Source organism: Streptomyces sp. NPDC020731, assembly GCF_044334705.1.
GTDB lineage: Bacteria > Actinomycetota > Actinomycetes > Streptomycetales > Streptomycetaceae > Streptomyces.
In genome coordinates this window covers 27589-84609 of sequence record NZ_JBIRTN010000006.1, presented here as the reverse complement: position 1 = coordinate 84609, position 57021 = coordinate 27589, and the positions used below count along the sequence as shown (strand labels likewise).

Below are 57021 nucleotides of genomic sequence, written 5' to 3'. Positions count from 1 at the left end.
CCGGGTCCGGAGCCGTGAACACCCTCTTCAGCACGTACCGCCCCCTGGGAACTCGTTGGTGTGCGCCGTGGCACGAAAAAGGCGCCGCGGGGTCCGCAGCGCCATCGACCCCTCCATATCAGCATCTCTTCCACCAGTGGCTCAACAGGCTCTTGTGAAAGTGGGCCATTGGTACAGTTTCCGCGGCATTCCTACGGCCATCGACGTGCCAATGGCCGACACGGGGACGTGAACCCTCATGGCGGTGGACGAACTCGACACCCGCATCCTGCGGCTGCTGCTGGAGCAGCCCCGCACCAGCGTGCGGGAGTACGCCCGGATCCTCGGGGTGGCCCGCGGCACCCTGCAGGCCCGCCTGGACCGCATGGAGCGCGAGGGCGTGATCACCGGTACCGGCCCCGCCCTCTCCCCCGTCGCGCTGGGCCACCCCGTCCTCGCCTTCGTGCACATCGAGGTCACCCAGGGACGCCTCGACGAGGTGGGCGACGCGCTGGCCGCCGTACCGGAGATCGTCGAGGCGTTCTCCATCACCGGCGGCGGCGATCTGCTGACCCGGGTCGTGGCGCGCGACAACGCGCATCTGGAGGACGTGATCCAGAAGCTGATCAGCCTGCCCGGTGTGGTCCGTACCCGCACCGAGGTGGCGCTGCGCGAACGCGTCCCGCACCGGCTGCTGCCGCTGGTGGAGTCGATCGGCAGGACGGCACGGAAGTGAGCCCTGCCATCCTGGACCCCATGAACGCGCCCGGCACCCTCTCGGTCATCTTCGATCTCGACGGAACGCTCGTTGACAGCGAGCCGAACTACTACGAGGCGGGCCGGCGGACCCTCGCCGCGTACGGGGTGCCGGACTTCTCCTGGGCCGAGCACGAGCGCTACGTCGGGATCAGCACCCGGGAGACGATCGCCGACTGGCGGGAGCGGTACGGCCTGTCCGCCCCGGTGGAGGAACTGCTCGCGGTCAAGAACCGCCACTACCTGCGGCTGGCCGGCGCCTCGACGCGGGTGTACCCGCAGATGCGGGCGTTCGTCGAACTGCTGGCGGCCGAGGGCGTGCCGATGGCCGTGGCGTCCGGTTCCTCGCCCGAGGCGATCGGGGCGATCCTGGCCGGCACGGGCCTGGACACGTATCTGCACACGGCCGTCGCGGCCGACGAGGTCGCGCACGGCAAGCCGGCCCCCGACATCTTCCTGGAGGCGGCGCGCAGGCTCGGCGCGGACCCGGCCGACTGCGTGGTGGTCGAGGACGCGGCCCCGGGTGCCGCCGCCGCGCACGCGGCCGGAATGCGCTGCATCGCGATCCCCTACGTCGCCGCCCAGGCCGACGCCCCCGAGTTCGCCACCGCCGGCCTCCTGCTGCGCGGCGGACAGGAGGAGTTCACGGCGCGGGCCGCGCACGCCTGGCTGGCGGACTCCGCCCGGTGCTCCTGACGGCTCCCGCCGTCCGCGCGTCCTCGGCGAACGTCCGGAACCGATCGCTCCCGAACCGTTGACGCCTTTCCGTCCCCTCCCTATCGTCTGGCCGATCGTTCGTACAGCGTTCGAGATACCGAACAGAGGAGCATCCATGGCACAGCCCCTCTCCAGACGAACCCTCCTCCAGGCCGCCGCCCTCACGGCGACGGCGACCGCGGTCTCCGCGGCCGCCACCGGGCGCGCCGCCGCCGCACCCGGCGCCCCGGCGGCCGCTTCCGGCGTACCGGCGGCATGGACCGTACGGCCGTTCGGACTGGAGGACGTGACACTCGGGCCTGGCGTCTTCGCGGACAAGCGGCAGCTGATGCTCGACCACGCCCGTGGCTACGACGTGAACCGGCTGCTCCAGGTCTTCCGCGCCAACGCCGGCCTGTCCACCCGGGGCGCGGTCGCCCCCGGCGGCTGGGAAGGGCTGGACGGGGAGGCCAACGGCAATCTGCGCGGCCACTACACCGGCCATTTCCTGACCATGCTGGCGCAGGCGTACCGCGGCACCGGCGAGCAGGTCCTCGCGGACCGGATCGCCACCGTGGTCGGGGCCCTGACCGAGGTGCGGGAGGCACTGCGGCACGACCCGGCCGTACTGAGCGTCGAGGGACGGTTCGGCCGTGCGGCGGAGAACGTGCGCGGCTCGTACCACTACGTGGAGCTTCCGGCGGCCGTGCTCGCCGGCGCCCCGGAACTCACCCTGTCCGCGTGGGTGCGCCCCGCGCACGACGCCGCCTGGGCCAGGATCTTCGACTTCGGCGACGACACCACCCGCTATCTGTATCTGGCCGCCCGCAACGCGAACGGGGTACCGCGGTTCGCCGTCACCACTTCGGGGCCGGGCGGCGAACAGGGCCTCGACGGCACCGCGCCGCTGCCGGTCGGCGAGTGGAGCCACCTGGCCGTGACCCTCGCCGACGGCACCGGCACCCTCTACGTCGACGGCACCGCCGTGGCCCGGAGCACGGACATCACGCTGACCCCGGCCGCGCTCGGCACCCTCACGAACAACTGGCTGGGCCGCTCCGGCTTCCGCGCCGACCCCGTCTTCGCGGGGGCGTTCGAGGACGTCAATGTCTTCTCGCGGGCCCTGACCGCCGCCGAGGTCACCGGGTTGCGGAGCCGCCGGGCCGCCGACGCGGCGGCCGGCCGGGGAGACCTGGCGTCGTACGCCTTCGACGAGACGACCGGGGCGACGTTCGCGGACGCCTCCGGCCGGGGGCTGGACGCCACCCTGCGCCGCACCTGGGGGGCGCCCAGCCACCCGGGCTTCCTCGCCGCGTACCCGGAGACGCAGTTCATCGAACTGGAGTCGATGACCGGCAGCGACTACACCCGGGTGTGGGCGCCGTACTACACCGCGCACAAGATCCTCAGAGGACTGCTGGACGCGTATCTCGCCACGGACGACGACCGGGCGCTCGATCTGGCGTCCGGCATGTGCGACTGGATGTACGCGCGGCTGTCCGTGCTGCCGACGGCCACCCTGCAGCGGATGTGGGGGCTGTTCTCCAGCGGGGAGTTCGGCGGCATCGTCGAGGCGGTCTGCGACCTGCACGCGATCACCGGCCGGGCCGAACACCTCACTCTCGCCAAGCTGTTCGACCTGGACCGGCTCATCGACGCCTGTGCCGCCGACACCGACGTCCTGGAGGGGCTGCACGCCAACCAGCACATCCCGATCTTCACCGGCCTGGTGCGGCTGCACGACGAGACGGGCGAGCAGCGCTACCTCACGGCCGCGAGGAACTTCTGGGGCATGGTCGTACCCCACCGCATGTACGCGATCGGCGGCACCAGCAGCGGCGAGTTCTGGAAGGCCCGCGACGCGATCGCGGGCACGATCACCGACACCACCGCCGAGTCCTGCTGCGCGTACAACATGCTCAAGCTGAGCCGGACGCTGTTCTTCCACGAGCAGGATCCGGCGTACATGGACTACTACGAGCGGGCCCTGTTCAACCAGGTGCTCGGTTCCAAGCAGGACCGGCCGGACGCGGAGAAGCCGCTCGTCACCTACTTCATCGGCCTGACGCCCGGTCATGTGCGTGACTACACGCCCAAGCAGGGGACGACCTGCTGCGAGGGCACCGGCATGGAGAGCGCCACGAAGTACCAGGACTCGGTGTACTTCGCGAAGGCCGACGGGAGCGCCCTGTACGTCAACCTCTACAGCGCCTCCCGGCTGACCTGGGCCGAGAAGGGCGTCACGGTCACACAGACCACCCGCTACCCCCAGGAGCAGGGCAGCACGCTCACCATCGGCGGCGGCCGGGCCTCCTTCACGCTGCTGCTGCGCGTGCCGTCCTGGGCGACCGCGGGTTTCCGGGTGACCGTCAACGGGCGTGCCGTGCCCGGTACTCCGGTCCCCGGCCGTTACTTCGCGGTCTCGCGGGCCTGGCGCGACGGCGACACCGTACGGATCTCCGTGCCCTTCCGGCTGCGGGTGGAGCGGGCCCTCGACGACCCCGCACTGCAGGCCCTGTTCCACGGGCCGGTCAACCTGGTCGCCCGCCGGCCGGGGCCGGAGGCCGTCCGGTTGGGGCTGTACGGAAATGCCGGACTCTCCGGCGATCTGCTGCCCTCCCTCGCGCCGGTCCCGGACAGACCCCTGCACTACACGCTGGACGGCATCGAGCTGGCACCCTTCGCGGAGGGGACCGAGGACCCGACCCACGCCTACGTCCGGCGCTCGGAACCGCGTGTGATCTTCGGCGGGTCGGACTCCGGAGTCGCCAACCCCGCCCGGAGCGACGGTACGAGTCTGCTCGACGAGATCTGGGCCCGGGCGCCCTTCCGCGACAAGGGAGCACTGGTGGCACGGGTGCGGTCCACCGTGGCGGCCTGGGTGTCCGAGGGTCTGCTGAGCCGCGCCGACGGCGACAAGGTGGTGGGTACGGCGCAGAAGGCCGCCTACGCCCGCTGACACCGACCGAAAATTCTTTCCCGAACGGTGATTGTCTCGCGCCTGGCGTCCGTACTTCCTGCTGTTGGGCCGTTCATATCCCAGGAGGCACGATGCGCATCTCGCGCAGCACGGCAGGAACCGCGTTCGTGGGCGGAGCCATGATCCTCACCCTCACCGCGCTCGCCTATCCCACCATGCTGGGCGTACAGAACACGTCGACCAAGCCGGACCGGGTGGTGGCCAACACGAACTACGGCCCGCTGACCGAGGCGGACCGCGACTTCGTGGTGAAGGTGCGCGCGGCGGGGCTGTGGGAGCACCCGCTGGGGCTGCTGGCGATGGAGCGGGGTACGACGGCGGAGATGAAGGAGGCGGGCGAGCACCTGGTGGTCGGACACGGCCGGCTCGACGAGAGCTGCCGCAAGCTCTCCCTGGAGCTCGGCATCACGCTGCCGAACCAGGCGTCACCGCAGCAGCAGGGGTTCGTGGAGACCATCAGGGCCACCAACGGCAAGGAGTTCGACTCCACGGCGGTGAACATCATGCGCGTGACGCACGGGCAGATCTTCCCGGCCATCGCCAACATCCGGGCCAACACCAGGAACACCCTCGTCCGGCAGCTGGCCGACCAGGCCAACGACACGGTGCTCGACCACATCACGGTGCTGGAGAAGACGGGGCTGGTCAATCACGAGCAGGTCAACTTCCAGCAGACCAGCCCGCCGAAGATGCCGCAGGAGCAGGTGACCCCGCCGGCTCCGCAGGCGGGTGCGCCGGTTCTGGTGCTGGAGATCCCCAAGGGGCTGGAGGACCTCAACACGGCGTCCCCGGCGCCGGCGCCGTCGCCGACGGTCAGGTAGCCGGGTCACGACCTGCGGCGGGGCTTGCCCCGCCGCAGGTTCTTCGGTGTGCCGCCGGTGCCTCCCCGGCGGCCGCGGCCGGCCGATCCGCCGGCCGGCTGCTGCCGCCGGGCGGTGCGTTCGGGCTTCTTCTCCTGTGCCGGCTGCTGCCCGCGGCCGCGGGTGCTGTTGACGGTCCGGCCGCGGACGATCCCGATGAGGTCCTCGACCCGGTCCGTCGTCGCCGCCTCGGGCCAGGCCAGCGCCACGTCCGACTCGGGAGCCCGCTCGAGCGGCCGGTGGGTGAGGTCCTTGCGGTGGTGCAGCCGGGCGAGCGACAGCGGTACGACGAGCACGCCGATCCCGGCCGCGACGAGCTCGACGGCGTCGGCGGTGGTGGCGGGGCGTTCGAACGCGGGCCGCCCGGGCGGGCTCTCCCAGGTGAGGACGGAGTCCAGGGGGTCCAGCACGATGTCGTCGGCCAGGTCCTCCGGGGACACCGTGTCGACCGCCGTGACGAGGTGGTCCTTGGGCACCACGACGACCGTCTGCTCGGTGTAGAGGGGGATCGCGCTGAGGACCGTACGGTCGACGGGCAGCCGGACGAGGCCCGCGTCGGCGTCACCGCTCAGCAGCAGCCCCTGCGCCGCCCCGGCGGGGACCTGCGTGAGGGTCAGCGGGACGTCGGGCAGCCGCTCGTTCCAGATGCGCACCCATTTGCCGGGCATCACCCCGGGTGCGTACACGAGCCGGAACGGGGGGGACACTTCCGAGCCTGTCACCTGGCCAGGTTACCGGCCGTGGTCGGCGGCCGTGCACACGCTCGATACCCTGGACGCCATGACGCAGCACCAGAGCACCCAGACGATGAAGCCCGCGACCGCGGCGAAGAAGCTGGGTGTGTACCTCGACGCCACCCCTGCCGACTTCCGGGACGGTGTCGTCTCACGCACCGAGCTGAACGCGCTCCAGGCGGACCCGCCGCAGTGGCTGCGGGACCTGCGGCGCGACGGCCCCCACCCCCGCCCGGTGGTCGCGGCGAAGCTGGGCGTGTCCATCGCCGGTCTCGCGCGCGGCGGGGTCACCGAGGCCCTCACCACCGAACAGATCGAAACGCTGAAGGAGGAGCGCCCCGAGTGGCTGGAGCGGGAGCGCGCCACCCAGGCCGAGGTCCGCAAGGAGGAGGCCCGGATCAAGAAGCGGAACACGGAACGCGCGGAACGCGACGACTGACCGAAACGCCAGCCCGCGCCACCCTTCCGGTGGATAGAAATATCTACCAGCATGTCCGTACCGCACGCGCCCGCAGTGGCGCAGCCGACCGTGCCCGGGGTGGGACATGCACAGCTCCATGTGGAAGCAAGCCGTCGAGTGGCTGGCCGCGGCGGCCACGGATCCGCAGGAGTGCAAGCGCGAGTGGGACCACGGCAAGGGCACGGCGCTGCTCGCGGCGGGCCGGTACTGGGACGTGCTGAGCGTGCCCGACCGCCTCGGGCTGCTCGCCCTGGACATCCTGTGGCGCGACCCCCTGAAGGTGCCCGGGCCCACGCTGGTGGACGTCACGGCCCGCAGGGTGGGGTTCTTCCTGCCACCCGACCCGGTCAGCGAATGGGTCGGCTTCGGGGTGCGGCACGTGGGCCGGGGGTCCTGGGTCGCCGTACCGCCGCCCTACCGGCCGGCCGGACGTCTGGAGTGGCTGGTCCCGCCGGACGGCACCGGCACCCTGCACGCCCCCGGTCCGCTCGAACTGGCGCTGCGCGGGGCGACCGGCACGCTCGCCGTGCTGGCGCCGGTCAGCGCGGAGCCGGCGGGTCCGGAGGGCTGGTGAGTTCCTCGCGGGTCTCCTCACGGGTGTCCTCGGCGGGTGGCCGCAGCAGGGGGACCGGGACGGGGAAGGGCACGGGCAGCACCGTCGCGCGCTCGCCGACCGTGGCGGCGGCGAAGGAGGCCCACAGGCCGTCGCGGTGCTCCGGGACCGTGCGGCCCCTGGCCCGCCACTCCGCGACGAGGGCCGTGTAGATCGGCGTATGGCCGCCGTACCCGCTGGTGAGTTCGGCGTACAACCGGCCCGCGGCGTCGTGCCCGAGAAGGCGCCGCGCCGTCTCAGTGCTGTCCATGCCGGTCCAACGCGCCCCCGTGCGCCGGTGGTACGCCGGTGGCCGCAGGTCCGCCGGGTCGGGTGAAGCCATCACCCGTACGGCCCTCGCCGGGCAGTCGTCGCCGGGCCGGGGCGGGCCGGGGTTGACCCTCGACCTTGTCGAGGGATCAGGGTCGTGGGTGTGGAGAGCGAGATGCGCAGCATTGGTGAGACGGCCCGGGACAGCGGGCTGGGCGTGAGCGCCCTGCGGTTCTACGACCGTGCCGGTGTCCTGGTCCCCGACCGGGTGGATCCGGTCAGCGGCTACCGCTGGTACGCCCCCGGGCAGCTGGACGAGGCCCGACTGCTGGCCCGGCTGCGCCGGGCCGGGATGCCGCTGGCGGACATCCGGCTGGTGCTGGCCGGCTGGACGGGCGCCGACACCGATCTCGTACGACAGCTGCTCCAGGCGCATCTGCGCCGGCTGGAGCAGGGGCTGTCCGACGCCCGCGCCGAGTTCTCCGCGCTCCGAGCCCTACTCGATGACAGGGAGAACCCCATGACCTCGCTCCGCACCGACGCCGCCGTACGGCTGTCCCTCTCCGGCCCCGGGCTGGCCGCCGCGCTGGACGCGGTCCGGTTCGCGGCCGGCACCGACCCGGAGCTGCCGATGCTCGGCGGGATCCTCTTCGACGTCGAGGGCGACGCGCTGCGTCTGGTGGCCACCGACCGGTACCGGATGGCCGTGGCGCGCGCCGCCGCCGACGGACACGACGGGTCCCGCGTCCAGGTCACCGTGCCCCTTCCGCTCGCCGACGCGATGCGGGCCCTGCTGGACGGCGAGGGACAGGTCCGGCTCACCGTGGACGGTGACCGCGTGACCCTGGAGACCGGGGGCCGGCAGACGGCCGGCCAGTGCCTCGGCCACGACTTCCCGGACTACCGGCGTCTCGTCCGCCTCCCGGCCGGGAGGCGCGCCGTGGTGGACGTGCCGGCCTTCCGGGAGGCGGTGCGCACCGGCCCCGTGCGCGCGGGCGAGGTGCGCGAACAGGGCGGGACGTCCTGCGACCTCAGCGTGCTGGAGGTGGCCGACGACGGCTCGGTCGCCCTGGCCGGTGACGGCGCCGACGGCCGGGACCTCGTCGCCGTGAACCGCGCGTTCCTGCTGGACGCGCTCGCCGCGGGAGCCGGCGACCGGCTGGTCCTCGAGTTCGGCGCCCCCACGGCACCCCTCGCGATCCGCCGGCCGGACGACGCCCACACGTTCTCGCTCCTGATGCCGGTGCGGCTGGAGAACTAGCCTCTTCTGCCAGTGGGGGACGTCGGCCGGTTCAGCGTTCGGGCCGGCTCTCGTCCACCGGTTCCAGCGTCTCCGCGGCCGGCGCCGTGGCCTGTGCGGGCACGGTGTCGGCGGACGCGGTGCGCCGGGCGGTCAGGCGCAGCGCGATGGGCTCGGTGTAGCGGGCCGTGAGCGGCCCCAGGACGACCAGGACCAGGACGTACGCCGTGGCCAGCGGGCCGAGGTCCGGTTCGATGCCGGCGGTGACCGCGAGACCCGCGATGACGATGGAGAACTCCCCGCGGGCGACCAGGGTGCCGCCCGCGCGCCAGCGGCCCTTGGAGGAGATCCCGGCCCGGCGGGCGGCCCAGTAGCCGGTGGCGATCTTCGTCAGCGCGGTGACGACGGCGAGCGCGAAGGCGGGCAGGATCACCGGCGGGATGGAGTGCGGATCGGTGTGCAGGCCGAAGAAGACGAAGAACACGGCGGCGAACAGGTCCCGCAGCGGCGCGAGCAGGTTGTGCGCGCCCTCGGCGACCTCCCCGGACAGGGCGATGCCGACCAGGAACGCGCCCACGGCCGCCGAGACCTGCAGCTGCTGGGCGAGTCCCGCGACGAGCAGGGTCAGGCCCAGCACGACCAGCAGCAGCTTCTCCGGGTCGTCGCTGGAGACGAAGCGGGAGATCACCCGCCCGTAGCGGACGGCGACGAACAGCACGAGCCCTGCGACGCCCAGCGCGATGGCCAGCGTGACGCTGCCCGCGGCGAGGCTGACACCGGCCAGCAGGGCGGTGATGATCGGCAGGTAGACCGCCATGGCCAGGTCCTCGAGCACCAGGATGCTGAGGATGACCGGGGTCTCGCGGTTGCCGAGCCGTCCGAGGTCGCCGAGGACCTTCGCGATGACGCCTGAGGAGGAGATCCAGGTGACGCCGGCCAGCACCACCGCGGCGACCGGACCCCAGCCGAGCAGCAGGGCCAGGGCGGCGCCGGGCAGGGCGTTCAGCGCCATGTCGACGAGGCCGGCCGGGTACTGGGTCTTGAGGTTGGAGACGAGGTCGCTGGCCGTGTACTCCAGGCCGAGCATGAGCAGCAGCAGGATGACGCCGATCTCGGCACCGATCGCGACGAACTCCTCGCTCGCGCCGAGCGGCAGCAGACCGCCCTCGCCGAAGGCGAGGCCGGCCAGCAGATAGAGGGGGATCGGGGAGAACTGGAGGCGTCCGGCGAGGCGTCCCAGCAGGCCGAGCCCGAGGATGATCGCGCCGAACTCGATCAGGAAGATCGCGGAAGAGTGCACGCGCTCACTCCCGACCGAGTATCTCGGCGGCGGCGTCGATGCCCTCGCGGGTGCCGATCAGGATCAGCGTGTCCCCGCCGGCCAGCCGGAAGTCCGGCGCCGGGGACGGGATCGCCTCGGCCCGCCGCAGCACGGCCACGATCGAGGCTCCGGTGTCGGTGCGCATCCGGGTGTCGCCCAGCAGCCGGCCGTTCCAGTGGGAGACGGCGGACAGTTCGATGCGTTCGGCGACCAGCCCCAGGTCGGTGGTGTGCAGCAGGTTGGGGCTGTGGTGGGCCGGCATGAGCGCGTCGATCAGCGCCGCCGACTCGGCGACGGTCAGCCGCATCGAGCGGGCGCAGGCGTCCGGGTCGTCGGAGCGGTAGACGTTGACCGTGCGGGCACCGTCGCGGTGCGCGATCACGGACAGGTGCTCGTGCTCACGCGTGGTGAGGTCGTACTTCACGCCGATGCCCGGCAGTGGCGTGGCGCTCATCCGTGGAGCAGGCACAGCCCGTCCCCTTCCCGGTTCTCTTCCGTTGTCGTCCGATGTGTGGTGCCGGCCGTGCCGTCGAACGGCACGGGTGATCCACCCCCACGGGGCCCATGGTGCCATCCCGCCATTCGGCCGGAACATGGGTGTTGCCACGGATGGACAGAGGACGCGACGGGGCCGAGGATTTCCGGGGAGGCCGTGTCGTCGCAGGTCGGAGGGGTGAGTGCGGGCCGTTTCCCGCGGGTACCCGGACGGACCGCCGGGGACGGGAGCGAGTGGTGAACGACACGGTGATCGTAGGAGTGGACGGTTCGCCGTCCAGTCTCGCCGCGGTCGACGTCGCGGCGCACGAGGCCCTGCTGCGCGGCGCGCGTCTGCGGATCGTGCACGCGTTCAGCCGCCCGGCCGACCTCGATCCGATGATCCACGGTGCGCTGGCGCGGGCCGAACAGCGTGTCCACGACCGTGCGCCGGGACTGGAGGTGGCCAGGACCGTGGCGTCCGGTGAGACGCTGACGGTGTTGCGGAGCGAGTCGCGGCATGCGGCGCTGACGGTGGTCGGCGGGCGGGGCCACGGCGGGTTCGGGGATCTGCTGCTGGGCTCGACGGTGGTGCAGCTGGCCGCGCACGGGCACGGTCCGCTGATGGTGGTCCGCGGTCGTCCCGGTCCCGAGGGGCCCGTGCTCCTCGCCGTGGACGGCTCGCCGGCCGGGGACGCGGCGGCGGCCTTCGCCTTCGCCGAGGCCGCGCTGCGCGGGGCGCCGCTGGTCGCGATGCATGTGTGGAACACCTGGAGCGAACCGACACCGTACGAGGGTCCCGCCGATCCGCTGAACGTGGTGGTGGATCTCGACCGGCTCCGCGAGCGGCACCAGCGACTGCTGGAGGAGGCGGTGGGGCGGCATCGGGACGCCCGTCCCGGTGTCGCCGTGGAACTGCGGCTGGAGCGGGCGCGGGTGCGGCACGCACTGCTCGACGCGAGCCGGGAGGCCCGACTGGTGGTGTCCGGGGCCCGTGGCCACGGCGGCTTCACCGGGATGCTGCTCGGTTCGGTCAGCCAGGCACTGCTGTACCACGCCGACTGTCCCGTCGTCGTCGTCCGCGGCACGGGGTGAAGGGGCGTCCCCGTTCCCCGCGGGGGCTTCTCCGCCGCGGCACGATGGGGCCATGTACACGACCCGCGTGTCCGGACATGTGAACGCCCCCCGCCCGGCCGTCTACCGGGCGCTGGTGAGCGCGGAGGCGGTCGCGCGGTGGCGGGTGCCGCCGGGCATGCGGAGCGAGGTGCACGCGTTCGAGGCGCGCGAGGGCGGCGGGTTCCGGGTCTCCCTGACCTATGACTCGCCCGACGCGGCCGGCAAGTCGTCCGCGCACACCGACACGTACCACGGTCGCTTCACGCGGCTCGTGCCCTGCGAACTGGTGGTGGAGGTCCTCGAGTTCGAGAGCGAGGACCCCGGGCTGCGCGGCACGATGACGATCACCACCGCGCTCACCGAAGCCGACGGCGGCACGGATGTGCTGATCGTCCACGAGGGCGTCCCCGACGCGGTGTCCGCGGCCGACAACGACGCGGGCACCCGCTCGGCACTGAGCCGGCTCGCCCGTTTCGTGGAGGCGGACACCTGAATTTCCTGCGCTCCCCCGTGCACCCGTGCGCCCCCTTGGCGACGGGATCGGGTACGTCGGGTGCCGGTCCGCCGTGGGCAGGACAAGGTTCGAGTACCACATGTATGTGGACTCGTATATGTGGACTCACTGAATTCCGTTTGTGTCGCTCGAGACAGGTGGCATTCGATGAGCAATTGCGTCCATGAACCGGTGCCGGCCTGGAGGTCGGGAGTCGCGCCGGGCATATTCCCGTCCGTCGGACACGGTATCGCCTTGTTCCGGCGCCCACTGGAGTTTCTGAATTCTTTGTCCGCGTACGGCGATCTGGTGGAGATACGCCTGGGTCCCGTCCGCGCCTGGGTGGTGTGCCATCCGCGACTGGTCCACGAGATGCTCAGGGACACCCGCACCTTCGACAAGGGCGGCCCTCTCTACGAGCGGCTCCGGGCCCTCATGGGGGACGGGGTCGTCACCTGCCCGCACGGCGATCACCGCAGGCAGCGCAGGCTGCTGCAGCCCGCCTTCCGTCCGGCCGGCGTCGCCGGCCGGACGGAGTCCATGGGTGAGGAGGCCGAGTCGGTGTGCCGCTCCTGGCGGGCGGGGCAGAAGGTCGATGTCGGCGCGGCCATGATGACCCTGACCACGGGGACGATCAGCCGGGTCCTCTTCTCCGACTCCCTCGACGCGGCGAGGACCGCCGAGGTGCGGGACTGCCTGGCCGGGATCGTCCGCGGCCTGTTCGCGCGTACGGTCGTACCGGTGGACGCCCTGTTCCGGGTGCCTCTGCCCGCCAACCGCCGGTACCGCGACGCGGTGGCCCGTCTGCACGCGCTCGTGGACGCGGTCGTCGCCGAGCGCCGCGCGGGCGAGGCACGTGACGATCTGCTGGGGGCGCTGCTGGCGGCGGCCGACGCCGGGGAGGACGGGGTGACCCCCCGCGAGGTGCACGATCAGCTCGTCTCCCTGCTGCTCACCGGGTCGGAGAGCCCCTCGCTGTGTCTGTCCTCCACGTTCAGCCTGCTCGCACAGCACCCGGAGGCCGAGCGCGCGCTGCACGCCGAGGTCGACTCCCTGCCGGCCGGGCGTGCCCTCCTCACCTCCGACGATCTGCCGCGCCTCCCCCGCACCCGGGCGGTGGTCAGCGAATCCCTGCGCCACTCCCCGCCCGGCTGGCTCTTCACCCGGTCCACCACCAGGGACGTCGAGTTCGGCGGACGCCGCCTGCCGCGCGGGGCCACCGTCCTGTACAGCCCGTATCTGCTGCACCACGCGCCCTCGTCGTTCCCCGAGCCCGAGCGGTTCCGGCCGGAGCGGTGGCTGTCCGGCGAGGAGACCGGCGGGCCGCACGGGGCGATGGTCCCGTTCTCCGCGGGCAGCCGGAAATGCCTCGGGGACGCCTTCGCCATGGCACAGGCCACGGTGGCGCTCGCGACCATCGCGCGGCGCTGGAGGCTGCTCCATCCGCCGGGGCCCGTCGCGCCGGTGCGCCCGGCGGTGACACTGGGCCCCAGGTCACTGGTCATGATCTGCGAACCGCGCGGTGGCGGGCTCGACCGGGGATCCCGAGGGGCGGGTGACAACCTTGTCGACCACACATGAGGACATCGCGACCGGCGCACCGCACGGAATTCACGGCGCCGATCTCAGGAATCTGATCGACACCCATCTGCACATGCCGTTCCCCTTCCTGAGCAATCCGCACGAACACCAGGTCGCGGCGGGCGTCGAGAAGTGGCTGCGGGAAACGGGACTGGCGGACGAAAGCTGGATTCCGGAAATGATCGCCCGCACCCGCCCGGCCCAGCTCGCCTCCTACAACGGCCCGGACATGGATGCCGGTCTGCTGCAGATCGTCGCCAACCAGATCGCCTATCAGTTCGTCTTCGACGACCGGGCGGAGGAGGTGGGCCGACGGGGACCCGGCCGGCTGCTGCCCATGCTGGACGAGAGCATCGCCGTACTGCGGGACGACGCGTCGCCGTCGACGCCGCTCGGCGCGGCCCTGGCCGATCTGCACCAACAGGTCCGCGAGCGGTGCACGCCGGCCCAGGCCGCGCGATGGGCCGTCAAGAGCCGTGAGTACGTGCACGGCCTGCTGTACGAGGCGGTGGCGCAGGCCGACCCCGCCCCGCTGCCGACCGGGCTGTGCACGTCGATACGGTCGCTGACCGCGGGGGTCGAGCCCTTCCATCCGCTGTGCGAGGCGGCACAGCCGTGCGAACTGTCCGACGCGGAACTGCAGCACCCGGTGATGCGGCGGCTGACCCGGCTGTCGGCCGACGCGGCGGTGTGGATACCCGATCTGTACTCCGCGGTGAAGGAACGGCAGGCAGGCGGGATGATCAATCTGGCCCTCGCCCACCAGCGGGCCCACCGCTGCTCCCTGCCGGTCGCCGTCATGCTGGCGATCCGGCAGATCAACCGCACGATCGACGAGTTCGTCGGCCTCTTCGAGGAGATCAGGCCGCGGCTGAGTCCCTCGGCCGTCGGTTATGCGGAGGGCATGGCCGGCTGGATCCGGGGGTGCTGCCACTGGTCCCGTACCGTGCCGCGCTACGCCGACACGGCGGTGGCCCCGGCCTGACCCGGTCGCCGCCACGGGCCCGCGCCCCGGGCGCGCTCCATTCGAGCGACCCTACCCACAGGAGGGATGCCCCAAGCCGCCACCGTCTTCGATTCACCCGTCCTGTCGTGGTCGTACCGGAATACTGAAACGGCGCGCCGCGGCGGACATACGCTCGTCTGCCACCCGTCGACCGAACGACAGGAAGCGGTGCGGCACATGGCGATCGAGCGGCGGCAGTACGGCACCGAGTCCCGGCCCCTGCTGGAACGCCGACGGGAACTCCGCGCGCTCGACGAGGCGTTGGCGGCCCTGCGGGACACCCGGGACGGGGTGCCGCAAGTGCCGCGCGGTGGGCTCCTCGTCTTCACCGGCCCGGGCGGGATGGGCAAGACGGCACTGCTGGCGCAGGCCCGCTCCCGCGCGCTGGCCCAGGGTGTCACCGTGCTGTCGGGCTGCGGCGGCCGGAACGAGCAGGAGCTGGCGTTCCGTGTGGTGCGCCGGCTCCTCCAGCCCTCGCTGGCCGCGATGGACGGCGGCGAGCTCCGCGCGTTCCTGGGCAGTTGGTACGACGTCGTCGCCACCGCCCTCGGTCTGGAGGCGGAGCCAGGCCCTCACGTACCCGACCCGTCCGGGGTCCGCGAGGGTCTGGACTGGGTCGTGACCCGGCTCGCCGTGCGGAAGGCACCCATGGTGCTGCTGCTCGACGATCTGCACTGGGCGGACGTCGAGTCCCTCGACTGGCTCACCTCCTTCGCGCCCCGGGCGGCGGATCTGCCGCTGCTGATCGTCCTCGCCCACCGGCCCGACGACCTGCCGCGCGAGGCGGAGCCGCTGCGCACCCTGCCGGGCAGCCTCGGCACCCGCCCCTACGCGCTGGAGCCGCTCACCTCCGAGGGGGTGGCGCGGATCGTCAGGGACGAGGTGGGGGACGAGGCCGAGGACGAGTTCTGCGAGGAATGCCGCCAGGTCACCGGGGGAAGCCCGTTCGAGGCCGTCGAACTCGCCATTCGCCTGGGCGAACGCGATCTGCGGGGCACCCGGCACGAACTGGGCGCGATGCGGGACCTCGCCGCGGCGGTCAAGGGCCGCGGACTGATCGAACGTCTGCGTGCCCTCGGGACGTCCACCGTCCGTTTCGCCTACGCCGCGGCCGTGCTCGGCGAGGCCGTGTCACAGGAACTCGCCGCCACCATCGCCGTGGTCGGCAGTGAGGCGGCCGCCGAGGCGACCGAGCGGCTGCGCGCCGCCCGGATCCTGGCCGAGGACGACGGGACCGGAGGCGGACTCGCCTTCATCCACCCGCTGATCGCCACCACCATCTACCATTCCATCCCCCCGGCACTGCGGGTCGGACTGCACAACGGGGCCGCCGAGGCCGTCCGCGCCGCCGGGTTCGGGCCGGCGGCGGCCGCCCGGCATCTGCTGGAGGTGCCCTGCGACGGCCGTGCCGAGGCGGTGGTGTGTCTGCGCGAGGCCGCCCGTGAGTACATGCGCGCCGGCGCCCCGGAAGCGGCCCGGCGGCTGCTGACGCGGGCGCTCCAGGAGCCGCCGCTGCCGGAGCAGCGCGCCGAACTGTTGCACGAACTCGCCTCCTCCACCTTCCTCATCAAGCCCACGGCCACGGTCGCGCACCTCCGTGAGGCGCTGGCGGAACCCGGCATCGACCCGGAGCTGCGGGCGTCCATCGTGTACCGGCTCACGCAGGCGCTGGCGCACGTCGACGAGGTGGCCGAGGCCGCGGCCGTCGCCGCCGACGAGGCACGGCGCACCCCGCACCCCCGGATCCGGCTGCGGATGCAGGCCGACCACTTCGTGTGGAGCTCGTACCGCGCCGACGAGCCCGACCCCGCCGCCCGCTCGCGCAGGCTCGCCAGGCTGGCCGCGAAGGTGACCGGCCGAGGCCTGGAGGAGCGGTACATCCTGGGCCTGCGGGCCTGGGAGGCGGTGGTGTGCGGCGAGCCACGGCGGACGGCCCTCGAATACGCCGAGCGGTCCCTGCGGGGCGGACTGAGCTGGACCGACGAGAACCGGGGCTTCGAGGTACCGGTGGCGGTGGCGATGGTGTTCCTGTACGCCGACCAGCCGCGGCGGGCCGAGGAACTGTTCGGCAAGGGCATGGCGGAGTGCGAGGCGAAGGGCTGGCGCGGCTCCCATCTCGCCCTGGGGCAGACCCTCGCCGGGTACATCCGCTATCGCCGGGGGTCCCTGGCCGAGGCGGAGAACCTCGTCCGGGAGGGGCTGCGCATCGCCGACCGGGTGGAGGGGGCGGTGCCCGCCCAGTGGTTCGCCGTCGGCATCCTCATCCAGACGCTCCTGGCCCGCGGGCGTACGGCGGCGGCACGCCGGATCGCCGACCACCACCGCTACGGCGGGCCGGCCCCGAACGCCGTCATCTACCCCGACCCGCGCACGGTGTACGCCGAACTGCTGCTGGCGGAGGGCCGCGCGGACGAGGCCGCCGCGCTGCTCTCCGCCGTCGGGGACTGGCTGGACGGGCGGGAATGGCGCAACCCCGCCTGGTGCGCCTGGCAGTCGGGGCTGGCGTCCGCGCTCGCCCGCAGCGCACCCGACCGGGCGGTCCGGCACGCGCAGGACGCGGTCAAGCGGGCCCGGGACTTCGGGGCGGCCTCGGCGATCGGGCAGACGGTGCACACCCTGGCCGAGGTGACCGGCGGCCGGGCCTCGCTCGACCTGCACGCGGAGGCCGTCGGCCATCTGGAACAGTCCCCCGCGGCCTACGAGCTGGCCCGCGCCCTGGTCGGCCACGGGGCGGCGCTGTCCCGCACCGGGCGGCTGCAGGAGGCAGCCGACCGTCTCTACCGCGGACTGGAGGGCGCCGTGCACTGCGGCGCGGAGGCGCTGGCGGTACGGGCCAGGGACGAGCTCGCCGCGGCCGGACTGCGGCCGCTGCCCCTGCGTTACGCCCAGACGGACACGCTGACCGCGCCCGAACGGGAGGCCGCCGAGCTGGCGGCCCGGGGGGCGTCCACGGCGGTGATCGCCGGGAAGCTGCACCTCACGGAGCAGGGTGTACGCCATCTGCTCTCGTCGGTCTACCGCAAGATCGGCACGGACGCCTCCGGCCTGGCAGCCGCGCTGGAGTCCTTTCCCCGGCAGCGGCTGTGAACAGGCCGCGGCCGGAAACGGCCGCACGGCCTGCGGCTTCCGGACCTCATCCATGTGCGACTCACCGGACGCGGCCCGCCCGGACGGCCGGGAAACGCGTTCAGGGGTCCGGCGGGTCCGCGCGCGTCACAGGGCGATGACGGCCCGCACCAGGGTGCCGTCGGCGGAGCGCAGCACCGACGTGTCCACGGAGTACGCGTCGACGAGGGCGAGGCCGCGACCGAACGGGGCGTCCATGTCGGCCGGCTCGCAGCGGGGCACGGGGCGTTGCCGCCAGCGCCCGCCGTCGCGCACCCCCACGGTCAGGGAGGTGCCGTCGACCTCGAACGCCACCTCCAGGTCGGGACTGCCGCTGTGCAGGACGACGTTGGTGCCGAGTTCGCTGACGATCACGGTGAGCGCCTCCTCCGCCGCCTCGGAGAGCCGGTGGCTGCGGACCACCGCGCGCGCCAGCCGCCGCAGCCTCGGCACGGTTCGCGGGGAGGCCGGAAGGACGGCCACGACCAGGAAACCCTTCCCGCGCGGCGCCGTCTTCTCGTGCGGCCGCTCGCGTCCCGCCGGCCGGGGCGCCTTGAGGGCCGCCCCCGCCGGGCTCGGATCAGTCACGTCACTCACGCCGCACTCCTGCCTGCGCAGCCGACCTCGTCGGCAGCGGGGCCCACCGATCCACCGGGATCACGAGGCCTTACGGGGTCCACGCTGCCCGCCGTCCTCGGTGCCCGGCAATCAGGGCAGACTGAGTACGGATACGCAAACAACCGGGGACACGCGTGGGACGGGGTGACGAACCATGCCGGACAGCGTTGGGGCGGCGGACGAAGCCGAGGTGGCGCTGCGCGGGCGGCTCGCCGCGGCCCTCGACCCGAGAGGGGCCGGCCGGCCGGTGCTGCTGCTGGTCGAGGGCGTCGCCGGCACCGGCAAGAGCCGTCTGGTGGAGCGGCTCGGGACGGCGGTGGCGAGTTCCGTCCGGCGCACGGCCCCCGGCGAGCCCCCGGCCGGCGCCGGACCGGAGCTCCTCGTCGTCGAGGACGTGCACCGCGCGTCGGCGGACGACACGGCCCGGCTGCGGGCCCTGCTCGCCGACCCGCCCCCTCGTCTCGCGTGTGTCCTGAGCTACCGGCCCGAGGAGTTGGCCGCACCGGGGCTGGTCCTCGGGCCGGACACCGACTTCCCGGCCGCCCTCACGGTCGTACGGCATGTCCTGGGGCCGCTCGGCCCCGCCGACGTGCACCGGATGGCCGTCGCCGCCCTGGGTGCGGACCGATGCGCGCCGGGCCTGGCCGCGGCCCTGCACCACGCCTCCGGCGGTGTCGCCCAGACCGTCGCGGACCTGCTCGACCTGCTGGCCGGTCAGCCCTCCTGCGACCTCGACCGGCTCGGAACACCTCCCCGGCTCGACATCCTGACGCTGCGGCGCACGGCCGCCGTCGCGGAGGAGCACCGGTTGATCGTCCTCGCCTCCGCCGTCCTCGACGAGCCCGCCACCTCCCGCGACCTCGGCGTGGTGGCCGGCCTGTCCGGCCGGGCCGGCGCCGACGCACTGACCGCCGCCCTGCGGGTCGCGGCGCTCGAGGAGCGCGGCGACGGCCGGTACGGCTTCGGCTCCCCGCTCGCCGCGGCCGCCGTGCGCCGCGCGGCGACCGGTCCCGTGCGCGAGGTACTGCACCGGCGGGCCGCGAACCTGCTCGCCAGGCGCCAGCCCGTCCCCTGGGAACGCGTGGCCGTCCACCGCCGCGCCTGTGGCAACGAGCGGGGCTGGCTGCACGCCGTCGAACGCGCGGCCGGGCAGTTGGAGGACGCCGGCGGACAGCAGCACGCCGTGGGTCTGCTGGAGTCGGCTCTCGCCACCGGACCGGTGCCCGAGCAGGCCCGCTCCCGGCTCGCCCGGCTGCTCGCCCGCTGTGCCGTGGTGGGCCTGCGCTCCGACGAGACGCTGAAGGTTCTGCGGCACATCGTGGCCGATCCCGGCCTCGCCCCGGCCGTGCGCGGTGAGATCCGCCTGGACCTCGGGCTGCTGCTGTGCAACCAGATGGGCGAGGTCATGGAGGGGCGGGACGAGCTCGCCCGCGCGGTGGACGACCTGGCCGGCGAGCCGGTGCCGCTGGCCCGGGCGATGTCGGCGCTGGCGATGCCGTACGGACCGGACGCGTCGTTCGCCGAGAACGTCTCCTGGATCGAGCGGGCCGTGACGGTCGCCGAGGAGTCGGGCGACCCCGTGGTGCGGGCGGCCGTGGCCGCGAACCGGGTGAGCGTCCTGCTCAACGGCGGCGACCCGGCGGCCTGGCCGCTCATCGAGCGCCTGCCCCGCGACAGCGACCTCATCGGCTGCCGGCAGCAGACCTCCCGGGGCCTGTGCAACGCGGCGGACGCGGTGGCGTGGCTCGGCCACTACGAGAAGTCGCGCGCCCTGCTCGCCGAGGGCGTCACCCTGGCCGCGCGCAGCGGTGCCGCGTACGCCGAGCAGACCGGCCGCGGCTGCGCGCTGGTCGTCGACTGGGCGACCGGCCACTGGCCCGGGCTCGCGGAACGGTGCCGGGCCTTCGTCGACGAGTCCGGCGACATGCCCTACCTCGCCTCGGACGCCCGGATGGTCCTCGGCCTGCTCGCCCTCGCCCGCGGCGAATGGGCCGACGCCCTCGACCATCTGACCGGACCCGACGCCGCCGACCTGGACACCGGACCGGTACCGATCTCGGCGACCGTGTCCAGTGCGCTGATCCGGCTCGCCCTCGCCCACGACGACATCGCCGGCGCGGCCGCCGGGGCCGCCGCCGCGTGGCAGCGGCTGCGCGCCAAGGGAATCTGGGCCTGGGCCGCCGAACTCGCCCCCTGGGCGGTGGGAGCGACCCTCCGGGCCGGGGACGCGCCCACCGCGGGCGCGATGACGGAGGAGTTCGCCGCCGGTCTGGACGGCCGCGACGCGCCGTCGGCGGACGCCGCCCTCGAATGGACTCGCGGAGTCCTCGCCGAGCACACCGGGAGGACGGCGGAGGCCGCCGCCCACTACGACCGGAGCGCCGCCGCCTACCGGGCGCTGCCCCGGCCCTACCACGCGGCCCTCACCGCGGCGGGCGCCGCCCGCTGCGCCCTCGCCCTGGAGGAGGACGACGGCCCCGCCGTCGCCGCCCTCGCCGGCTCCGCCGCCGTGTTCGACACCCTCGGCGCGACCTGGGACGCCGCCCGCACCCGCGCCGAGCTGCGCCGTCACCAACCGGTGGCGGAACGCCGGCCGCCCGGCCGCCCCGGGTACGGCGACGTGCTGTCGCCGCGCGAGGAGGAGGTCGCGGAACTCGCCGCGGCGGGCATGTCCAACCGGGAGATCGCCGCCACGCTGCACCTGTCCCCGCGCACCGTCGAGCAGCATGTCGCGCGGGCGCTCCAGAAGACCGGCGTGCACTCCCGCCAGCAGCTCGCGCGGGCCTTGAGGCCGGCTTCGCGTTGACTGCGTGTCCGTGGACGCGCCGAAGCCCGGTCGAGGCGGCTCAGCCGAGGAAGCTCAGCCGTACCCGGCGGTCGGGGTTGTCGCGGTTGGTGTCCGCCAAACTCCGTTAAGGCAACCCCGAGGATAGCTGGCCTCCCTGAAGAGGCTGGTCGCGATCCTTGGTCCTCCAGGGGCCCGCCGCTCTTGAGCACTCGCACGCCCTTTGTCAGGACCTCTTGGTCCCGGCCGTCGGCTCCATCTCCGGCCAGGACGGCCTCCGCGTCGGCGCCACCAGCCGCCCGCCCCACGTGGACCCGGCCTGTCCCACCGAACCGAGAGCTGATCGAGGAAGACGTGCACAAGATGCTGGGGCTCAACGTGAACGCACCGGACCATCCTTTCCAGTCACGGCGATGTGTACGGGCCGGTCCGGTGGAGTTCCAGGGTTGTGGCGAGGCGGATGACGGCGGTGTGCCAGTGGGAAGTGACGGGGGCCGGGCCGTGGGTGCGGAGGGTGGTTGTCACAGCGGAGACCTTGTCCGCGGTGGTGTGGAAGCCGGTTCGGTGCAGGAGGGCGGCTGCTGATTCGAGGATGTCGTGGTCGGTGGCAGTCAGGTTCTTCAGGCCGTGGTGGGCGGCCTCGGCGAGGGCGGCGAGGGCCTGTTCCAGGGCGGTGGTGAGGGGGTCGTCCGGGGGGTGCGGGGCGACGGGGAGGGCGGTGTCGCCGTCGCCGGGGGCGAGGTCGGGGACGAGGACGCCGTGGGAGGTGCGGACGGCGAGAGGGGCAAGGAGGACCCTGCCCCGGTCATGGCGGAGGGAACCGCTGATCCGGTCGACGGTGCCGGAGGCGAGGGCGTCGGCCAAGGCGTCCAGGGTGCCGGGGCAGTGAGGGTTGTGCGCGGTGCTCAGCAGGGCCTCGTTGCCGGCCGGGTCGTGAAGGACGGCTTCGAGGCGCTGTGCGGCCGGGTCGTACCGCACGGGTCCGGCCTCCGCGACGGCGAGGACGCGCATGGACTCGGCCTCCACCCGAGGGCGGACGAGGCGGGGAGGGAGGGTACCGGGGGCGGGGAACTGTGCGGCGAGGTCGGTGACCAGCAGCCCGGGCGGCAGGTCGTCCCAGGCGGTGCCGACGGGGGTGACGGACGTGGTGGCGATCCGGCCGCGGGAGATCTCCACGGCGCGGCCGGCTGTGCGGGAGGTGGCCTCGCTGACCACGTTGGCGGCGGCAAGGGTGCGCAGGTTTGTACCGAGGATCCTGCGGGAGCCGAGGTCGTGGCCGGTGGGCGCCTGACCGTCGGGCAGCTCCCAGCGTTTGTGCAGAACGAGGACGATACCGGCATCGGGGTGGGCGAAGAAGACGTCGGCGGTGCGGTCGCGGGCGGAGCCGTCGACGTGGCAGCCGAGGGCGACGAGGCGGACTCGGCGCAAGGCTGTGCGGGCCGTCTCGGCAGTGCCGAGGACGGCTGCGGGGTCGGTGGGGGCGGCGCGGTGGCGGGCGTGGAGTTCGGCGAGGAGCAGGGCGTGGGTCTCGCGGTCGTGGCGGGCGCCGCGGACGGCGTGCTCGGCGAGCTGGTGGCGTATCCCCTCGAGGGCCGCGGCGGGCCAGTGGCGGCCGGCGGCCGTGAGGGCGGCGCCGGCACGGCGGAGGGTTCCGTCCAGGGCGGGGCCGGCCTGGGGGACGCCTTCGACGAGGAGTTCGTCGACGAGGTCCATGGCTGCGCGGTGGGCGCTGTCGCCGTTGTCCGGGGTTGTTTCCTTTCCTCCGACGGTGACTCGGTCGCTGCCCTCGGTGTCGGCGGCTCGGAAGGCCCAGACGGCAAGTACGACCGTCGCGCCGCGCAGCGGCTCGGCGGCGTCGGTGACGGCGAAGCCGGGGCGGTGGGGCACGGGGAAGCGGACGGTGCAGGCGGGGAGTTCGACGGCGGGAACGGGGTCGGCGGGGGTGGGGCGGTGGAGGACGGCCTGGTAGCCGCGGTCGCGGGTGCGACGGGCTGCGGTGAGGGCGGGACGGCCGAAGGCCTCGGCGAGGGCGGTGTCGTCGATGCTTCCGGGGGACCAGTCGGTGAAAGGCGGCGGGGTGTCCGATGCGGTCGCGGTGCGCTGGTAGGCGAGGACGAGGCCGATGCGGTGGCGGCAGACTCCGTGGGCCTCGCAGCTGCAGCGGGCGTCCTGCAGGGTGGCGCCGGGCGGCAGTCGGGTCTCGGTGCCGTCAGGAAAGCAGCCGTGCACGGTGTGGTCGCCGGTGACGTCCAGGTCGGGGCCTGCTCCGGCGTCGAGGTCCTTGGCGGCGCGTTTGACCAGGCCGCGGTTGGCGAGGGCGGCGAGGGTGTCGGGGGTGAGGGCGAGCAGGTCGGTGCGGGTCATGCCGTTCGTCCTCCGTGGGCCATTCTCTCGGCGACGAATTCGGCCAGGTGGCCGGGGGTCATGGCGCCGATGTGTGCGCCGGCCTCGGCGAGGCGGCCGGCCAGGTTGCGGTCGTAGGAGGGGGCAGCCTCCTCGTCGAGGGCGGCGAGGCCGAGGACGGTGACGCCCTGTCCGGTCAGGTCGCGGACGGTGCGGGTCAGGCGGTGGGCGTCGCCGCCCTCGTAGAAGTCGGTGATCAGGGCGACGATCGTGCGGCGCGGGTTGTCGACGAGGCCGGCGGAGTAGTCGACGGCGCGGGCGATGTCGGTGCCACCGCCGAGCTGGACCTTCATCAGGAGTTCGACGGGGTCGGTGACATCGGAGGTGAGGTCGACGACCTGCGTGTCGAAAGCGACCAAGTGGGTGCGCAGTCCGGGCAGGCCCCACAGGCAGGCAGCGGTGACGGCGGAGTGGATCACGGATCCGGCCATGGAGCCGGACTGGTCGACGAGGAGGATCAGCTGCCACTGCTCGATGTGGCGGCGGGTGCGGGAGTGGAAGTGCGGCTGCTCGATGAGGATGCGGCGGTCCTCGGGCCGGTAGTGGGCGAGGTTGGCGCGGATCGTGGCCCTGAAGTCGAAGTTCCGGGCGCGGGGGGTTCGGCTGGGGCGGCGGGAGCGGGCTCCGGTGAGGGCGCGCCGGATCTCCGGCCTCAGCCGCTCGGTCAGGTCGCGCACGACGGCTTCGACGATGCGCCGGGCGGCGGCCAGAATCTGCGGGTTCATCAGGTGTTTGGTGCGCAGCACGGCCCGCAGCAGGCTGGTGCTGGGTTCTACGCGGAGAAGAACGTCGGGATCGGTGACGATCTCGTCGATGCCGTAGGTCTCCACGGCGTCGCGTTCGAGGCGTTCGACCCCCTCCCGGGGGAAGAGACGGTGGATGTCGTCGAGCCAGTCGACAACGGCGAGCGTGGAGGGACCGTCGCCGCCCTCCCGGTCGTCGGCGGTGCCGCGGCGTTCACCACGGCGGGCGAGGTCGTCGTCGCGGCCGTAGAGCCACTGGAGGGCGGTGTCGCGGGCGGCGTCCGGGCCGTCGAGGCCGCCGGTGCGGCGTTCGGCGGGGGCGCCGAGGATCAGCCGCCAGCGTTCCAGTCCTGCGCGGGGGTCGTCGGGGGTCATCGGGGTGCTCCGAGGGCGTGCCGGTCGAGCAGGAGGTCGGTGTGTTCCTCGAGGGCCGCGGCACGGGCGAGGAGCAGCGGGTCGGCGGTGGTGCGCAGCAGGGTGCGGGCGGAGCCGTGCAGGTTCCGGCGGTCGAGGAGGAGTTGTGCGACGCGTTCGCGTTCACGGGGCGGGAAGAAGGCGAAGGCCTGACGCAGGGCGGGCAGGGCGTGGAGGAAGACGTCGTCGGTCATGGTGGTGACGACGCCGTCCAGGGTGTCGAGCAGGGACTGTTCGCCCTTCGGGGCGGGCCGCAGGATTTCTTCGCGGGCGAGGGCGAGCAGGCCGGCCAGCCAGTCGCCGAGGACGGCGGGGTCGGACGCGACGGCGAACGCTTCGGCCTCGCCAGCGGGTTCGGCCAGGGCTCCGAGGGCGCGGCACAGGCCGAGGGCGGCGCCGCGCAGGTCGGCGGGAGCGTGCCGGTCGCGGGCGATGCGGGCGGCGGTCGCGGCGGCGGTTTCCGGGGTGAGGGTAAGGGCGGGTGCGGCGTGGAGGAGGGCGTCGCGGGCGGCGGTCAGGGCGCGCAGGCGGGGGACGTCGACGCCGGGCGGGCCGCCGTGGAGGCCCTCTACCAGGTGGAAGAGCCGGTCGACGGCGTGGTCGAGGACGGTGCCGAGCAGCGGGTCACGGGCGGTACCGAAGACGCGGTCATGGCGCCAGAGGCCCAGGACCACAGCGAGGGCCCGCCCGAGGGGGCCGGGGTCGGCGGTGGTACGGATCCGGTGGGCGAGGCCGTCCAGGAGGTCGCGGGAGAGGGTTCCGGCTCCGCAGAGGACGGCGTCGAAAAGGAGGGCGGCGGTGGTCCCGGGGTCGGCGGCTGTACCGGTGTCGCGGAGGCGGCGGGCGAGGAGGGCTGTGGCGGCCTCGTCGGGGCGGGCTCCGTAGGCGCCGGCCTCGGTCAGTGCGGCGTCGCGGCCGGTGCGGGGACAAGGTTCCCAGGTTTCGTGGTCGCGGAGATCGGCTCCGTGGTCGGGGCTGGTGAGGCGGGTGTGGCCGGGGATGCCGAGGATGCGCAGCTGGTGGAGGAAGCGGCTGCGTTCGAGCCCTCGGGGGTTGGTGAGGTCGAGGTCGAGGGTGCGGTCGCCGTCAAGGCCGAGGCGAATCTCCTCGGCAGTCACGTGGTGGACCAGGGGTGGCAGCGGGGTGTCGGGGTGGAGGCGGCCGGTGCGGTCGCCGGTGCAGGCGACGACCGTTTCGACGACGGCGGGGTGGGCGCCGGGCCTCAGGGGGCCGTCGGTGTTCCAGGGGAGCGGCTGGTCGAGGTCATCGGTGATCAGTGCGGCGGCGAGGCCGTCCAGGACGTCGACGCGGGCGGGGCAGGGGTGCCCCCGGAGGGCGGCGAGGCCTTCGGTGAGGGTGTGGGCGGAGATCAGGGCGGCGGTGGAGGCGGGGAGGCGGCGGGCGCGGAGCCGTTCCACGACGGTGCGATGGAGGGTTTTCGCGGCCGCGTCGGGGCCTTCGTCCCACAGGTGCTGGTAGTAGCCGGGGGACGGCATTCCGGACTGGTAGCCGGCGAAGGCGTCCATCTGGCGGAAGGAGTAGGGCACCAGGAAGCTGCCGCCCGCAGCCCCGTCGGGCGGGACGGGCACCGGGGGCCATGCGGCGGGTTCCGCGCCCGGAGACGTGCCGGGGGCGGCGATGAGGGCGCGCAGGGCGGGCTGGTGGAAGCCGCCGGTCACCACCAGGACCGGCCGGCTGCCGGCGTGTGCAACTGCGGCACGGACCCAGGAGGCCATGTACTGCTCGCGGGCGCGGTCCCCGTCGTCGGCCTCGGTGTCGCCGCGCACCAGGGCGAAGTAGGCGTCCAGGCGGTCCTGCAGGCCGTCCGGATCGGCGATCTCGAAGACGCGGTCCCACAGGGCGTCCACGGTGTCGACCCGGTAACGGGCGCGGAGCCGTTCGGTGGCGCGGCTGTAGCGGGCCTCGACGTCGGCGTAGCGGTTGGCTGCGCCGTCGGGGCGGTCGGTGAAGGCGCGGTGCCAGGCGGGCAGGTCGATGAACCGGACCTCGGCGCCCGCGGTACGGCCCTCGGTGAGTGCCACCCATTCCGGGGAGTACGCGCACAGCGGGGCCCAGGAGGTGGCGACCCGTTCGGTGCCGCGGTAGTGGCTGAAGACAGCGATGGGCAGTTCGTGTCCGAGGAGCAGTTCGTCGATCCGGTCGTTCATGTCGGCGGGGCCCTCGACCAGGACGTATGCCGGGCGCAGTTCGCGGATCGTGCAGCGAACAAGGCCGGCGCAGGCCGGTGAGTGGTGGCGCACCCCCAGGAAGGTGACGCGGGCGGTGCTCACCGTTGGTCCAGCAGGTGCCGGGCCTCGTGGAGGGCCTGCCACTGGAGGCCTCGGCGCAGGCGGGCCTGCTGTTCGAGGAAGCGGCGCAGGCGGGCGAGGTCCTCGGGGCTGTCCTTGGCGGCGGTGCCGGCGAGACAGGAGACGATGTCGGCGGCGTTGCCGGCCTCGCCGCGCAGGAACCAGCCGCGCAGGCCGACGGCGTGGGCCGTGGAGACGGCTTCGGCGGTGCTCATCACTGCGGAGGGCCGGTCGCCCTGGCCGGGTGCGCCGCGCAGTTCGCGGAAGGTACCGACCAGTACCTCGAGGACGTCCCGGTCGGGTGCCCGCTCGACTCCGGACTCGCGGAGCAGGGCGGTGGACTCGGCTTCGACGAGGGCGAGTTCGGTGTCGAGGTCGGGTATCGGGAAGACGGTCTCGAAGTTGAAACGGCGTTTGAGTGCGGCGCTCATCTCATTGACGCCGCGGTCGCGGGTGTTGGCGGTGGCGATGACGTTGAAGCCCTGGCGGGCGAAGACCATGCCGTCGTCGCCGTCGAGTTCGGGGACGGCGACGACGCGTTCGGAGAGCAGGGAGAGCAGGCAGTCCTGGACCTCGAGGGGGCAGCGGGTGATCTCCTCGAAGCGGACGATGCGTCCTTCGGCCATGCCGCGGAGCATGGGGGCGGGCACCAGGGAGCGGCGGGAGGGGCCTTCGGAGACCAGCAGGGCATAGTTCCAGGAGTACTTGATCTGGTCCTCGGTGGTGGCCGCGCCGCCCTGCACAGTGAGCGTGGAGGTGCCGCTGACGGCTGCCGCGATGAGCTCGGAGAGCAGTGACTTGGCAGTGCCGGGTTCGCCGACGAGCATCAGGCCCCGGTTGGTGGCCAGGGTCACGAGGGCCCGTTCGACGAGCGAGGGGCTGCCGACGAACTTGCGGCTGATGCCGGCGTCGGGGTCTCCGGCCACGAAGCGGAGGGCGGCACGGAGGCTGAGCTGCCAGCCGGGCGGCCGCGGGTCGGTGTCCCCAGCACGCAGCTCGGCGAGTTCGTCGGCGTGGCGCACTTCTGCGGGCGGGCGCTGCAGGCGGGGCGGGTGCGGGTCCCTCACTGTAGTCATGGCGGGGCTCACTTGGCGGTGATGTCGGTCAGGTCGGCGAGGATCTCGGAGGCGATGACGGGGTCGATCTCGCCGATGCGGTGCGGGTACGTGTGGTTGCGCCAGTAGTCACCGGGGGCGGTGTCGATCCATATGGTCTCGAGGGTCTGGTCGGGAAACGCGTCGACCATGCCGACGGCGATGCCGTCGTCGAGGGCGATGACGAGGTGGCGGTCGCGGGCGATCGGGCGGGAGAACCAGCGTTCCACGCCGTTGTCCTCGGGCGTGCCGCGTTCCCAGCCGCGCTTGGTGAGGCCGAGGAGTTTGCCGACGGGGACGGTGACGCCCTCGAAGCGGGTCAGCCGGTGGCCGGTGGCCTCCGCGTCGGTGAAGGCGTGCACGGGGCGCCCGAGCTGCGGGAAGGGCTGGAGGATCTCGTAGTCGGCGAAGAGGTCGGCCCAGGCCTTGAGTTCGTCTCCCAGATGGAGGGGGTGGGCGAGGCGCACGGTGGCGTCGGCGGGGAGGGTCCATGCGTCGTCGTGGACGTCGGCGAGGGTGAGGTCCTCGGCGACACGGAACGCGGTCACCATGCCGTCGCCGTCGCCGAGCCAGACCAGGCGGCGCACCAAGTGGCGCAGAAGGGGGTGTTCGACGAGCAGTTCGCGGAACTCGGCGGCGGTCCAGGAGCGGCCGGTGACCATGGCGGCCTCCAGGCGGCGCAGCTGGTCGGAGGCAATGGTTCGGACCTCCTTCTTGAGGGCGGCGAACCGCTTGCGCTCGGCGGGGGCGAGTTCCGGGTCGTCCTTGACGCCCGGGGCCGGCAGGGCCTTGCGGAGCTTGCCGGTCTCGTCGCGGACACAGGGGCGGAGCTGTTCGTCGAAGGTGACGGTGAAGCGGCGCGGGCCGTAGTCGATGACGGTGCTGCCGTCGTCGGCGAGGCCGAGGTCGGGGACCAGCCGGTCGGCGAGCTGGTCGGTGGTGAGGCCGAGTCCTTCGGCGACCTCGTCGATCTTCTCCCGGGCTCGCTTCTTGAGGGCCTTGAACGGCACACGCTGGGAGATGCCGTGCAGATGGCGCAGGGCGGTGTCGGTGCCGATCGCAGCGAGGACGGTGAGGCCTTCGACGGCCCGGTGGTGGGCGTTCTCACCGGGCCAGGCACGCACGAGGGGGGTGAGACGGCGGACGGTCTCGTCGTCGCCGAGGAGGCCGAGGGCGTGGAGGGCCCAGCTGTCCTTGGCCGGCATGCCGTGGAACCGCCACGTCATGAAGAGGGCCCAGGCGAACTCGGCGAGGGAGCCGGCGTCGCAGTGCTCGGTGACGGTGGCGAGGCCGGGGTAGACGTCACCGGGCTTGGAGATCTGCAGCATGGTCGTCACGTGGCGGACGGCGTCGGCGGGCAGGGCGCCGCGGCCGCCGGTGAGCCGGATCTGCGGGAACAGGGCGGGGTCGGCCCAGGTGCAGGGGGACGGCATCCTCGCCGGGAGGGCGGCCTCCAGCGGATCGCCGGCGAGGAGGTCGGCGACGATTTCCTCGGCCTCGGTGCCGCAGCCGGCGGCGATCTCCCGCACGGCCTCGGCGCCCACCTCTGCGGCGAGTTGCCGCAGGGCGTGTTCGGCGTGGTTGCGGGGTGTGCCCGCCGGGCCGACGGCGTCGGGAACGAGGAGGGCGGCCGCGGCCCGGCCGTGGCGGCGGAGCCAGGCGAGAACCGTGGGCCTCAGCGACTGGCGGCGCACCAGCCACTCGGCCATCTGCCGGGCCACCTCGACGCTGCGGTAGGGCAGCAGCAGGCCACAGGCGGTGGCCGGGTAGCGGGCGGCGAGCCGGCTCAGCATCGGCAGGGCGTGCAGGCCGTGGCGGGCGGCGACGGGCCTGAGGTGACTCTCGGTGTCCCAGACGTGCTCGGGGGCGAAGACGTCGAGCAGTGGGCGTACGACGTCCTCGGGGCCGGTGGTGAAGAGGCGGGCGGCGTGGATGTTGCCCCGCCACGTCCCCTGCTGCATCTGCTGGATCTCGCGGGACCAGTCGTACTCGCGCCACCAGGGGGTTTCGGCGACGACGGTGGCCGCCCAGGCCTCCTGCTCCCCGGGCTTCCAGGCCACCTCGGCCTGCGGCGCCCCGGGGACGTCGCGGGCCACACGGGCCTTGCGGCTGGTGCGCTTCCGGGTCCACGGCGGGGCGACCAGCAGGGCGGGGAGCGCATCCGCAGGCGCTTCTGCGTCCCGTTCGCTCCGCTCCAGCAGCGGGGCGACGACGGCTGCGGACGCCTCGGGCAGGGCGGGCAACGTCTCCTTCGTGAGCTCCGGGTGGGTCACCACGTGCAGGGGCAGCAGCATCCGGGAGAGGGACGCCTGTTCGCTGTCGCCCGCCGCGGCGGCGGAGAGCAGCCGCAGGGCCCGCCGAGGGTAGCGGTTCATGGCGTCGAGCAGGGCGGGGCGGACATTGCGGTCGCCGCCCTTCTTCAGCAGCAGGTGGAAGGCGTCGTCGGTGGGCAGTTCGGCGGCCCAGCCCGCGACGTCCCGGTGTCCGTCGGATCCGTAGGCTCCGTCGAACGCGTCCTCCAGCAGGGACCCGACGTCGGGACCGAGCCGGTTCGCGAGGGTGGCGAGCAGTTGGAGGTTCCAGCCGTTCCAGCCGAGTCGTGCTCCTTCGCCGATGCGGGCGATCTGCTCCGGCCGGTACAGGGAGAGAAGGAGCATGCGCCGCAGGACGGAGTCGTTCGGTATCGGGCCGTCGCAGCACTCGTCGACCCAGGCATGCTCCTCGGGTACCAGGTAGGAGACCACGATGCGGCGCTCGGCGCTGTCCCGGAGGCCGGCGAGGGCCTCGACGGTCCGCCGCCGGGTCTCCTCGTCGACCGCCGCGAGCAGGTCCCGGATACGGGCGGCGGTCTCCCACACGTAGTAGGTCTGGTAACCGGTCGATCTCCGCAGCGCCGCATCGTACCGTCGGGAACCTGCCTGCATGTAATGGGGGTTGACGCATCCCAGCTCCACGACGGCACGGGCGGCGAACGGCAGGCCGTGTTCGGTCACGCAGGCGTCGACGAGCACGTCCACCATCGTGTAGTGCCAGCCGACGGCGATCTCCACGGCGGCTCCGAGCGGAGAGGGACTGCCCTCCCTGTGGGCCCGGCCCTCCTTCACCAGCTCCGGGTCGCTGTCGGAGGAGGAGAACATCTCCTCGAACCAGGCCGCCTCCTGCGCGTAGCGGCGAGCGGCCTTCTCCACCGCGTCCTCGGCCGGCTTCGCGGCGGCCCGGAGCACGGGGAGGGCTCGCAGCCAGGCGGCGGGCATCTCGAACCGGTCCTCGTCGGCAATTTCCTGGTGCATGGCGCTGTTCCTCCCCGTCACCCGTTGCACGGGGACCTCATGAGCAGTCACCGATCACGTTAGACCTCGGCACTGACAACGGCCGGGCCGTGCACTCCCGGGCGGCGGCACGTCCGCATCGCAGGATTCCCTGCCCCCCGAGTTCCCGTTCGCCTCGTCCTACCGATGTGCTGGCATGCCGACGAAGTGGGGCGGACAGAACCCGAACCCTGTCAAATCCGGCGATCAGTGCGTGAACACGCGCGCCGTCAAGGGCAGCGACGGGAAGTGGCGACTGGAGCCGATTCCTGGGTACCGCGTTCCCACGTGGACCGAGTCCTGCGGACGTTCCACCATGTCCTTCAACCAGAATCGAGTGCCCATGAACGTGTACGTGGGTGCAGGTTGCTGTACCGCCAGCAGACGAGGAACCCGTCGGCAGCCTTGACAGCAGCCTCACTCCGGGGGCAGTTGGTGCGGCCGGACTTGCCATCCACACTCCGCACCGAGCCGGCGCCCTATCCGAGGAAGCTCAACCGCACCTGACGGTTGTGATTCGAGACGTTCGTGTCGACCAGGCACACCGACTGCCAGGTGCCCAGTTCCAGCCGTCCGTCCACCACCGGGAGCGTCGCGTGCGGCGGGACGAAGGCGGGCAGGACGTGGTCGCGGCCGTGGCCGGGGCTGCCGTGGCGATGCTGCCAGCGGTCGTCGGCGGGCAGCAGGGTGTGCAGGACGGACAGGAGGTCGTCGTCGCTGCCGGCGCCGGTCTCGATCACCGCGACACCGGCCGTGGCGTGCGGCACGAAGATGTTCAGCAGGCCGTCCCGGCCGGCCGCCGTCTCCCGCAGGAAGGCTTCGCAGTCGCCGGTGATGTCGACGACCCTCTCGTCGGAGCCGGTGGCGATGTTCAGGACTCGGGTGGTGAAGGCATCGGACATGTGCTCCATCCTGGCCCATGCGCCGGTGCTCCCGCGGGAGCACCGACGGGAAGATCCACGACCTCCGCCTGGTTGGTAGAAACGTGAACAACACGCGCGAGGTCGAGGTGGTCGTCATAGGCGCCGGGCAGGCCGGGCTGTCGAGCGCCCACCACCTGCGGCGGACCGGGTTCGAGCCGGACCGCGGCTTCGTGGTGCTGGACCACTCCCCCGGCCCGGGCGGCGCCTGGCAGTTCCGGTGGCCGTCACTGACGTACGGCAAGGTGCACGGGATGCACGCGCTGCCCGGCATGGAGCTCGACGGCGCCGATCCGGCGCGGGCCTCCTCCGAGGTGATCAGCGAGTACTTCGACCGCTACGAGCGGACCTTCGACCTGCGGGTACGGCGTCCGGTGGACATACGGGCGGTGCGGGAGGGATCCGGCGGACGGCTACTGGTGGAGACCTCGGACGGTGACTGGTCGACGCGGGCCGTGATCAACGCCACCGGCACCTGGGACCGGCCGTTCTGGCCGCGCCATCCGGGCCAGGAGACCTTCCGGGGACGGCAGTTGCACACGGCGCAGTACCCGGGGCCGGAGGCGTTCGCCGGGCAGCGGGTGGTCGTGGTGGGCGGCGGCGCGTCGGGTACCCAGCATCTGCTGGAGATCGCGCCGTACGCGGCGGCCACGACGTGGGTGACCCGGCGGCCCCCGGTCTTCCGTGAGGGCCCCTTCGACGAGGAGGCGGGCCGGGCGGCGGTGGCGCTCGTCGAGGAACGGGTGCGGCAGGGTCTGCCGCCGCGCAGCGTCGTCTCCGTGACGGGGCTGCCGCTCAATGACGCGATCCGCCGGGGTCTGGCGGACGGTGTGCTCGACCGGCAGCCCATGTTCGACCGGATCACGCCCGACGGCGTGGAGTGGGTGGACGGACGGCGGGTGGCGGCCGACGTCATCCTGTGGGCGACCGGCTTCCGCCCCGCCGTCGAGCATCTCGCCCCGCTGCGGCTGCGGGAGCCGGGGGGTGGGATCCGGGTCGAGGGGACGCGGGCGGTCGCCGATCCGCGGATCCATCTGGTCGGCTACGGCCCCTCGGCGAGCACCATCGGCGCCAACCGGGCCGGACGCGCGGCGGTACGGGACATCAGGCGGCTGCTGGCGCAGGAGGAACGGACCGCGGCATGACGGCCGGGAGCGCGCCGCTCATTCCTTCGGCGGTCCGCTCGCCTTCTTCCCCTGTGCGTTGAACTCGGCGACGTTGCGCTGGTGTTCCGCGTAGTCGGCCGTGAAGCGGGTGTCGCCCGGCTTGACGGTGACGAAGTAGAGCCAGTCGCCCGGGGCCGGGTTGATGGCGGCGCGCACCGCGTCCTCGCCGGGGTTGTCGATCGGGGTCGGCGGCAGCCCCATGCGCCGGTAGGAGTTGTAAGGGCTGTCGACCTCGGTGTCGGCGGCCGTCGTGCGCGGCCCCGTGCGGTTCAGGGCGTAGTCGACGGTGGAGTCCATCTGGAGCGGCATCCCGCGCTCCAGCCGGTTGAAGATCACCCGGGCCACCTTGCCCATGTCGGCCTTGGCGGCCGTCTCCGCCTGGACGATGCTCGCGACGGTGACCGCCTGGTAGACGTTCATCGCGTTGCGCTGCGCACCGGCGGCGACAGGGGCTCCGTTGAACTTCTTGTCGGCGGTGTCGACCATGCGGGACAGCAGCTTCTGCGGGGTCGCCTCCTCCTGGAGCGGATAGGTCGCCGGGAAGAGGTAGCCCTCCGGGTTTCCCCCGGCCTCGTCGGGCAGCTTCAGGTCCGCCTTGGCGAGGGACTTCTTCGTGGCGCCTGCGGGCAGGCCGAGGACCTTGTCGACGGCTGCGTACACCTGGCTCGCGCGCCAGCCCTCCGGGACCACCAGGGTCGTGGGGCGGGACTCGTCGTCGTCGTTCATGATCAGCAGCGGCACCGCCACGGCGGTGCCTGCCACGACGGCCCCGAGCGCCGCGAGGGCGAGCCGGCCCCGGCGCGTCAGTCGGATCGTGCTCCGTGACGGAGTGTTCGTCTGCATGCGGGCACGGTAACCCGCATATCGCCACAAACACGGCATATCTTCATCTTGTCGGCTCCAGTCGGGCGTCCCGGCGCACGAGGGCCGCATAGCGCCCGCCGCGCTCCAACAGCTCTTCGTGCGTGCCGCGTTCGACCGCGCGGCCGGACTCGAGGACCACGATCCGGTCGGCGCTCCGAACGGTGGACAGCCGGTGGGCGATGGTGACCGTGGTGCGGTTGGCCGACAGCGCGTCGATGGCCTCCTGGACGGCGGCCTCGGTACGGGTGTCCAGGGCACTGGTGGCCTCGTCGAGCATCAGGACCGGCGGGTCGCGCAGGATGGTGCGGGCGATCGCCAGGCGCTGCTTCTCACCACCGGAGAAACGGTGGCCGCGTTCACCGACCACCGTGTCGTACCCGTCGGGCAGGGCGACGATGTGATCGTGGATCTGCGCGGCCCGCGCCGCCGCGTGCAGCTCCTCGTCGGTGGCGTCCGGCTTGGCGAAGCGCAGGTTGTCCGCGACCGAGGCGTGGAAGAGGTACGTCTCCTGGGAGACGACGCCCACCGCGCGGGCCAGCGTGTCGAAGTCGAGGTCGCGGACGTCGACGCCGTCGAGGGTGACCCGCCCGCCCGTGACGTCGTACAGCCGCGGCACGAGGTGACCGAGGGTGGACTTGCCGGCGCCGGTCGGCCCGACCACGGCGAGACTGCCGCCCGGGGGGACGACGATGTCGATGCCGTCGAGGACGGGGCCGCTCTTGTCGTCGTATCCGAAGGTGACGTCCTCGAAGCGGACCTCGCCCTTGACCCGGTCGAGGTGGACCGGGTCCGTGCGCTCGGTGATGTCGACCGGAAGGTCGAGATACTCGAAGATGCGCTGGAAGAGCGCGAGCGACGTCTGGATCTGGACACCGGTGGACAGCAGGCTCACGGCCGGGCGGAACAGGCCCTGCTGGAGCGAGACGAACGCGACGATCGTGCCGATGGAGATCTCCGGGCCGCCCGTCCGCAGGGCGATGCCGGCCGTCCAGTAGATGATCGCCGGCATGGCGGCCATGACGATCGCGATGACGGCCATGCGCCAGCGACCGGCCATGTTCGACCGCACCTCCAGGTCGACCAGACGCTCGGACTCGTCCGAGAAGGCGCCGGTCAGGGAGTCGGAACGGCCCATGGTGCGGCCGAGCAGGATGCCGCTGACCGAGAGCGACTCGGTGACCGTGGCGGCCATCGCCGCCATCTGCTTCTGACGCTGGGTGGTGATCCTCCTGCGCTCGTTGCCGACGCGGCGGCTGATCCAGACGAACACCGGCAGCAGGACCAGTGAGACCGCGGTCAGCCGCCAGTCGAGCGCCAGCATCGCGACGACGGTGGCGACCACGCTGGTCAGGTTGGAGACCAGGGAGGTCGCCGTGGAGGTCACGGTGGCCTGCATGCCGCCGATGTCGTTGGCGATGCGGGACTGGACCTCGCCGGTGCGGGTGCGGGTGAAGAAGGCGAGCGACATGCGCTGGAGCCGGCCGTAGACGGCGGTGCGCAGGTCGTGCATCACGCGCTGGCCGACGGTGGTCGAGATCAGGGTCTGCAGCACACCGAAGACGCTGGTGAGGACCGCGCTGAGGATCATGCCGAGCGCGAGCAGGCTGAGCAGCCCGGTGCGGCCCTCGGGGATGGCGACGTCGAGGATCGCCTTCAGCAGGAACGGGGTGGCGACCGAGACCAGCGAGGCGGCGCCGACGAGCAGGCCGACGACCGCGAGGCGGCCCCGGTAGGGACGGAAGAGCTTCAGGATGCGCCGCACCTGCCGGGGCTGCTCCTCGGCGCCGGCAGGCGGGGTCCAGTCGGGTTCGCGGTCGGGGTGCATGGTCTCCTTCGGAACGGGCGCCCGGGGGTGGCCCCGAGGGCGAGCGGAGCCTAGCTCATTGTTACCTATGCTCACAATGAACGACATCCTGATATTGTTCCCGCATGACCGCCCCCGATCCCGACGGCCTGTTGGCCGAGCAGCTGCTTCGGCTGACCCGCCGGGTGCACCGCATCCAGAAGCGCCATCTGGCGGGGCGCGAGCTCGGTATCACCCCTGCCCAGTCACGGCTGCTGCGCACCCTCGCGCACTACGGCTCACCGCCCCGTATGGCCGATCTGGCCGAGCGGCTGGAGGTGGTCCCCCGTGCCGTCACCACACTGGTCGACGGGTTGGAGGCGAACGGCAAGGTGCGGCGGGTGCCTGATCCGGCCAATCGGCGGGTGATCCGGATCGAGCTCACCGACGACGGGCGCGCGGCCCTGCGGGAACTGCGCGCCGCGCGCCGGTCCGCCGCGGAGGAGATCCTGGCCCCACTGGGAGACGCACAGCGCGAGGCGCTGGGCGAGTTGCTGGACACCCTGATCGACGGGACGGTCCCCTCACACTGCGGCGACGCGTCCGTATGACCCGTTCGACGTGACGGTACGGCGGTGCCGGCCGCCCGGGCCGCCGGTTCTGTGCGCTCGTGTGGAAAACCGTTTGCCTCTCGGTGCGTAGCGGGGTCAACCTGTCACGGTTTGCTGCCGCCGTCCTTGGGCGGTGCCCAGCCATGCCCACGCCTCCTCCGGCTTTCTCCCGTTTCCACCGCCCCCTGATCCGAGCCACTGGGACGTCATGCAGATTCAAGACCTTCCGTTTCCCGACCCGGGGGTGCCCGACGCCCGCTCGGGTCCCCGATTCCTGTGGTGGCTCTTCCGGAATCAACTGTCCGGGCAGCTCAAGTCGCTGGCCTGGGGCCTGCTGCACTTCGCCTCCGTCGCCTCGCTGCCGTTCTGCGTCGGTGTCGCCGTCCAGGCCGCGGTCGACCGCTCCGGCGGCCGGCTCGCGCTGGCCGGCGGCCTGATGGCGCTGGCCTGCGTGGGCAACGCGATCGGTGACACCTTCCTGCACCGCGCCGCCGTCACCAACTGGATCACCGCGGCGGCCCGTGTCCAGCAGCTGCTGGCCCGCAAGGCGGCGACGCTGGGCTCCGCGCTGACCCGACGGGTCGCCGCCGGGGAGGTCGTGGCGGTCTCCACCGGCGACGTCGAGAAGATCGGGTGGTTCGTGGAGGCCCTGTCACGGTTCACCGCGGCGGCGGTCACCATCGTGCTGGTCTGCGTCGGCCTGGTCGTCTACCAGCCGGCGCTGGGGGTCGTCGTCGCCGCGGGACTGCCGGTGCTGGCGATCGCGGTGCTGCCGCTGCTGCCCCGCGCCACCCGGCGGGCGGACGTCCAGCGCGAGAAGGCCGGCCGGGCCACCGAGCTCGCCTCGGACACCGTCGCCGGGCTGCGCGTACTGCGCGGCATCGGCGGCGAGGAGCTCTTCCTCGACCGCTACCGCCGCGCCTCCCAGGAGGTCCGCCACGCCGCCGTGCGCAGCGCCAGGATGTGGGCCCTGATCGCCACGATCCAGGTGCTGCTGCCGGGGATCCTGCTGATCACGGTGGTCTGGTACGGCGTCCATCTCGCCCGCGAGGGCCGGATCGCCGTCGGCGAACTGGTCACCGTCTACAGCTCGGTCATGGTGCTCACCTACCCACTGCGGCACTTCGAGGAGATCGCGATGGCGTACTCCTTCTCGCGTCCCTCGGCGAAGCGGGCCTCGCGTGTGCTGTCGCTGGAGCGGGCCACGGACACCGCGGGGTCGCGCGGCGCCGAGAACCCGTCCGGTGACCTGTACGACCCGGCGACCGGTCTGCTCGCCCCCGCGGGCCGGCTCACCGCCGTGGTGTGCGGGGACCCGGACGCGGCGGGACGGCTGGCCGAGCGGCTCGGCGGACACGCCTCCGAGCAGGGCGCCTCGGTGCTGCTCGGCGGGGTGCCGCTCGACGAACTGCCGCTGGACTCCGCCCGCCGTGCCGTCCTCGTGCAGGACAAGGATCCGGTGCTGCTCTCCGGTACCCTGCGCGAGCTGCTCGACGTGCCGGCGTCCGGTGCGGTCGATCCGCGCGACGCGCTGGACGCCGCGCAGTGCGGGGACGTGCTGGCGGCGCTGGTGCAGGGCTCGCTGGACGCCGCGGACCCGATGGACGCGCGGATCACCGAGCGCGGACGGTCCCTGTCCGGCGGGCAGCGCCAGCGGCTCGCGCTGGCCCGGTCGCTCGTCACGGACCCGGAGGTGCTCGTCCTGGACGAGCCGACCTCGGCCGTCGACTCGCACACCGAGGCCCGTGTCGCCCACGGCGTGCGTGACCTGCGTGCGCGGCGCACCACCGTGGTGTTCACCTCGTCCCCGCTGCTGCTGGACCGCGCCGACCGGGTGGTGTTCCTGCACGACGGCACCGTCGCGGCGGTCGGTGACCATCGCGAACTGGTGCGCACCGAGTCCCGGTACCGGGCCGTGGTGACGCGCGAGACCGAGGACGAGGCCGCGCCGACGGAGGTCCTGGACAAGGACGGCGTTCTGCGCGAGGACGAGGTACTGCGCGGACTGGAACAGCTGGAAGAGATCGAGGAGACAGCATGATCGGCGTGGCGCCACCGGCCTACGACCCGGCGGCCCCGACCGCGGCCGGCACACTGCCCGTGGGTGCGCCCGCGACCGTCCGCGCCTACGTGGGTGAGCTGCTGCGCAGGCACCGCCGGGCCTTCCTGCTGCTGATCACCGTGAACACGGTCGCCGTGGTCGCCTCGATGGTGGGCCCGTACCTGCTGGGCGGACTCGTGGAACGGGTCTCGGACCGGGAGCGGGAGCTGCATCTGGGGCTCACGGTCACGCTGTTCGTGCTCGCGCTGGCCGTCCAGGCGGCGTTCGTCCGGCAGGTACGGCTGCGCGGGGCGATGCTCGGTGAGCGGATGCTGGCCGATCTGCGCGAGGACTTCCTGGTGCGGTCGGTCGGGCTGCCGCCGGGTGTGCTGGAACGGGCGGGCACGGGTGATCTGCTGTCGCGGATCACGACCGACATCGACCGGCTCGGCAACGCGATGCGCGAGGCCGTGCCCCAGCTGGCCATCGGCGTGGTGTGGGCGGCGCTGCTGCTGGGCGGACTGGTCGTCACGGCGCCCGAGCTGGCTCCGGCCGTGCTGGTCGCCGTGCCCCTGCTGGTGGTCGTCTGCCGCTGGTACTTCCGGCGGGCGCCGGCCGGCTACCGCTCGGAGGCCGCCGGGTACGCCGCCGTGGCCGCCTCGCTCGCCGAGACCGTGGACGCGGGGCGGACCGTGGAGGCGCACCGCCTCGGCGAGCGTCGCATCGCCCTGTCCGACCAGCGGGTCGGGGAGTGGACGGCCTGGGAGCGCTACACGCTCTGGCTGCGGTCGGTGCTCGTCCCCGTCATCAACATCACCCATGTGACCGTGCTCGGCTCGGTGCTGATGATCGGCGGGGTGTTCGTCCTGCAGGGCTGGATCGGTGTCGGCCAGCTGACCACGGGCGCGCTGATCGCGCAGATGCTCGTCGACCCGGTGGGGCTGATCCTGCGCTGGTACGACGAGCTGCAGGTGGCGCAGGTGTCGCTGGCCCGGCTGGTCGGGGTCCGGGACATCGAGCCCGACGCCGGTGACGCCGCGCTCGCCCCCGACGGGCGCCGGGTGCACGCGGACCGGGTGCACTTCGGCTACCGGGAGGGCGTGGACGTGCTGCGCGAGGTGACCCTCGAGGTCGCTCCCGGGACCAGGCTGGCGCTGGTCGGCCCCTCGGGCGCGGGCAAGTCCACCCTGGGCCGGCTGCTCGCCGGGATCTACGCGCCCCGGGTCGGGCGGGTCGCCCTGGGTGACGCCGAGCTGTCGCGGATGACCGCGGAACGGGTCCGGGAGCATGTGGCCCTGGTCAACCAGGAGCATCACGTCTTCGTGGGCTCCCTGCGCGACAATCTGCGGCTCGCCAGGACGAACGCGGCGGACGCCGAACTGTGGGCGGCGCTCGGGGCGGTCGACGCGGACGGCTGGGCCCGTGCGCTCTACGAGGGTCTGGACACCGAGGTCGGTTCCGGCGGATTCGCGCTCACCCCGGCCCAGGCCCAGCAGATCGCGCTGGCCCGGCTGGTGCTGGCCGACCCGCACACGCTGGTCCTGGACGAGGCGACCTCGCTGCTCGACCCGCGCGCGGCGCGGCACCTGGAACGCTCCCTGGCCCGTGTCCTGGACGGCAGGACCGTCGTCGCCATCGCCCACCGCCTGCACACCGCCCATGACGCGGACGTCATCGCCGTCGTGGAGGACGGCCGCATCAGCGAACTGGGCAGCCACGACGACCTGGTCGCGGCGGACGGAGCGTACGCGGCGCTGTGGCGCTCCTGGCACGGCTGAACCCGCACCGCCCCGGCGGGGGGCGGGCCTGCGGGTGAGGTCCCCTCGGGCCTGCCGGGGTGACCTCGGGCCGGTCCGGAATCCCGCTGCCCGGGCCGGTGGCGCCGGACCGGGACATGCGGCGCCTCCAGCAGCGGTGGGGCCGGGGAACGCGGCCCTCGCCGGCGACCGGACCCGTGCGGGTCCGCGGGCCGGGGGACGGTTCCGGGGCACCGGCGGGGGTGCCGGGCGGGGCGGGGTGAGGGCCCCGGGCGCGCCGCCCGCCGGTGGTGTGCCGTTGCGCGGTGGGGAGTTCCGGTGGAAGGCTGGAGTCAGGCACCGGCTCGGGGAGCACCCGGGGGCCCGGCGGACCGGGCACCGGAGGCGCCAGTGCCTCGTACCGGCGGCCCAGCGCGGGCCGCGGTGGGAACGGGCCCGCCCCCACCCTCTGGAGGTACCCGTGAACAGCGCCGACGGTTGGGGAGACGACGTCTACCAGCCCGACGCGTCCGAGATTCAGGACGACGCCGGACTGCTCGACGCCGAGGACACTCTGGAGAACGACGGCGTCGCCGACCCCCTCGACCGGGGCTGGTCCCCTCCGGAACGGCCCTGGGCCGTGGAGCACTACGGCGTGACGGCGGCGGAGCGCCACGAGGGCGAGACGCTGGACCAGCGTCTCGCCGAGGAACTGCCCGATCTCGCCGACGGCGACGGCGACGGCATCGGTGATTCCTCGGGCACCGACGGGGAACTCCTGGACGACGAGGTGGGCGCCGCGCGCTCGGGCCGGCTCGTGGCCCCCGACGAAGGGGCGCACGAGGACGAGGAGGAGGCCCTGGTCGCCATGGACGTCGGCATCGACGGCGCGGCCGCCTCCGCCGAAGAGGCCGCGATGCACGTCGTCGACGAGGACAACCTGCCGGGCTGACCCCGAGGAGCACTCATGCAGCAGGACAAGCACCCCGACTACCACCCGGTCGTCTTCCGTGACCGTGCCGCCGGTTACGCCTTCCTCACCCGGTCCACCGCGACCAGCGACCGGACCATCGAGTGGGACGACGGCGAGACCTACCCGGTGGTGGAGGTGGAGATCTCCTCGGAGAGCCACCCGTTCTACACGGGCAGGGCCCGGACCGTGGACACGGAGGGCCGTGTCGCCCGCTTCGAGCGCCGGTACGGCGGTGAGGGTTCCGGCTGAGTCCCGGACCGGCTCGTCCTTCAGATCACGTTGAGCGCCGCCGCACAGCCCACCCCGCCCAGCAGCATGAATACGGGCATGAGCACCTTCAGCTCCACCCAGCTGCCCGCCCGGAACCGCATCGCCTTCGGCGGGCCGATCGGGTACCAGCGCTTGCGGCCCACCGGTATCGGCCACAGGATCGGGCAGCCGGAGACGGTCAGCGCGTCCCCGATGTCGTGCACCAGCGCGCCCAGCACGATCGGCAGCCCCAGCCACAGGTACTCCTGGCCCGGCGCGGTGAACAGCCAGTCGGAGCCGTGGCCCGGTTCGTCCAGGACGCCGGCGAGGATCCAGGCGCTGGTCGCCGCCAGCAGCCACACCAGGACATCGCTGCTGGAGCCTCGCGTCGCCCGCCACAGCAGGCCCTCGATGGCCAGCACCATGTGCACGAAGAGGATGACCAGCACCGCCCAGCGGCCGCCCGTGATCGCCAGGGCCGCGGCGCCGGCACCGATCAGCACCGCCCACAGCCAGGTGTGCGTGAGCGTGCGGTGCCCGCCGGAGCGACGTGGGTCGCCCTGCTTCCTGGTGGCCTTGTAGACGGCGTAGGACAGCTTGTCGACGATCTCGCACAGCCAACGGGACAGGGGTCCGAAGGCCCGCGAGATGGTGGCCGCCTTGTGGTCCAGGTCGGGGGCGAGCGCGGCGCCGGCGCAGATCAGCGCGCCGACCAGCAGCACCGGCCAGGGCATGGGGTGTCCGGCCGCGGCCGTCGCCGCGCCGACCCCGAGCCAGGCCGCGGCGCCCGACAGTGAGTGTGCTGGTCCCATCATCGCCGTTCCCCGCCCCATTCCTCGTTCGCCGCCGGCCGGTCGACCGGGTGCGTCGGCCCTCCGCCGGCGACACAGCGTAGCGCTCGTGATCTTCCCGCCCGCAGCCGATTCCCTCATCGGCCGGGCGGGCAGGCAAGATGGGGGCGTGACCCTCATCGATCAGCTGCCGCCGACCGCCGACCCCGACGCCCTCTACGAAGCCTTCGAGTCGTGGGCCCAGGAGCGCGGTCTCACGCTCTACCCGCACCAGGAGGAGGCGCTGATCGAGGTGGTCTCCGGGGCGAACGTGATCGTGTCGACGCCCACGGGTTCCGGCAAGAGCATGATCGCGGCGGGCGCCCACCTCGCCGCCCTGGCACGCGACGAGGTCACCTTCTACACGGCGCCCATCAAGGCGCTGGTGTCGGAGAAGTTCTTCGAACTGTGCAAGATCTTCGGCACGGAGAACGTCGGCATGCTCACCGGCGACGCGTCCGTCAACGCAGACGCCCCGGTCATCTGCTGCACCGCCGAGGTACTGGCGTCGATCGCGCTGCGCGACGGCAAGGACGCCGATGTGGGCCAGGTCGTGATGGACGAGTTCCACTTCTACGCGGAAGGGGATCGCGGCTGGGCCTGGCAGATCCCGATCCTCGAGCTTCCGCAGGCGCAGTTCGTGCTGATGTCGGCGACGCTCGGCGACGTCTCCTTCTTCGAGAAGGACCTCACCCGCCGCACCGGCCGCCCCACCGCCGTGGTCCGCTCGGCGACCCGGCCCGTGCCACTGTCCTACGAGTACCGGTACACGCCGCTCACCGAGACGCTCACCGATCTGCTCGAGGCCCGGCAGGCGCCGGTCTACATCGTGCACTTCACGCAGGCGCAGGCGGTGGAGCGGGCGCAGGCGCTGATGAGCATCAACATGTGCACGCGCGAGGAGAAGGACCGGATCGCCGAACTGATCGGCAACTTCCGCTTCACCACCCAGTTCGGCCGCAATCTGTCCCGCTACGTCCGGCACGGCATCGGTGTGCATCACGCCGGCATGCTGCCCAAGTACCGGCGGCTGGTGGAGAAGCTCGCGCAGGCGGGTCTGCTGAAGGTCATCTGCGGCACCGACACCCTCGGTGTGGGCGTCAACGTCCCCATCCGCACGGTGCTGTTCACGGCCCTGACCAAGTACGACGGCAACCGCGTGCGCACGCTGCGGGCCCGTGAGTTCCACCAGATCGCGGGCCGTGCCGGACGCGCCGGCTTCGACACCGAGGGCTTCGTGGTGGCCCAGGCCCCCGAGCACGTCGTCGAGAACGAGAAGGCGCTGGCCAAGGCCGGTGACGACCCGAAGAAGCGCCGCAAGGTGGTGCGCAAGAAGGCACCCGAGGGCTTCGTCGCCTGGAGCGAGCAGACCTTCGAGAAGCTCATCGTCTCCGAGCCGGAGCCGCTGGCCTCCCGCTTCCGGGTCACGCACACCATGCTGCTGTCGGTGATCGCCCGGCCCGGCAATGCCTTCGAGGCGATGCGACGGCTGCTGGAGGACAACCACGAGCCGCGCAAGCAGCAGCTGCGTCACATCCGGCGGGCGATCGCCATCTACCGCTCGCTGCTGGACGGCGGCATCGTCGAGAAGCTCGACCGGCCGGACGCCGAGGGCCGGACCGTCCGCCTCACCGTGGACCTGCAGCAGGACTTCGCGCTGAACCAGCCGCTGTCCACGTTCGCGCTGGCCGCGTTCGAGCTGCTGGACCCCGAGTCGCCGTCGTACGCGCTGGACATGGTGTCCGTCGTGGAGTCCACGCTGGACGATCCGCGTCAGATCCTCGCCGCCCAGCAGAACAAGGCGCGCGGCGAGGCGGTCGCCGCGATGAAGGCCGACGGTGTGGAGTACGAGGAGCGCATGGAGCGGCTCCAGGACATCACCTACCCGAAGCCTCTGGAGGAGCTGCTCTTCCACGCGTACAACACCTACCGCAAGAGCCATCCCTGGGTCGGTGACCATCCGTTGTCGCCGAAGTCCGTGATCCGGGACATGTACGAGCGGGCGATGTCGTTCACCGAGTTGGTGTCCCACTACGAGCTGGCCCGCACCGAGGGCATCGTGCTGCGCTACCTCGCGAGCGCCTACAAGGCGCTGGAGCACACCGTCCCGGACGACCTGAAGTCGGAGGACCTGGAGGATCTGATCGCCTGGCTGGGCGAGACGGTGCGCCAGGTCGACTCCAGCCTGCTGGACGAGTGGGAGCAGCTGGCCAACCCGGAGGAGATGACCGCCGAGGAGGCGCAGGAGAGGGCCGACCAGGTCAAGCCGGTCACCGCCAACGCGCGGGCCTTCCGCGTCCTGGTCCGCAACGCCATGTTCCGCCGGGTCGAACTCGCCGCCCTCGACCGGGTGGACGAGCTGGGCAAGCTGGACGCCGAGGGCGGCTGGGACGCGGATGCCTGGGGCGAGGCGATGGACAAGTACTGGGACGAGTACGAGGAGCTCGGCACCGGTCCCGACGCCCGCGGGCCGAAGCTGTTGCTGATCGAGGAGGAGCCGCAGAACGGGCTGTGGCGGGTCCGGCAGATCTTCAACGACCCCAGCGGCGACCACGACTGGGGCATCAGCGCCGAGGTCGACCTCACCGCCTCCGACGCGGAGGGCCGTGCGGTCGTCCGGGTCACCGATGTCGGCCAGTTGTGAGCACAGGAGAACCCCACCCATGACGAATCCGGCCGAGAGCCTCGTCGCCCTGCTCGACCTGGAGCAGATCGAGGTCAACATATTCCGCGGCCGCAGCCCGCAGGAGTCCCTCCAGCGGGTCTTCGGCGGCCAGGTGGCCGGCCAGGCCCTGGTCGCCGCCGGCCGCACCACGGAGGGCGACCGTCCCGTGCACTCCCTGCACGCGTACTTCCTTCGTCCGGGCAGACCCGGGGTGCCGATCGTGTACCAGGTCGAACGGGTGCGGGACGGCCGGTCGTTCACGACCCGCCGGGTCACCGCGGTGCAGCAGGGCCGCACGATCTTCAATCTGACCGCCTCCTTCCACAAGCCTGAACAGGGGAGTTTCGAACACCAGCTGCCGCCGGCCCGCGAGGTGCCGGACCCCGAGTCGCTGCCGACGGTGACGGACGAGATCCGTGAGCATCTGGGCGCGCTGCCGGAGCAGTTGGAGCGGATGGCGCGCCGCCAGCCCTTCGACATCCGCTATGTGGACCGGCTGCGCTGGGGTGCCGACGACGTCAAGGGCGCCGAACCGCGCAGCGCGGTGTGGATGCGCGCGGTCGGCCCGCTCGGTGACGATCCGCTGGTGCACACCTGTGCCCTGACGTACGCCAGTGACATGACCCTCCTGGACGCCGTGCGGATTCCGGTGGAGCCGCTGTGGGGGCCGCGCGGCTTCGACATGGCGTCGTTGGACCACGCCATGTGGTTCCACCGTCCGTTCCGCGCCGACGAGTGGTTCCTGTACGACCAGGAGTCGCCGATCGCCACGGGCGGGCGAGGGCTGGCCCGCGGCCGGATCTACGACCTGGAGGGCCGGATGCTGGTCTCCGTCGTCCAGGAGGGGTTGTTCCGGGTGCTGTAGGTCACCGGTTTCCGCGCCACCACCGGCCCAGCAGGCCGCGGGACGTCCCGTGTACCGGCTCGACGGCTTCCTGTGTCCGCCCAGCCGGTCCGGGGCGGCGGGGAGCGGGACGGGGCGCCGGCCGGTGTGCCCGCGCCTCCTCCGTCAGCCGGGTCAGATCGGTCTGCAGCCAGGCGATCTCGTCCGGGTCCTGAGCGGTCATGAGCTCTTCCGCCAGGTCCGCGGCCGGTGAGCCGGGCGCGCCGCGAAACGGTGGCAGCCGGCGGAACCGGTTGAGGTGGGAACGGTCGTAGGGATCCGGGACGGCCTGTGACACGTGCAGCGGGCCGAGCAGCGACGCCACGGCCCCGGCGCGCGCCCAGGGGTCGTCGGCCCGGCGGAGCATGAAGCCCAGTTGCCGGGTGCGCCAGTTGCGCGGGCGCAGGTCGGTGCCGGTGTCGAGCCGGTTCCTGAGACTCTCGGGCATGCGCCCCGTCAGCAGGGGCGTGTTCCTGTCGTCGGCCGCGAACAGCCTCAGCTCCTCGGCCAGATAGAGCCAGACCACGGCGCGGTAGCGGTTCAGGTAGAACTTCACGGGCACCAGCAGTCCCAGCCTCGCGAGGCGGGTGAAACGGGTCTTCGTCACGTCGATGAGGGCGGCGCCCTCCGTGGCGCCCACGGCCTGCACGCTCCGGCGCAGGGCCTCCGGAAACCCCGGCCCGGCGCGGAGCCGCTCGATCTCTGCCCGGTCCACCCGCCTGCCCTCTCCGTCGCCGTCGCCGTCGCCGTCGCCGTCGCCGTCGGGGATCGTACGGATCCGCCCGAGTTGCACGGCGAGGTCGAACTCGGTGCCCTTGAGGCCGAGTTCACGGGCCGCGCGTCCCGGGCCGACCCGGACCTCCCGTGCCGCCGTGGGCCGCTCGGTGGTGGCGGTGGCGTCGTGCACGGTGATGTCGTACGCGACGGTGTGCTGTCCGGGCATGTTCGTCTTCCCCCGTGGAGTGTGGGCGGTCGGCGCCGGGTGCGCCCGCTCGGAAAAACCGTAGCCGCTTTGTCACGCTCCGTGGCGACCCTGTGGATAACTTCACAGCGGAAGACGAACCCGCAGGTCAGAGGCCTGTGTCGGGTTCCGGTCGGCGGGCGTCCACGTCCAGATGTTCGCCGACCCGGTTGACCAGCAAGGTCATCTCGTACGCGATCTGGCCGATGTCGGCCTCCGCCCCGCTGAGTACGCACAGACAACTGCCGGTGCCCGCCGCGGTGACGAAGAGCACCGCGTCGTCGAACTCGATCATCGTCTGGCGTACCCCGCCCGCGCCGAAGTGCCGTCCCGAACCCTTGGCCAGGCTGTGCAGTCCGGACGAGACGGCGGCGAGGTGCTCCGCGTCCTCGCGCCGCAGCCCCGTGCTCGCGCCCGTCACCAGCCCGTCGTTGGACAGGATCAGCGCGTGCCGTACGTGTTCGACGCGTTGGGTCAGGTCGTCCAGCAGCCAGTCGAGTCCCCGGTTCTGCGCCATGTCGTGTATCTCCCCGTGGTCTGCCCCGTGTGCCGTTCCCTCCTGGCGGGAGGGCCCTCGCGCCAGCCTTCCCCACGACCGGGCACCGGGCAAGGAGGACGGGAGCCAAGGGGCGGAAGATGACCGAGGAACAGTGGCGCGAGCCCGGATCCCGCGGTCATCCCACCGAGTCGAGCAGCCGGGCGGTGTACATACGGCCGGCGTACTCGACGAGCCGGATCAGCACCTCCTTCCCCGAGTCGCGCTCGCGTGCGTCGCACAGCACGACGGGCGTTCCGGCGTCCAGGTCGAGCGCACGGCAGACGTCCCCCGTGTCGTGGCGCCGGGCTCCCGCGAAGCAGTTGACGGCGACGACGAACGGGATCCGCCGGTGCTCGAAGTAGTCCACCGCGGGGAAGCAGTCCTCCAGGCGCCGGGTGTCCGCGAGGACCACCGCGCCCAGGGCGCCCTGCGCCAGCTCGTCCCACAGGAACCAGAAGCGGTCCTGCCCCGGGGTGCCGAAGAGGTACAGGGAGAGTCCCGAGCGGATGGTGATGCGCCCGAAGTCCATGGCGACGGTCGTGGTGACCTTCCGGTCCACGCCGTCGGTGTCGTCCACCGACCGACCGGCTTCGCTGAGCAGTTCCTCGGTGCGCAGCGGCCGGATCTCGCTGACCGCGCCCACCAGGGTGGTCTTGCCCACGCCGAATCCACCGGCGACCAGTACCTTCAGCGCCAGCGCGGCCGTCTCGTCGCCGGGGGCGTCGGAGTGTTCAGGGACCATCGATCACTTCTCTCTGGAGTGCCGGCCGCGGTCGGCGGGGATACGGGTGTGCCGCGGGCCCGGGAGGCGTCGCCGCGCGGCCTCCCGGCCGGGGCGCGGTGTCGCCTACAGGGCCCTCAGCCCCTCGATCACCTCGCGGAGAACGCGCTCATCGGGCAGGGGGGCGGGCGGTACGGGGCGGCTGACGGTGACGCGGCCGCGCTCCAGCAGGTCGCCGAGGAGCACCCGGACCACGCCGACGGGCAGGTCCGCGCCCGCGGCGAGTTCGGCGACCGACTGCGTCTCCGGGCGGCACAGGTCGATCAGGGTACGGTGTTCGGGACCGAGTGCCGGGTCGTCGGTGCCGGGCGCGACCCGGTCCAGGGTGACGAGGGCGATCAGGTCGAACCGCACCCCGCCGGGGCCGGGCCTGGTGCGTCCGCCGGTCATGGCGTACGGCCGGACCAGGGGCCCGGCCTCGTGGTCGTACCACCGGCTGTCCTCCGCGCGCGGGACGCCCGTCATGTCCTCGGTCATCTGTTCGGACCGCTTCCCGTCTCATCCGGCGGCCGGTGGCCGCCCGTCGGCGCGCGGCGGGGTGTGGAGGTGCTCGCCGACGCGTTTGACCAGTCGTGCCATCTCGTAGGCCACCAGGCCGATGTCGGCGGTCACGGCGGTCAGGAGGGCGAGACAGGTGCCGTCCCCGGCGGCGGCGACGAACAGGAAGCCGTCGTCCATCTCGACCATCGTCTGGCGCACTCCACCGGCCCCGAAGTGCCGGCCCGCGCCCTTGGCGAGGCTGTGGAAGCCGGAGGCGACCGCCGCGAGGTGCTCGGCGTCCTCGCGTCCGAGGCCGCCGGAGGCGCCGACGGCGAGTCCGTCGTCGGAGAGCACCACGGCGTGCCGGACGTCGCCGACGCGGAGCACCATGTCGTCGAGCAGCCAGTCGGGTTCGCCGGATCGCCGTCCGGTCCTCGTGCTCGGTTCCTGGATCATGCGGGGTCTCCTTCGGTGCTGTGCTTCGCGGGGCCGGAGGGCCGGCCGCCGCCGCGCGCCCAGCCGTCGCGGTAGGCCGCCATGCGGTCCCGTACGAGTTCGGGGGTGCGGTCGTCCCGGCCGTCGTGCCGCGCGTGCGCGGGCGTCTCCCGACGGCCGTCGCGCAGTTGGGGGGCGAGGCTGGCCTGCCGTACGCGGCGTGGGAGGTCGTCGGAGCCGGCGGGTTCCTCCGGACGGTGCGGTCGCAAGGCGGCGACTCCCGGGGGTCGGTTCACGGCGGTGTCCCGCGCGATGTCGGTGGTGCGGTCCGGCAGGCCGTTGCCGGTGTCCGCCATGGCGAGGGTGCCGTCCGCCGTGTCGGTGACCGGAGCCACCAGGGCGGGCCGGTTGTCCGGTGCGGGAACGGCCTCGTGGCGCGCGACGCCGTCGGGCGTCCGCGCGAAGGCATGTTCCTCGTGCCGCGCCTTCGGTGCCGTCGCGCCACCGGGGTGTTCCGTCGCGCCGTCGTCGAGCAGGGCGGTGGGGAGCAGGGCGGTGGGGAGCAGGACGACCGCGGTGGTACCGCCGTACGGAGAGGTCCTCAGATGCACCTTGATGTCGTGCCGTGCGGCGAGCCTGCTGACCACGAACAGGCCGAGCCGGTCACTGTCGAACAGGTCGAGCGCCTCTGACTCGGTGATGCGGCGGTTGGCCTCGGCGAGGGTCTCCCTGCCCATGCCCAGACCCCGGTCCTCGACCTCGACGGCATAGCCGTTGCCGACGGGTTCACCGGTGACGCGTACGCGCGTGTGGGGAGGCGAGAACTGGGCCGCGTTCTCGATGACCTCGGCGAGGAGGTGGGTGAGGTCGGCGACGGCCGCGCCGACGACGGACACCTCGGAGAGCTGCCGTACCTCCACGCGCGCGTAGTCCTCGACCTCGGACACGGCCGCGCGCACCACGTCGGTGAGCGGGACGGGCATGCGCCAGGCGCGGCCGGGTGCCGCTCCGGAGAGGATGATCAGGCTCTCCGCGTGGCGCCGCATCCGGGTGGTGAGATGGTCGAGGCGGAAGAGGTCGCTCAGCTCGCCGGGATCGTCGGAGCGGCGTTCCATGCCGTCCAGGAGGCTCAGTTGCCGGTGGACGAGGATCTGGCTGCGGCGGGCGAGGTTGACGAAGACGCCGGAGATCCCGCCGGCCAGCTCCGCGCGCTCCACGGCGGCGTGCAGCGCGGCGCGGTGCACCGTGCCGAGGGCCTCGGCGACCTGGCCGGTCTCGTCCTGGGCGGGCGGCCCTGACGGGGCCTCCGCCCGGATGTCGATCTCTCCGCCCGAGCGCAGTTTCCGCATGGCCTCGGGGAGTTTGCGGCGGGCGATCTCCAGGGCGTCGTTGCGCAGACCGACCAGCTCGACCACGAGACCCCGGCCGATGCGTACGGAGATCACGAGCGACGCGACGACGGCGGCGAGGCCGAAGAGCACGGCGGCGCCGGCCGGGGTGAGCAGTCCGCGGGTGAACGGGTCGGCCCGGTGGACGGCACCGGTGCCCGCGGCGGTCTCGACGGTCCGCATGCCGTCCCGCACGCGCGCGTGCGCCGTGTTCCAGGTGTCCCGCGGGGCCTCGTCGGCGGCCCCGGCGCCCGGGCCGCCGACGAGGATCTTGTCCTCGGCGGTGTGGAGAACGGCGTAGGCACGGCTGTCGGCGAGGGCGCTCCACTCGGTACGGGCGGGGTCGCGCAGGTCGGCGACGGCGGAGCCGGTGAGTGCGCGGCGCAGTGCGACGGCCCCGGTGAACAGCCGCAGCCGTTCCCCGCCGAGACCGCCGTGCAACCGGGCACCGGCCAGGATCGCGTCCTCCTGGGCCAACGCCTCCCCCGCGCGGGAGAATTCGAGCAGCACGCGCGCCTCGGAGCCGAGTTCGGCGTCCTGGATGCCGGTGAGGGCGCCGCCGACGCCGAAGGCCGTGAGGATGGTGCTCGTGTACTGGTCGTAGGTCCGCGTCCAGCCCGCGCGGCCTTCACGCAGTGCCGTCCGCAGCGGGCCCAGCCGCTCGGTCGCGGTGACGAAGGCTTCGAGGCGGCCGGCCACCGCGCGGGGCAGTTCCTCGCCGTCGGCCACGGTCCGGTGCCCGCCCAGCCGCAGTTTCGCGACCGTCCGGTCGGTGCGCCGCGCGAGTTCCGTCAGTTCCTCGGGCCGTACCGCCGAGGTGTCGGTGGCACCGCGCACCGCGGCCGCGCGTTCGGTCTGGAGGGCGGCGACGGCGGCGGAGACCGGGGTGCGGACCGCGGCGTCCACGCGCTGGACCTGACGCAGCCGGGAGACGTCCTGGGCCGTGGTCACGGTGGCGTGCGCCCACAGGGCGAGCAGGGAGACGACCGGCACCATCAGCAGGCAGATGATCTTGGCACGCACGGTCCGGGGGCCGCTGAACCGGCGCCCCGCGTGCGTGGGTGCCGTGTCCGGGGCCGGCGCGCCCAGGGGGTGCGGGCCTTCGTCGGCCGGTGGTCCGGCGTGCGCGCGCCGACCGCGCGCGGGAGGCGGGGGCGGCGTCTTCGCGCGGGCTGTCGGGGTCCTCCGGGATGTGCGCATGGACTCCTCGCTCGGCAGTGGTGCGTGGGGCGGGCCGGACCGGACGCCGGCACCGCGGGGCGCGGTCAGCGGGCGGTGTGCTCGACCGGGCGCTGGGCCGAGGCGGACGCCTCGCGCTCCCCGGCCGTCGGCGACAGCGCCACGAAGGCCGAGGTGATGAAGAGGTAGGACCCGAGGCCGACGGCGAGCGGGAAGATGAACTGCATCGCCGTGGCGCCGGGCAGGGGTTCCCCGGAGGGCGTGACGCGCACGCTCACCGCGAGCATCCCCGTGTAGTGCATGCTGCTGACCGCGGCGCCCATGATCAGGGAGGCGAGGGTGACCGCGACGGGTGACTGGATGTTGAGCGCCGCCCACAGTGCCGCCGTGGCCGCGACGACGGCGATGAGGACGGAGAGGCCGACGAGCACCGGGTCGTAGCTCACCCCGCCGTGCAGCCGTACCGCCGCCATGCCCAGGTAGTGCATGCTGGCGACGCCGAGACCGGTGGTGAGCCCGCCGAGCAGCAGCGCCCGGGCCCGGTCGCGGCTGTGACCGACGGCGAACACGCCGGCGCAGACGACGGTCATGGCGACGAGCAGGCTGGCGAGGGTGAGCGGTACGTCGTAGCGGATGTCGGTGCCGCTGACGGCGAATCCGAGCATCGCCACGAAGTGCATGGTCCAAATGCCGGTGCCGATCGCCGAGGCGGCGGTGAGCAGCCAGTTGCGGCGCGCGCTGCCGGTGGCGGCGAGCGCGCGGACGGTGCAGCGCAGCCCGAGGGCGGCGCCGGTGCAGGCCATCGCGTACGACAGCACGGGGGGTAAGCCCCCCCCAGGGCGGCGTGGTCCAGGTGTCCCATGGCCCCGGGACGCTAGGAGGCACGGACGCACGAGGGGGACGCGTTTCGGAAACGGCTGAAATATGACGCGGTGGTGCACCGGAACGACCGCGTCACGCTCGAACGTGCGCACAAGGGCGTCGCCCGTCCCGGTGAGGGATCATGCGGAGCATGAGCGACGACCACACACACGTCCAGGAGTTCTTCACCGCGCGTGCCGCCGACTGGGACCGCCGCTTCCCCGACGACGGTCCGGCCTACGCCGCCGCGGTCGCCGGACTCGGGCTGCGCGAGGGGGACCGGGTGCTCGACGCGGGCTGCGGCACCGGGCGCGCCCTGCCTCCGCTGCGTGCGGCCGTGGGGTCCTCGGGCGTGGTCCTCGGCGCGGACCTGACCCCGGCCATGCTGCGGGAGGCGGCACGGGCCGGGCGGGACCGCGACGGGGCGCTGCTGCTGACCGACGTCGCCGCGCTGCCGCTGCGCACGTCCGCGCTGGACGCCGTGTTCGCGGCAGGTCTGATCGCCCATCTGCCCGACCCGGCCGGGAACCTCCGGGAGATCGCGCGGGTGGTGCGGCCGGGTGGCGTGCTCGCGCTGTTCCATCCGGTCGGCCGGGTGGCGCTCGCCGCCCGGCAGGGCCGCACGCTCACCCCGAGCGACCTCCGCGCGGAGCCGAATCTGCGCGCGCTGCTGTCCCGTTCGGGGTGGCGCATGACGTCGTACGCCGACGAGGACACGCGCTTCCTTGCGCTGGCCGTCCGTGCGGACTGAGCACTCGGCCACCCGCCGGGCGCTCGGACCGGGTTCCGCACCCGGCCGCTCCGAAGTCCCGGTACGGGGGCGGCACCCGGGTCCGCCGGCCGGTGGCCGCGCTTGCCGGACCGCTCCGTGAGCTCTGCCGTCCCGGCGAACAGCCGGCCGATCCGCGCAACGGCGCAGGTTTCGAAGTGCCGCACCGTGCTGCCCTCTTCTGCCGTCGAAGCCGCAACTCTAGGTTGAGCAGGAGGAGATGAACGGTCGGTGAGGACAACCGTGCTGGGGAAGGTGGACCGCATGTGGGGAAGGATCCGGAGGATCGGGAGCAGAGTGACCGGCAGTTGGCGCATGGAGGAGCGGGCCGAGCGCACCGAGCGTCCGCACAATCTGTTCGAGGCCGCCGCGGCGTACGTCTCGGCCTGCGCGGAGGACGATCAGGACCGGCTCGACGAGGCGGCCGGCTGGGTGTCGCCGGAGGCGCTGTCGTTCGGGGTGAACGAGCTGGCGTGCCGGGCGGTGACCGCTCTCGCACGGGAGCGGGACGAGTCTCCGGGGACGGTCGCGCGGGCACTGCTGGGTCTTCCGGCCGCCTGAACCGTCCGCCGACGCGTGGTCGATTCGTCCCGTCCGGCCGGAAACCTGCAGCTCCGGGCATAGCTGTGGGGGTCGTGACAAGCGGCTCGGGGTCGGCATAGGGTGCGCGCCGGTGGACGAACCGATGGGGAGGCTGGGATGGCCGGGACGGACGAGGGAGCCGTCGCCGCCGCGGACGACGCGCTCTACGTGCTCACGGCGGCGCTGCTGACGCCGGCGAAGTTCCCGAGCGTGCTGGGCGACGACTACCCGGAGGCGTGCGCTGCGCTCGGCCTTCCGCCCCTCGCCGACGGGTACGGGCTGGTGCTCGGCCAGGACGGCGAGGGCGCCCGGTGGACCGTGGTCGTCGACGACGTCTCGCTGGTCGCCGTCGCGATCGCGTCCTGGGACTGCGGGATGGAGCACGATCTGTCGCCGGACGAGCGCACGGTCGTCACCGCGCTGCCCGGCTGGCCCCTCGCGGTGGCCGTCGCGGCGCCGAACGTGCCCGCGCCGCACGATCCCGGCCCGGACGCCGCGGACGGACCCCGGCTGACCCCGCCGGACGCGGCGGCCTGGGGACCGGCCCAGCGCCGGCTGGGCGCCGACGAGATCGCGCTGCAGTGGGCGGCCTGGCGGGAGCAGGTCGACGACGCGGCGTTCCCGGCGCCGGGTGGCCCGGCCCGGGCGGCCGACGACGCCGAGGAGCGCGCGGAGGACGGCCGGGCGGAGGAAGCGGGCGGCCGACCGGACGGGCAGCCGGGGCACCGCGGGATCCGGCGGGTGCTGGTGGAGGCACGCGCGTACGTCGACTCGTCGCCGCCGCTCGGCCGGGTCCGCTCGTCCTTCGCCCCGGGTGGCGCGCGCACCCTGCGTGCCGACGGCCCCGGCTGGTCGCTGGTGGCCCGGACGGACGACATCGCGTTCGTCCTGCTCGACGACGAACCCGGCGAGGTCCTGCCGGTGGGCCGGGGCCCGGAGCTGCCGGGCCTGCTCGAAGCGCTCGACCGGATGGCCGTACGGCCGCTCTGAGCACACGTGGCTTCGAAAAGGCCAGGGGTGATGGACGTTAGCGTGTGTTGAAACCCCACGTGTGGACGCCGTTCCATAGGGCGCCAGCCCATCGATGACGGCGAGGGTGGGCCCTCACCATGGGGCAGTTCCGCGATCGACCCCATGTCCCCCTTCCGCCGCTCGTCCTCTCGGAGGCCGTCATGCGCCCCTCCCGTGGCGTTCCGTTGCTCGTCGCCGCCCTCGCCGCGGCCGCCCTCACCGCTCCGTCTCCGGCCGGCGCGGCCGGAGACGGTCACTGCGCGCGCCAGGAACGTGTGCGCGTGCCGGGCGCCGCCCATCAGCGCAGTGCCTGCCTCGTCGATCTGACCACGGCGGGACTGGCCGGTACGCCGTACACCGACATGGCCGACCAGGCGGGGCTGACCGCCGCGGCCACCCGGTCGCCGTCCGGCGTGCCCGGGGTGCAGATCGACGGCTACTTCCCGGACTCGTCCCGCTTCAACGACACCCACGGCTGGCGGCACGACGCCCAGTTCGTGATCCGGCTGCCCGACCGCTGGAACGGCGGACTGGTCGTCACCGGCGCGCCCGGCAACCGCAAGCAGTACGCGACCGACAAGGCGATCTCCGACCAGGTACTGGCTCGGGGCTACGCCTATGCGGCGACCGACAAGGGCAACAGCAGCGTCGACTTCCACCGTGACGGGAAGCGGCCCGGTGACGCCGTCGCCGAGTGGAACACGCGCACCACGCAGCTCACCCGCGCCGCCCGGCGCGCGGTGGCCCAGCGCTACGGGCACGCCCCGCGCCGTACGTACATGACCGGCGTCTCCAACGGCGGCTACCTCACGCGCTGGCAGTTGGAGAACCATCCGGAACTGTACGACGGCGGGGTGGACTGGGAGGGCACCCTGTGGGCCGCCGAAGGGCGTCACCCGCTGCTCTCCCTTCCGGTGGCGGTGGCCCGGATGTACGGCAAGGCGACCGACGAGGACATGTACACGGCGGGCTTCGCACGCGGATCCGAGTTCCTGTGGCCGTACCACGAGAAGGCCTACTGGGGGGTCACGCAGAAGATCTACCGCACGGAGTTCGACCCGGACCACGACCCGGGTTGTCCCGGCCCCTCCGCCGGGTCGACGACGGAACAGATCCTCGCGCCGTGTCCGTCCGACGCCGCCTACGACTACGCCTCGCGCCCCGCGTCCGTGCACCGTGCCGTGGAGCGCGTGGCGCTCACCGGGCGGATCGGGCGGCCGATGATCACCCTGCACGGCGATCTGGACGCGCTGCTGCCCAAGTCCGTCGACTCCGACGTGTACGACGGCATGGTCGAGGCGAGCGGACGCGGACGGATGCACCGCTACTACACGGTGCAGGACGGCACGCACGTCGACGGGCTGTACGACACCCATCCGGACCGGCTGCGGCCGATCCTGCCCTGCTACCACTCGGCGTTCGACGCCCTGGTCGCGTGGGTGGAGCGCGGAGTCGCGCCGCCCGCGGACCGGACGGTCGGCAGGCCCGCGGACGGCGACGTGGTCAACTCCTGCGCGCTGGACTCCGGTGAGGCGGTGACGTCGTAGCGCCTCAGCGGCCCAGCTCCTTGCGCGAGACCCGGCGCAGCCTGCGCCGCTGCGCGGGGTCCAGGGCGAGGTAGGCGGCGGCCGGGACTCCCAGGACTATCAGAAGCGCGGCCCACCAGGGCAGCCAGAAGAACAGGACGAGTCCGGCCGCCACACCCCCCGCGGCGATCTTGGCGTTCTTCGACATGAGTGTCGCCTCCTTCGCGGCCATTGCCGCTCTCTGCCGTGAAAACGGGCCCGCGCCCGCGGCGGTTCCGGACCACGACCCTGAAACGTCCCTGAGGTGCGCCCCTAAGGTCTCCGAGGCGTGGGGGGGGGGGGGGGGGGGGGGGGGGGGGGGGCGCGGGCCGCCCCCCGCCCCCACCCCCCCCGGGGGGGGGGGGGGGGGCGCCCCCCCCCCCCCCCGGGCGGCCCCCCCCCCCCCCCCCCCC

The 57021-nt window shown here is 73.1% G+C and carries 47 protein-coding genes and 1 pseudogene (1 of these 48 only partly in view); 25 read left to right on the top strand and 23 right to left on the bottom strand.

The genetic code is table 11. The features are described from left to right. Window positions 1-34: the start of an FUSC family protein gene (locus tag ACH4VX_RS11090; protein WP_398367065.1), read on the bottom strand. Its footprint begins 1454 nt before the window's first position; the window shows 34 of its 1488 coding nt (coding positions 1-34); it begins with the start codon at window positions 32-34; its stop codon lies off the left edge, out of view. 204 nt (window positions 35-238) lie between these two features. Here ACH4VX_RS11090 and ACH4VX_RS11085 point away from each other — a divergent pair, with 204 nt between their 5' ends. From ACH4VX_RS11085 to ACH4VX_RS11070, 4 genes are all read left to right on the top strand, one after another. Next, window positions 239-715 (top strand): Lrp/AsnC family transcriptional regulator, encoded by a 477-nt coding sequence (locus ACH4VX_RS11085; RefSeq protein WP_398367064.1) that lies wholly within the window; start codon window positions 239-241, stop codon window positions 713-715. Between the two features lie 20 nt (window positions 716-735). After that, window positions 736-1431, top strand: coding sequence for an HAD family hydrolase (locus ACH4VX_RS11080; RefSeq protein WP_398367329.1), 696 nt, complete (start codon window positions 736-738; stop codon window positions 1429-1431). Between the two features lie 136 nt (window positions 1432-1567). Then, window positions 1568-4390, top strand: a complete 2823-nt coding sequence (locus ACH4VX_RS11075; protein ID WP_398367063.1) for a beta-L-arabinofuranosidase domain-containing protein — start codon at window positions 1568-1570, stop codon at window positions 4388-4390. Window positions 4391-4482: 92 nt separating this feature from the next. Then, window positions 4483-5232 carry a DUF4142 domain-containing protein gene (locus ACH4VX_RS11070; RefSeq protein WP_398367062.1) on the top strand — a complete coding sequence of 250 codons (750 nt, stop codon included), beginning with the start codon at window positions 4483-4485 and terminating at the stop codon, window positions 5230-5232. A 5-nt stretch (window positions 5233-5237) separates the two neighbouring features. Here ACH4VX_RS11070 and ACH4VX_RS11065 read toward each other — a convergent pair whose 3' ends face one another. Continuing rightward, window positions 5238-5993, bottom strand: coding sequence for a LysR family transcriptional regulator substrate-binding protein (locus tag ACH4VX_RS11065; protein ID WP_398367061.1), 756 nt, complete (start codon window positions 5991-5993; stop codon window positions 5238-5240). 58 nt (window positions 5994-6051) lie between these two features. Here ACH4VX_RS11065 and ACH4VX_RS11060 point away from each other — a divergent pair, with 58 nt between their 5' ends. Together ACH4VX_RS11060 and ACH4VX_RS11055 are read left to right on the top strand one after the other, a co-directional pair. Continuing rightward, window positions 6052-6444: a DUF5997 family protein gene (locus ACH4VX_RS11060; RefSeq protein ID WP_398367060.1), complete on the top strand. Its 393-nt coding sequence runs from the start codon at window positions 6052-6054 to the stop codon at window positions 6442-6444. Window positions 6445-6550: 106 nt separating this feature from the next. After that, window positions 6551-7039, top strand: coding sequence for a hypothetical protein (locus ACH4VX_RS11055; protein WP_398367059.1), 489 nt, complete (start codon window positions 6551-6553; stop codon window positions 7037-7039). Here the strand turns inward: ACH4VX_RS11055 and ACH4VX_RS11050 are convergent. Further along, a complete protein-coding gene (locus ACH4VX_RS11050) occupies window positions 7005-7328 on the bottom strand; it encodes a hypothetical protein (RefSeq protein ID WP_398367058.1) in 324 nt (107 codons plus the stop codon). The genes ACH4VX_RS11055 and ACH4VX_RS11050 overlap by 35 nt on opposite strands. A 174-nt stretch (window positions 7329-7502) precedes the next feature. On the opposite strand from ACH4VX_RS11050, the gene ACH4VX_RS11045 reads away from it, so the two are divergent. Then, window positions 7503-8588, top strand: a complete 1086-nt coding sequence (locus ACH4VX_RS11045) for a MerR family transcriptional regulator (RefSeq protein WP_398367057.1) — start codon at window positions 7503-7505, stop codon at window positions 8586-8588. A 31-nt stretch (window positions 8589-8619) separates the two neighbouring features. Here the strand turns inward: ACH4VX_RS11045 and ACH4VX_RS11040 are convergent, their stop codons facing one another. Then, a complete protein-coding gene (locus tag ACH4VX_RS11040) occupies window positions 8620-9867 on the bottom strand; it encodes a cation:proton antiporter (protein ID WP_398367056.1) in 1248 nt (415 codons plus the stop codon). A 4-nt stretch (window positions 9868-9871) separates the two neighbouring features. Continuing rightward, a complete protein-coding gene (locus ACH4VX_RS11035) occupies window positions 9872-10342 on the bottom strand; it encodes a cation:proton antiporter regulatory subunit (protein ID WP_030865659.1) in 471 nt (156 codons plus the stop codon). A gap of 278 nt (window positions 10343-10620) precedes the next feature. Between ACH4VX_RS11035 and ACH4VX_RS11030 the strand changes: the two genes are divergently transcribed. The 5 genes from ACH4VX_RS11030 (at window position 10621) to ACH4VX_RS11010 (ending at window position 17645) form a co-directional block, all read left to right on the top strand. Further along, window positions 10621-11457 (top strand): universal stress protein, encoded by an 837-nt coding sequence (locus ACH4VX_RS11030; RefSeq protein WP_398367055.1) that lies wholly within the window; start codon window positions 10621-10623, stop codon window positions 11455-11457. A gap of 52 nt (window positions 11458-11509) precedes the next feature. Continuing rightward, on the top strand, window positions 11510-11971 hold the full coding sequence (locus ACH4VX_RS11025) for an SRPBCC family protein (protein WP_398367054.1): 462 nt from the start codon (window positions 11510-11512) through the stop codon (window positions 11969-11971). 168 nt (window positions 11972-12139) lie between these two features. Next, complete coding sequence (locus tag ACH4VX_RS11020; RefSeq protein ID WP_398367053.1) at window positions 12140-13552, top strand: cytochrome P450; 1413 nt, start codon at window positions 12140-12142, stop codon at window positions 13550-13552. Beyond that, complete coding sequence (locus ACH4VX_RS11015) at window positions 13527-14537, top strand: (-)-alpha-amorphene synthase (protein ID WP_398367052.1); 1011 nt, start codon at window positions 13527-13529, stop codon at window positions 14535-14537. Before ACH4VX_RS11020 ends, ACH4VX_RS11015 begins: the two co-directional genes overlap by 26 nt. A 198-nt stretch (window positions 14538-14735) precedes the next feature. Further along, window positions 14736-17645 carry an ATP-binding protein gene (locus ACH4VX_RS11010; RefSeq protein ID WP_398367051.1) on the top strand — a complete coding sequence of 970 codons (2910 nt, stop codon included), beginning with the start codon at window positions 14736-14738 and terminating at the stop codon, window positions 17643-17645. 126 nt (window positions 17646-17771) lie between these two features. Here ACH4VX_RS11010 and ACH4VX_RS11005 read toward each other — a convergent pair whose 3' ends face one another. After that, complete coding sequence (locus ACH4VX_RS11005) at window positions 17772-18260, bottom strand: ATP-binding protein (RefSeq protein WP_398367050.1); 489 nt, start codon at window positions 18258-18260, stop codon at window positions 17772-17774. A 175-nt stretch (window positions 18261-18435) separates the two neighbouring features. Between ACH4VX_RS11005 and ACH4VX_RS11000 the strand changes: the two genes are divergently transcribed. Next, window positions 18436-21087, top strand: coding sequence for a LuxR C-terminal-related transcriptional regulator (locus ACH4VX_RS11000; protein ID WP_398367049.1), 2652 nt, complete (start codon window positions 18436-18438; stop codon window positions 21085-21087). Between the two features lie 384 nt (window positions 21088-21471). Here the strand turns inward: ACH4VX_RS11000 and ACH4VX_RS10995 are convergent, their stop codons facing one another. The 6 genes from ACH4VX_RS10995 to ACH4VX_RS10970 all read right to left on the bottom strand — a co-directional run bounded on the left by ACH4VX_RS10995 (window position 21472) and on the right by ACH4VX_RS10970 (window position 32239). Then, the gene (locus ACH4VX_RS10995; protein WP_398367048.1) at window positions 21472-23430 is read right to left on the bottom strand and encodes a hypothetical protein; all 1959 of its coding nucleotides are present in this window, start codon (window positions 23428-23430) and stop codon (window positions 21472-21474) included. Then, on the bottom strand, window positions 23427-24587 hold the full coding sequence (locus tag ACH4VX_RS10990; RefSeq protein WP_398367047.1) for a VWA domain-containing protein: 1161 nt from the start codon (window positions 24585-24587) through the stop codon (window positions 23427-23429). The genes ACH4VX_RS10995 and ACH4VX_RS10990 overlap by 4 nt, the downstream gene beginning before the upstream one ends. Then, entirely contained in the window at window positions 24584-26917 is a 2334-nt protein-coding gene (locus tag ACH4VX_RS10985) for a DUF5682 family protein (protein WP_398367046.1), read from the bottom strand. Before ACH4VX_RS10985 ends, ACH4VX_RS10990 begins: the two co-directional genes overlap by 4 nt. Then, window positions 26914-28011 carry an AAA family ATPase gene (locus ACH4VX_RS10980; protein WP_398367045.1) on the bottom strand — a complete coding sequence of 366 codons (1098 nt, stop codon included), beginning with the start codon at window positions 28009-28011 and terminating at the stop codon, window positions 26914-26916. Before ACH4VX_RS10980 ends, ACH4VX_RS10985 begins: the two co-directional genes overlap by 4 nt. Before the next feature lie 8 nt (window positions 28012-28019). Beyond that, window positions 28020-31319: a DUF4132 domain-containing protein gene (locus ACH4VX_RS10975; protein ID WP_398367044.1), complete on the bottom strand. Its 3300-nt coding sequence runs from the start codon at window positions 31317-31319 to the stop codon at window positions 28020-28022. Window positions 31320-31816: 497 nt separating this feature from the next. Then, window positions 31817-32239 (bottom strand): secondary thiamine-phosphate synthase enzyme YjbQ, encoded by a 423-nt coding sequence (locus ACH4VX_RS10970; RefSeq protein WP_398367043.1) that lies wholly within the window; start codon window positions 32237-32239, stop codon window positions 31817-31819. A gap of 83 nt (window positions 32240-32322) precedes the next feature. Between ACH4VX_RS10970 and ACH4VX_RS10965 the strand changes: the two genes are divergently transcribed. Continuing rightward, window positions 32323-33402, top strand: coding sequence for an NAD(P)-binding domain-containing protein (locus ACH4VX_RS10965; RefSeq protein WP_398367042.1), 1080 nt, complete (start codon window positions 32323-32325; stop codon window positions 33400-33402). An 18-nt stretch (window positions 33403-33420) separates the two neighbouring features. On the opposite strand, the gene mltG is transcribed toward ACH4VX_RS10965, so the two are convergent. Both mltG and ACH4VX_RS10955 read right to left on the bottom strand, forming a co-directional pair. Continuing rightward, window positions 33421-34266 carry an endolytic transglycosylase MltG gene (gene mltG / locus ACH4VX_RS10960; protein ID WP_398367041.1) on the bottom strand — a complete coding sequence of 282 codons (846 nt, stop codon included), beginning with the start codon at window positions 34264-34266 and terminating at the stop codon, window positions 33421-33423. A gap of 43 nt (window positions 34267-34309) precedes the next feature. Continuing rightward, on the bottom strand, window positions 34310-36112 hold the full coding sequence (locus ACH4VX_RS10955) for an ABC transporter ATP-binding protein (protein ID WP_398367040.1): 1803 nt from the start codon (window positions 36110-36112) through the stop codon (window positions 34310-34312). 104 nt (window positions 36113-36216) lie between these two features. On the opposite strand from ACH4VX_RS10955, the gene ACH4VX_RS10950 reads away from it, so the two are divergent. From ACH4VX_RS10950 to ACH4VX_RS10930, 5 genes are all read left to right on the top strand, one after another. Continuing rightward, window positions 36217-36681: a MarR family winged helix-turn-helix transcriptional regulator gene (locus tag ACH4VX_RS10950; protein ID WP_398367039.1), complete on the top strand. Its 465-nt coding sequence runs from the start codon at window positions 36217-36219 to the stop codon at window positions 36679-36681. A gap of 208 nt (window positions 36682-36889) precedes the next feature. Next, a complete protein-coding gene (locus tag ACH4VX_RS10945; protein WP_398367038.1) occupies window positions 36890-38722 on the top strand; it encodes an ABC transporter ATP-binding protein in 1833 nt (610 codons plus the stop codon). After that, a complete protein-coding gene (locus tag ACH4VX_RS10940) occupies window positions 38719-40500 on the top strand; it encodes an ABC transporter ATP-binding protein (RefSeq protein ID WP_398367037.1) in 1782 nt (593 codons plus the stop codon). Before ACH4VX_RS10945 ends, ACH4VX_RS10940 begins: the two co-directional genes overlap by 4 nt. A 439-nt stretch (window positions 40501-40939) precedes the next feature. After that, window positions 40940-41410 carry a DUF5709 domain-containing protein gene (locus ACH4VX_RS10935; RefSeq protein ID WP_398367036.1) on the top strand — a complete coding sequence of 157 codons (471 nt, stop codon included), beginning with the start codon at window positions 40940-40942 and terminating at the stop codon, window positions 41408-41410. 15 nt (window positions 41411-41425) lie between these two features. Beyond that, window positions 41426-41680, top strand: coding sequence for a type B 50S ribosomal protein L31 (locus ACH4VX_RS10930; protein ID WP_073934726.1), 255 nt, complete (start codon window positions 41426-41428; stop codon window positions 41678-41680). A gap of 20 nt (window positions 41681-41700) precedes the next feature. On the opposite strand, the gene ACH4VX_RS10925 is transcribed toward ACH4VX_RS10930, so the two are convergent. Further along, entirely contained in the window at window positions 41701-42495 is a 795-nt protein-coding gene (locus tag ACH4VX_RS10925) for a metal-dependent hydrolase (protein ID WP_398367035.1), read from the bottom strand. Between the two features lie 145 nt (window positions 42496-42640). Here ACH4VX_RS10925 and ACH4VX_RS10920 point away from each other — a divergent pair, with 145 nt between their 5' ends. Together ACH4VX_RS10920 and ACH4VX_RS10915 are read left to right on the top strand one after the other, a co-directional pair. Then, a complete protein-coding gene (locus ACH4VX_RS10920) occupies window positions 42641-45154 on the top strand; it encodes a DEAD/DEAH box helicase (RefSeq protein WP_398367034.1) in 2514 nt (837 codons plus the stop codon). A 19-nt stretch (window positions 45155-45173) separates the two neighbouring features. Next, on the top strand, window positions 45174-46040 hold the full coding sequence (locus ACH4VX_RS10915) for an acyl-CoA thioesterase (RefSeq protein ID WP_398367033.1): 867 nt from the start codon (window positions 45174-45176) through the stop codon (window positions 46038-46040). Between the two features lies 1 nt (window position 46041). Here ACH4VX_RS10915 and ACH4VX_RS10910 read toward each other — a convergent pair whose 3' ends face one another. From ACH4VX_RS10910 to ACH4VX_RS10880, 7 genes and pseudogenes are all read right to left on the bottom strand, one after another. Further along, window positions 46042-47001 carry a DUF6397 family protein gene (locus tag ACH4VX_RS10910; RefSeq protein ID WP_398367032.1) on the bottom strand — a complete coding sequence of 320 codons (960 nt, stop codon included), beginning with the start codon at window positions 46999-47001 and terminating at the stop codon, window positions 46042-46044. Between the two features lie 127 nt (window positions 47002-47128). Next, entirely contained in the window at window positions 47129-47536 is a 408-nt protein-coding gene (locus ACH4VX_RS10905; RefSeq protein ID WP_398367031.1) for a roadblock/LC7 domain-containing protein, read from the bottom strand. A 157-nt stretch (window positions 47537-47693) separates the two neighbouring features. Continuing rightward, on the bottom strand, window positions 47694-48299 hold the full coding sequence (locus ACH4VX_RS10900) for a GTP-binding protein (RefSeq protein ID WP_398367030.1): 606 nt from the start codon (window positions 48297-48299) through the stop codon (window positions 47694-47696). Between the two features lie 105 nt (window positions 48300-48404). After that, entirely contained in the window at window positions 48405-48815 is a 411-nt protein-coding gene (locus ACH4VX_RS10895) for a DUF742 domain-containing protein (protein WP_398367029.1), read from the bottom strand. Window positions 48816-48836: 21 nt separating this feature from the next. Then, entirely contained in the window at window positions 48837-49274 is a 438-nt protein-coding gene (locus tag ACH4VX_RS10890) for a roadblock/LC7 domain-containing protein (RefSeq protein ID WP_398367028.1), read from the bottom strand. Then, a complete protein-coding gene (locus ACH4VX_RS10885; protein ID WP_398367027.1) occupies window positions 49271-51841 on the bottom strand; it encodes a nitrate- and nitrite sensing domain-containing protein in 2571 nt (856 codons plus the stop codon). The genes ACH4VX_RS10890 and ACH4VX_RS10885 overlap by 4 nt, the downstream gene beginning before the upstream one ends. Window positions 51842-51906: 65 nt before the next feature. Next, window positions 51907-52682: pseudogene (locus tag ACH4VX_RS10880) on the bottom strand (MHYT domain-containing protein). A gap of 150 nt (window positions 52683-52832) precedes the next feature. Here ACH4VX_RS10880 and ACH4VX_RS10875 point away from each other — a divergent pair. The 4 genes from ACH4VX_RS10875 (at window position 52833) to ACH4VX_RS10860 (ending at window position 56590) form a co-directional block, all read left to right on the top strand. Then, window positions 52833-53432: a class I SAM-dependent methyltransferase gene (locus tag ACH4VX_RS10875; RefSeq protein WP_398367026.1), complete on the top strand. Its 600-nt coding sequence runs from the start codon at window positions 52833-52835 to the stop codon at window positions 53430-53432. Window positions 53433-53714: 282 nt separating this feature from the next. Further along, window positions 53715-54011, top strand: coding sequence for a hypothetical protein (locus ACH4VX_RS10870; RefSeq protein ID WP_398367327.1), 297 nt, complete (start codon window positions 53715-53717; stop codon window positions 54009-54011). A gap of 138 nt (window positions 54012-54149) precedes the next feature. Continuing rightward, window positions 54150-55022 carry a hypothetical protein gene (locus tag ACH4VX_RS10865; RefSeq protein WP_398367025.1) on the top strand — a complete coding sequence of 291 codons (873 nt, stop codon included), beginning with the start codon at window positions 54150-54152 and terminating at the stop codon, window positions 55020-55022. A 182-nt stretch (window positions 55023-55204) separates the two neighbouring features. Beyond that, complete coding sequence (locus ACH4VX_RS10860; RefSeq protein ID WP_398367024.1) at window positions 55205-56590, top strand: tannase/feruloyl esterase family alpha/beta hydrolase; 1386 nt, start codon at window positions 55205-55207, stop codon at window positions 56588-56590. Window positions 56591-56594: 4 nt separating this feature from the next. Here ACH4VX_RS10860 and ACH4VX_RS10855 read toward each other — a convergent pair whose 3' ends face one another. Further along, the gene (locus ACH4VX_RS10855) at window positions 56595-56777 is read right to left on the bottom strand and encodes a hypothetical protein (protein ID WP_398367023.1); all 183 of its coding nucleotides are present in this window, start codon (window positions 56775-56777) and stop codon (window positions 56595-56597) included. Window positions 56778-57021 lie beyond the last annotated feature (244 nt).

Excerpts from the sequence above, each read along its gene's own strand:
- ACH4VX_RS11085 (WP_398367064.1), top strand. The coding sequence starts at position 239 with ATGGCGGTGGACGAACTCGACACCCGCATCCTGCGGCTGCTGCTGGAG.
- ACH4VX_RS11080 (WP_398367329.1), top strand. The coding sequence starts at position 736 with ATGAACGCGCCCGGCACCCTCTCGGTCATCTTCGATCTCGACGGAACG.
- ACH4VX_RS11075 (WP_398367063.1), top strand. The coding sequence starts at position 1,568 with ATGGCACAGCCCCTCTCCAGACGAACCCTCCTCCAGGCCGCCGCCCTC.
- ACH4VX_RS11070 (WP_398367062.1), top strand. The coding sequence starts at position 4,483 with ATGCGCATCTCGCGCAGCACGGCAGGAACCGCGTTCGTGGGCGGAGCC.
- ACH4VX_RS11060 (WP_398367060.1), top strand. The coding sequence starts at position 6,052 with ATGACGCAGCACCAGAGCACCCAGACGATGAAGCCCGCGACCGCGGCG.
- ACH4VX_RS11055 (WP_398367059.1), top strand. The coding sequence starts at position 6,551 with ATGCACAGCTCCATGTGGAAGCAAGCCGTCGAGTGGCTGGCCGCGGCG.
- ACH4VX_RS11050 (WP_398367058.1), bottom strand. The coding sequence starts at position 7,328 with ATGGACAGCACTGAGACGGCGCGGCGCCTTCTCGGGCACGACGCCGCG.
- ACH4VX_RS11045 (WP_398367057.1), top strand. The coding sequence starts at position 7,503 with ATGCGCAGCATTGGTGAGACGGCCCGGGACAGCGGGCTGGGCGTGAGC.
- ACH4VX_RS11035 (WP_030865659.1), bottom strand. The coding sequence starts at position 10,342 with ATGAGCGCCACGCCACTGCCGGGCATCGGCGTGAAGTACGACCTCACC.
- ACH4VX_RS11025 (WP_398367054.1), top strand. The coding sequence starts at position 11,510 with ATGTACACGACCCGCGTGTCCGGACATGTGAACGCCCCCCGCCCGGCC.
- ACH4VX_RS11020 (WP_398367053.1), top strand. The coding sequence starts at position 12,140 with ATGAGCAATTGCGTCCATGAACCGGTGCCGGCCTGGAGGTCGGGAGTC.
- ACH4VX_RS11010 (WP_398367051.1), top strand. The coding sequence starts at position 14,736 with ATGGCGATCGAGCGGCGGCAGTACGGCACCGAGTCCCGGCCCCTGCTG.
- ACH4VX_RS11000 (WP_398367049.1), top strand. The coding sequence starts at position 18,436 with ATGCCGGACAGCGTTGGGGCGGCGGACGAAGCCGAGGTGGCGCTGCGC.
- ACH4VX_RS10995 (WP_398367048.1), bottom strand. The coding sequence starts at position 23,430 with ATGACCCGCACCGACCTGCTCGCCCTCACCCCCGACACCCTCGCCGCC.
- ACH4VX_RS10990 (WP_398367047.1), bottom strand. The coding sequence starts at position 24,587 with ATGACCCCCGACGACCCCCGCGCAGGACTGGAACGCTGGCGGCTGATC.
- ACH4VX_RS10980 (WP_398367045.1), bottom strand. The coding sequence starts at position 28,011 with ATGACTACAGTGAGGGACCCGCACCCGCCCCGCCTGCAGCGCCCGCCC.
- ACH4VX_RS10975 (WP_398367044.1), bottom strand. The coding sequence starts at position 31,319 with ATGCACCAGGAAATTGCCGACGAGGACCGGTTCGAGATGCCCGCCGCC.
- ACH4VX_RS10970 (WP_398367043.1), bottom strand. The coding sequence starts at position 32,239 with ATGTCCGATGCCTTCACCACCCGAGTCCTGAACATCGCCACCGGCTCC.
- mltG (WP_398367041.1), bottom strand. The coding sequence starts at position 34,266 with ATGCAGACGAACACTCCGTCACGGAGCACGATCCGACTGACGCGCCGG.
- ACH4VX_RS10955 (WP_398367040.1), bottom strand. The coding sequence starts at position 36,112 with ATGCACCCCGACCGCGAACCCGACTGGACCCCGCCTGCCGGCGCCGAG.
- ACH4VX_RS10950 (WP_398367039.1), top strand. The coding sequence starts at position 36,217 with ATGACCGCCCCCGATCCCGACGGCCTGTTGGCCGAGCAGCTGCTTCGG.
- ACH4VX_RS10945 (WP_398367038.1), top strand. The coding sequence starts at position 36,890 with ATGCAGATTCAAGACCTTCCGTTTCCCGACCCGGGGGTGCCCGACGCC.
- ACH4VX_RS10940 (WP_398367037.1), top strand. The coding sequence starts at position 38,719 with ATGATCGGCGTGGCGCCACCGGCCTACGACCCGGCGGCCCCGACCGCG.
- ACH4VX_RS10930 (WP_073934726.1), top strand. The coding sequence starts at position 41,426 with ATGCAGCAGGACAAGCACCCCGACTACCACCCGGTCGTCTTCCGTGAC.
- ACH4VX_RS10925 (WP_398367035.1), bottom strand. The coding sequence starts at position 42,495 with ATGATGGGACCAGCACACTCACTGTCGGGCGCCGCGGCCTGGCTCGGG.
- ACH4VX_RS10915 (WP_398367033.1), top strand. The coding sequence starts at position 45,174 with ATGACGAATCCGGCCGAGAGCCTCGTCGCCCTGCTCGACCTGGAGCAG.
- ACH4VX_RS10910 (WP_398367032.1), bottom strand. The coding sequence starts at position 47,001 with ATGCCCGGACAGCACACCGTCGCGTACGACATCACCGTGCACGACGCC.
- ACH4VX_RS10905 (WP_398367031.1), bottom strand. The coding sequence starts at position 47,536 with ATGGCGCAGAACCGGGGACTCGACTGGCTGCTGGACGACCTGACCCAA.
- ACH4VX_RS10900 (WP_398367030.1), bottom strand. The coding sequence starts at position 48,299 with ATGGTCCCTGAACACTCCGACGCCCCCGGCGACGAGACGGCCGCGCTG.
- ACH4VX_RS10895 (WP_398367029.1), bottom strand. The coding sequence starts at position 48,815 with ATGACCGAGGACATGACGGGCGTCCCGCGCGCGGAGGACAGCCGGTGG.
- ACH4VX_RS10890 (WP_398367028.1), bottom strand. The coding sequence starts at position 49,274 with ATGATCCAGGAACCGAGCACGAGGACCGGACGGCGATCCGGCGAACCC.
- ACH4VX_RS10885 (WP_398367027.1), bottom strand. The coding sequence starts at position 51,841 with ATGCGCACATCCCGGAGGACCCCGACAGCCCGCGCGAAGACGCCGCCC.
- ACH4VX_RS10875 (WP_398367026.1), top strand. The coding sequence starts at position 52,833 with ATGAGCGACGACCACACACACGTCCAGGAGTTCTTCACCGCGCGTGCC.
- ACH4VX_RS10870 (WP_398367327.1), top strand. The coding sequence starts at position 53,715 with ATGTGGGGAAGGATCCGGAGGATCGGGAGCAGAGTGACCGGCAGTTGG.
- ACH4VX_RS10865 (WP_398367025.1), top strand. The coding sequence starts at position 54,150 with ATGGCCGGGACGGACGAGGGAGCCGTCGCCGCCGCGGACGACGCGCTC.
- ACH4VX_RS10860 (WP_398367024.1), top strand. The coding sequence starts at position 55,205 with ATGCGCCCCTCCCGTGGCGTTCCGTTGCTCGTCGCCGCCCTCGCCGCG.
- ACH4VX_RS10855 (WP_398367023.1), bottom strand. The coding sequence starts at position 56,777 with ATGTCGAAGAACGCCAAGATCGCCGCGGGGGGTGTGGCGGCCGGACTC.